Source organism: Lysinibacillus sp. FSL R5-0849 (genome assembly GCF_038595075.1).
In the GTDB taxonomy this organism is placed as follows: Bacteria; Bacillota; Bacilli; order Bacillales_A; family Planococcaceae; genus Lysinibacillus; species Lysinibacillus fusiformis.
Genome location: NZ_CP152004.1, coordinates 2,186,267 through 2,243,937, shown reverse-complemented (window position 1 = coordinate 2,243,937; position 57,671 = coordinate 2,186,267). Strand labels below are relative to the sequence as shown.

52 protein-coding genes, 3 pseudogenes, 1 riboswitch and 1 other annotated feature (2 of these 57 running past the window's edge) are annotated in these 57,671 nt (G+C 37.4%); of the genes and pseudogenes, 17 read left to right on the top strand and 38 right to left on the bottom strand.

Going from position 1 to position 57,671, the window contains the following annotated elements:
* From MKY80_RS11015 to argS, 3 genes are all read right to left on the bottom strand, one after another.
* Positions 1–785, bottom strand: partial view of a hypothetical protein gene (locus tag MKY80_RS11015; protein WP_342532932.1) — the 5' portion only. The gene continues 316 nt to the left of window position 1, outside the view; only the first 785 of its 1,101 coding nucleotides appear in the window; it begins with the start codon at positions 783–785; its stop codon lies off the left edge, out of view.
* A gap of 255 nt (positions 786–1,040) precedes the next feature.
* Positions 1,041–2,216 carry an MFS transporter gene (locus MKY80_RS11010; RefSeq protein ID WP_239354554.1) on the bottom strand — a complete coding sequence of 392 codons (1,176 nt, stop codon included), beginning with the start codon at positions 2,214–2,216 and terminating at the stop codon, positions 1,041–1,043.
* A 109-nt stretch (positions 2,217–2,325) separates the two neighbouring features.
* Positions 2,326–3,999: an arginine--tRNA ligase gene (gene argS / locus MKY80_RS11005; protein ID WP_342532930.1), complete on the bottom strand. Its 1,674-nt coding sequence runs from the start codon at positions 3,997–3,999 to the stop codon at positions 2,326–2,328.
* Positions 4,000–4,044: 45 nt separating this feature from the next.
* Positions 4,045–4,264 (bottom strand) — a binding site (T-box leader).
* Between the two features lie 104 nt (positions 4,265–4,368).
* On the opposite strand from argS, the gene MKY80_RS11000 reads away from it, so the two are divergent.
* Both MKY80_RS11000 and MKY80_RS10995 read left to right on the top strand, forming a co-directional pair.
* Positions 4,369–4,668, top strand: coding sequence for a metalloregulator ArsR/SmtB family transcription factor (locus tag MKY80_RS11000; protein ID WP_089986552.1), 300 nt, complete (start codon positions 4,369–4,371; stop codon positions 4,666–4,668).
* 118 nt (positions 4,669–4,786) lie between these two features.
* Entirely contained in the window at positions 4,787–5,980 is a 1,194-nt protein-coding gene (locus tag MKY80_RS10995; protein WP_239354550.1) for an MFS transporter, read from the top strand.
* Positions 5,981–5,992: 12 nt separating this feature from the next.
* Here the strand turns inward: MKY80_RS10995 and MKY80_RS10990 are convergent, their stop codons facing one another.
* Complete coding sequence (locus MKY80_RS10990; protein ID WP_107922240.1) at positions 5,993–7,879, bottom strand: FAD-dependent oxidoreductase; 1,887 nt, start codon at positions 7,877–7,879, stop codon at positions 5,993–5,995.
* A 586-nt stretch (positions 7,880–8,465) separates the two neighbouring features.
* On the opposite strand from MKY80_RS10990, the gene MKY80_RS10985 reads away from it, so the two are divergent.
* A complete protein-coding gene (locus MKY80_RS10985; RefSeq protein WP_008180036.1) occupies positions 8,466–8,666 on the top strand; it encodes a hypothetical protein in 201 nt (66 codons plus the stop codon).
* 149 nt (positions 8,667–8,815) lie between these two features.
* Here MKY80_RS10985 and MKY80_RS10980 read toward each other — a convergent pair whose 3' ends face one another.
* A complete protein-coding gene (locus MKY80_RS10980) occupies positions 8,816–9,964 on the bottom strand; it encodes a copper amine oxidase N-terminal domain-containing protein (RefSeq protein WP_239354549.1) in 1,149 nt (382 codons plus the stop codon).
* A 174-nt stretch (positions 9,965–10,138) separates the two neighbouring features.
* Here MKY80_RS10980 and MKY80_RS10975 point away from each other — a divergent pair, with 174 nt between their 5' ends.
* Together MKY80_RS10975 and MKY80_RS10970 are read left to right on the top strand one after the other, a co-directional pair.
* Positions 10,139–10,603, top strand: coding sequence for a DUF2691 family protein (locus MKY80_RS10975; protein ID WP_342532928.1), 465 nt, complete (start codon positions 10,139–10,141; stop codon positions 10,601–10,603).
* A 67-nt stretch (positions 10,604–10,670) separates the two neighbouring features.
* Positions 10,671–11,054: a helix-turn-helix domain-containing protein gene (locus tag MKY80_RS10970; protein ID WP_107922238.1), complete on the top strand. Its 384-nt coding sequence runs from the start codon at positions 10,671–10,673 to the stop codon at positions 11,052–11,054.
* On the opposite strand, the pseudogene MKY80_RS10965 reads toward MKY80_RS10970, so the two are convergent.
* Together MKY80_RS10965 and MKY80_RS10960 are read right to left on the bottom strand one after the other, a co-directional pair.
* Positions 11,009–11,429, bottom strand: a pseudogene (locus MKY80_RS10965) (MFS transporter); the annotation flags it as partial. The gene MKY80_RS10970 and the pseudogene MKY80_RS10965 overlap by 46 nt on opposite strands.
* Positions 11,430–11,704: 275 nt before the next feature.
* The gene (locus MKY80_RS10960) at positions 11,705–13,204 is read right to left on the bottom strand and encodes a PAS domain-containing protein (protein WP_089984344.1); all 1,500 of its coding nucleotides are present in this window, start codon (positions 13,202–13,204) and stop codon (positions 11,705–11,707) included.
* Positions 13,205–13,871: 667 nt separating this feature from the next.
* Here MKY80_RS10960 and MKY80_RS10955 point away from each other — a divergent pair.
* Positions 13,872–14,745 (top strand): annotated as a pseudogene (locus tag MKY80_RS10955) (GNAT family N-acetyltransferase).
* A gap of 677 nt (positions 14,746–15,422) precedes the next feature.
* Here the strand turns inward: MKY80_RS10955 and MKY80_RS10950 are convergent.
* Both MKY80_RS10950 and MKY80_RS10945 read right to left on the bottom strand, forming a co-directional pair.
* Positions 15,423–16,604 (bottom strand): macrolide family glycosyltransferase, encoded by a 1,182-nt coding sequence (locus tag MKY80_RS10950; RefSeq protein ID WP_239354546.1) that lies wholly within the window; start codon positions 16,602–16,604, stop codon positions 15,423–15,425.
* Positions 16,601–17,038, bottom strand: coding sequence for a helix-turn-helix domain-containing protein (locus MKY80_RS10945; protein ID WP_342532927.1), 438 nt, complete (start codon positions 17,036–17,038; stop codon positions 16,601–16,603). Before MKY80_RS10945 ends, MKY80_RS10950 begins: the two co-directional genes overlap by 4 nt.
* A 458-nt stretch (positions 17,039–17,496) precedes the next feature.
* On the opposite strand from MKY80_RS10945, the gene MKY80_RS10940 reads away from it, so the two are divergent.
* On the top strand, positions 17,497–17,700 hold the full coding sequence (locus tag MKY80_RS10940) for a DNA integration/recombination/inversion protein (RefSeq protein ID WP_342532926.1): 204 nt from the start codon (positions 17,497–17,499) through the stop codon (positions 17,698–17,700).
* Positions 17,701–17,796: 96 nt separating this feature from the next.
* A complete protein-coding gene (locus MKY80_RS10935; RefSeq protein WP_008180083.1) occupies positions 17,797–19,401 on the top strand; it encodes an ATP-binding cassette domain-containing protein in 1,605 nt (534 codons plus the stop codon).
* A 49-nt stretch (positions 19,402–19,450) separates the two neighbouring features.
* Here MKY80_RS10935 and MKY80_RS10930 read toward each other — a convergent pair.
* The 4 genes and pseudogenes from MKY80_RS10930 to MKY80_RS10915 all read right to left on the bottom strand — a co-directional run bounded on the left by MKY80_RS10930 (position 19,451) and on the right by MKY80_RS10915 (position 22,719).
* Positions 19,451–20,193: pseudogene (locus MKY80_RS10930) on the bottom strand (amidohydrolase family protein).
* 162 nt (positions 20,194–20,355) lie between these two features.
* Positions 20,356–21,591, bottom strand: coding sequence for a beta-ketoacyl-ACP synthase II (gene fabF, locus MKY80_RS10925; protein ID WP_089984358.1), 1,236 nt, complete (start codon positions 21,589–21,591; stop codon positions 20,356–20,358).
* A gap of 20 nt (positions 21,592–21,611) precedes the next feature.
* Positions 21,612–22,169 (bottom strand): TetR/AcrR family transcriptional regulator, encoded by a 558-nt coding sequence (locus MKY80_RS10920; RefSeq protein WP_089984362.1) that lies wholly within the window; start codon positions 22,167–22,169, stop codon positions 21,612–21,614.
* A gap of 79 nt (positions 22,170–22,248) precedes the next feature.
* On the bottom strand, positions 22,249–22,719 hold the full coding sequence (locus MKY80_RS10915; RefSeq protein ID WP_342532924.1) for a DinB family protein: 471 nt from the start codon (positions 22,717–22,719) through the stop codon (positions 22,249–22,251).
* Between the two features lie 169 nt (positions 22,720–22,888).
* On the opposite strand from MKY80_RS10915, the gene MKY80_RS10910 reads away from it, so the two are divergent.
* Together MKY80_RS10910 and MKY80_RS10905 are read left to right on the top strand one after the other, a co-directional pair.
* Positions 22,889–23,497, top strand: coding sequence for a hypothetical protein (locus MKY80_RS10910; protein ID WP_342532923.1), 609 nt, complete (start codon positions 22,889–22,891; stop codon positions 23,495–23,497).
* A gap of 61 nt (positions 23,498–23,558) precedes the next feature.
* Complete coding sequence (locus MKY80_RS10905) at positions 23,559–24,383, top strand: serine protease (RefSeq protein ID WP_342532922.1); 825 nt, start codon at positions 23,559–23,561, stop codon at positions 24,381–24,383.
* 62 nt (positions 24,384–24,445) lie between these two features.
* Here MKY80_RS10905 and MKY80_RS10900 read toward each other — a convergent pair whose 3' ends face one another.
* From MKY80_RS10900 to MKY80_RS10885, 4 genes are all read right to left on the bottom strand, one after another.
* A complete protein-coding gene (locus tag MKY80_RS10900) occupies positions 24,446–24,931 on the bottom strand; it encodes a DUF1232 domain-containing protein (protein WP_089984371.1) in 486 nt (161 codons plus the stop codon).
* Between the two features lie 134 nt (positions 24,932–25,065).
* Positions 25,066–25,200, bottom strand: a complete 135-nt coding sequence (locus MKY80_RS10895) for a hypothetical protein (RefSeq protein WP_008182006.1) — start codon at positions 25,198–25,200, stop codon at positions 25,066–25,068.
* Between the two features lie 313 nt (positions 25,201–25,513).
* A complete protein-coding gene (locus MKY80_RS10890) occupies positions 25,514–25,714 on the bottom strand; it encodes a cold-shock protein (RefSeq protein ID WP_004230088.1) in 201 nt (66 codons plus the stop codon).
* 222 nt (positions 25,715–25,936) lie between these two features.
* On the bottom strand, positions 25,937–26,257 hold the full coding sequence (locus tag MKY80_RS10885) for a DUF1033 family protein (RefSeq protein WP_237068825.1): 321 nt from the start codon (positions 26,255–26,257) through the stop codon (positions 25,937–25,939).
* Between the two features lie 87 nt (positions 26,258–26,344).
* On the opposite strand from MKY80_RS10885, the gene MKY80_RS10880 reads away from it, so the two are divergent.
* The 4 genes from MKY80_RS10880 to MKY80_RS10865 all read left to right on the top strand — a co-directional run bounded on the left by MKY80_RS10880 (position 26,345) and on the right by MKY80_RS10865 (position 30,789).
* On the top strand, positions 26,345–28,072 hold the full coding sequence (locus tag MKY80_RS10880) for a methyl-accepting chemotaxis protein (RefSeq protein WP_008181211.1): 1,728 nt from the start codon (positions 26,345–26,347) through the stop codon (positions 28,070–28,072).
* A gap of 44 nt (positions 28,073–28,116) precedes the next feature.
* Positions 28,117–28,398 carry an acylphosphatase gene (locus tag MKY80_RS10875; protein ID WP_025115385.1) on the top strand — a complete coding sequence of 94 codons (282 nt, stop codon included), beginning with the start codon at positions 28,117–28,119 and terminating at the stop codon, positions 28,396–28,398.
* 673 nt (positions 28,399–29,071) lie between these two features.
* The gene (locus MKY80_RS10870; RefSeq protein WP_036220465.1) at positions 29,072–29,722 is read left to right on the top strand and encodes a 5-bromo-4-chloroindolyl phosphate hydrolysis family protein; all 651 of its coding nucleotides are present in this window, start codon (positions 29,072–29,074) and stop codon (positions 29,720–29,722) included.
* Positions 29,719–30,789, top strand: a complete 1,071-nt coding sequence (locus MKY80_RS10865) for a toxic anion resistance protein (protein ID WP_008181219.1) — start codon at positions 29,719–29,721, stop codon at positions 30,787–30,789. Before MKY80_RS10870 ends, MKY80_RS10865 begins: the two co-directional genes overlap by 4 nt.
* A 48-nt stretch (positions 30,790–30,837) precedes the next feature.
* On the opposite strand, the gene MKY80_RS10860 is transcribed toward MKY80_RS10865, so the two are convergent.
* The 9 genes from MKY80_RS10860 to MKY80_RS10820 form a co-directional block, all read right to left on the bottom strand.
* Positions 30,838–31,035 (bottom strand): DUF6501 family protein, encoded by a 198-nt coding sequence (locus MKY80_RS10860; RefSeq protein ID WP_012294410.1) that lies wholly within the window; start codon positions 31,033–31,035, stop codon positions 30,838–30,840.
* Between the two features lie 271 nt (positions 31,036–31,306).
* Positions 31,307–32,038 (bottom strand): amino acid ABC transporter ATP-binding protein, encoded by a 732-nt coding sequence (locus MKY80_RS10855; protein WP_008181223.1) that lies wholly within the window; start codon positions 32,036–32,038, stop codon positions 31,307–31,309.
* A 12-nt stretch (positions 32,039–32,050) separates the two neighbouring features.
* Positions 32,051–32,776, bottom strand: a complete 726-nt coding sequence (locus MKY80_RS10850) for an amino acid ABC transporter permease (protein WP_008181226.1) — start codon at positions 32,774–32,776, stop codon at positions 32,051–32,053.
* Between the two features lie 169 nt (positions 32,777–32,945).
* Positions 32,946–33,803, bottom strand: a complete 858-nt coding sequence (locus MKY80_RS10845; RefSeq protein WP_107922227.1) for a transporter substrate-binding domain-containing protein — start codon at positions 33,801–33,803, stop codon at positions 32,946–32,948.
* A gap of 118 nt (positions 33,804–33,921) precedes the next feature.
* Positions 33,922–34,108, bottom strand: a riboswitch (Lysine riboswitch).
* 304 nt (positions 34,109–34,412) lie between these two features.
* Positions 34,413–35,669, bottom strand: coding sequence for a 2-oxoglutarate dehydrogenase complex dihydrolipoyllysine-residue succinyltransferase (gene odhB, locus MKY80_RS10840; protein WP_090001558.1), 1,257 nt, complete (start codon positions 35,667–35,669; stop codon positions 34,413–34,415).
* A gap of 91 nt (positions 35,670–35,760) precedes the next feature.
* Entirely contained in the window at positions 35,761–38,586 is a 2,826-nt protein-coding gene (locus tag MKY80_RS10835) for a 2-oxoglutarate dehydrogenase E1 component (protein WP_036148259.1), read from the bottom strand.
* 232 nt (positions 38,587–38,818) lie between these two features.
* Entirely contained in the window at positions 38,819–40,204 is a 1,386-nt protein-coding gene (locus MKY80_RS10830; protein WP_089984379.1) for a HAMP domain-containing histidine kinase, read from the bottom strand.
* On the bottom strand, positions 40,201–40,878 hold the full coding sequence (locus tag MKY80_RS10825) for a response regulator transcription factor (RefSeq protein WP_043990791.1): 678 nt from the start codon (positions 40,876–40,878) through the stop codon (positions 40,201–40,203). The genes MKY80_RS10830 and MKY80_RS10825 overlap by 4 nt, the downstream gene beginning before the upstream one ends.
* Positions 40,879–40,991: 113 nt before the next feature.
* Positions 40,992–43,019 (bottom strand): diguanylate cyclase, encoded by a 2,028-nt coding sequence (locus MKY80_RS10820; protein WP_089984383.1) that lies wholly within the window; start codon positions 43,017–43,019, stop codon positions 40,992–40,994.
* A 540-nt stretch (positions 43,020–43,559) separates the two neighbouring features.
* On the opposite strand from MKY80_RS10820, the gene MKY80_RS10815 reads away from it, so the two are divergent.
* Positions 43,560–44,108, top strand: a complete 549-nt coding sequence (locus tag MKY80_RS10815; RefSeq protein WP_025115397.1) for a GNAT family protein — start codon at positions 43,560–43,562, stop codon at positions 44,106–44,108.
* 70 nt (positions 44,109–44,178) lie between these two features.
* Here the strand turns inward: MKY80_RS10815 and MKY80_RS10810 are convergent, their stop codons facing one another.
* Positions 44,179–45,255, bottom strand: a complete 1,077-nt coding sequence (locus MKY80_RS10810; protein WP_089984387.1) for an undecaprenyldiphospho-muramoylpentapeptide beta-N-acetylglucosaminyltransferase — start codon at positions 45,253–45,255, stop codon at positions 44,179–44,181.
* 170 nt (positions 45,256–45,425) lie between these two features.
* Between MKY80_RS10810 and MKY80_RS10805 the strand changes: the two genes are divergently transcribed.
* Positions 45,426–46,775: an MATE family efflux transporter gene (locus MKY80_RS10805; protein WP_089984390.1), complete on the top strand. Its 1,350-nt coding sequence runs from the start codon at positions 45,426–45,428 to the stop codon at positions 46,773–46,775.
* A gap of 41 nt (positions 46,776–46,816) precedes the next feature.
* On the opposite strand, the gene MKY80_RS10800 is transcribed toward MKY80_RS10805, so the two are convergent.
* The 7 genes from MKY80_RS10800 to MKY80_RS10770 all read right to left on the bottom strand — a co-directional run bounded on the left by MKY80_RS10800 (position 46,817) and on the right by MKY80_RS10770 (position 55,271).
* Positions 46,817–47,893, bottom strand: coding sequence for a Ger(x)C family spore germination protein (locus MKY80_RS10800; protein ID WP_043990818.1), 1,077 nt, complete (start codon positions 47,891–47,893; stop codon positions 46,817–46,819).
* Entirely contained in the window at positions 47,883–48,911 is a 1,029-nt protein-coding gene (locus MKY80_RS10795) for a GerAB/ArcD/ProY family transporter (protein WP_342532917.1), read from the bottom strand. The genes MKY80_RS10800 and MKY80_RS10795 overlap by 11 nt, the downstream gene beginning before the upstream one ends.
* The gene (locus MKY80_RS10790; protein ID WP_008181636.1) at positions 48,908–50,341 is read right to left on the bottom strand and encodes a spore germination protein; all 1,434 of its coding nucleotides are present in this window, start codon (positions 50,339–50,341) and stop codon (positions 48,908–48,910) included. Before MKY80_RS10790 ends, MKY80_RS10795 begins: the two co-directional genes overlap by 4 nt.
* Positions 50,342–50,562: 221 nt before the next feature.
* Complete coding sequence (locus MKY80_RS10785; protein ID WP_008181638.1) at positions 50,563–51,249, bottom strand: CAP domain-containing protein; 687 nt, start codon at positions 51,247–51,249, stop codon at positions 50,563–50,565.
* Positions 51,250–51,696: 447 nt separating this feature from the next.
* Complete coding sequence (locus tag MKY80_RS10780; protein ID WP_089984400.1) at positions 51,697–52,596, bottom strand: CobW family GTP-binding protein; 900 nt, start codon at positions 52,594–52,596, stop codon at positions 51,697–51,699.
* Positions 52,597–52,665: 69 nt separating this feature from the next.
* The gene (locus MKY80_RS10775; protein ID WP_008181642.1) at positions 52,666–54,180 is read right to left on the bottom strand and encodes a S41 family peptidase; all 1,515 of its coding nucleotides are present in this window, start codon (positions 54,178–54,180) and stop codon (positions 52,666–52,668) included.
* Positions 54,181–54,497: 317 nt separating this feature from the next.
* Complete coding sequence (locus MKY80_RS10770; RefSeq protein ID WP_239354529.1) at positions 54,498–55,271, bottom strand: GNAT family N-acetyltransferase; 774 nt, start codon at positions 55,269–55,271, stop codon at positions 54,498–54,500.
* Positions 55,272–55,398: 127 nt separating this feature from the next.
* On the opposite strand from MKY80_RS10770, the gene MKY80_RS10765 reads away from it, so the two are divergent.
* Complete coding sequence (locus tag MKY80_RS10765) at positions 55,399–55,671, top strand: translation initiation factor 2 (RefSeq protein WP_089984403.1); 273 nt, start codon at positions 55,399–55,401, stop codon at positions 55,669–55,671.
* 56 nt (positions 55,672–55,727) lie between these two features.
* On the opposite strand, the gene MKY80_RS10760 is transcribed toward MKY80_RS10765, so the two are convergent.
* The 4 genes from MKY80_RS10760 to fabZ all read right to left on the bottom strand — a co-directional run.
* Positions 55,728–56,474 (bottom strand): polysaccharide deacetylase family protein, encoded by a 747-nt coding sequence (locus tag MKY80_RS10760; RefSeq protein ID WP_089984405.1) that lies wholly within the window; start codon positions 56,472–56,474, stop codon positions 55,728–55,730.
* A gap of 77 nt (positions 56,475–56,551) precedes the next feature.
* Positions 56,552–56,992, bottom strand: coding sequence for a DinB family protein (locus tag MKY80_RS10755; protein WP_089984407.1), 441 nt, complete (start codon positions 56,990–56,992; stop codon positions 56,552–56,554).
* Positions 56,976–57,470, bottom strand: a complete 495-nt coding sequence (locus MKY80_RS10750) for a hydroxymyristoyl-ACP dehydratase (RefSeq protein WP_342532912.1) — start codon at positions 57,468–57,470, stop codon at positions 56,976–56,978. Before MKY80_RS10750 ends, MKY80_RS10755 begins: the two co-directional genes overlap by 17 nt.
* A gap of 127 nt (positions 57,471–57,597) precedes the next feature.
* A protein-coding gene (gene fabZ / locus MKY80_RS10745; RefSeq protein ID WP_008174760.1) for a 3-hydroxyacyl-ACP dehydratase FabZ crosses the window boundary here: on the bottom strand, positions 57,598–57,671 show its 3' end. The gene runs 352 nt beyond the window's last position; only the last 74 of its 426 coding nucleotides appear in the window; the start codon falls outside the window, past its right edge — the gene reads right to left on this strand; the stop codon is at positions 57,598–57,600.

The following is a 57,671-nucleotide window of genomic DNA, read 5'->3' as shown; positions in this document are numbered from 1 at the left end:
TGGAATGTATCTAAAAAAAGATTGATTTCATCTATATTATACGCAAATATATTTTCACCATATTGGTCGATGGCTTGCTGTACGGCTTCTTGATCACCCTGTTCAATATAAGGATATAAATTTTTTGATTGCGATAGGCGTACACTCGCCTTCATGCCTTCCTTTAACCACTTCTGCATAAACGGTTGAATTTCCTTTATCGGCAATATGTATGGTTGTGCTTCACCTTGCTGCTGCCGGTTAAAATAAAGACCGACAATTGCTCCGTTTTCCGCCTCCATCACGGGGCTTCCCAAAGGTAGCTTTTCATCTGTATCAATATAATAAGCAGCAATTTTATCATCGTATTTTTGAATCGTATAAGGTAAGCCATTCACATAAACTGATAGCTGATCGAGCTCCCCCTCATACATTTTAGGTACTTTTACATTCGCTTTATAGGTCACCTGCAAAAGTGCAACATTATGTGCCGTTGACATAAAATGAACATTAGTTGCCACTAGCTTATCCGGACCAATTTGCACAAGGGCAGTTGGCTTTGAGGCCACTAGTGCGCCATTTGTTAAAATATAAAGCTCATCATCCTTTTGCTGAATAATAATGCCTGCACCAACTCCATGCTCACCTATCACTTTGACCTCAGGCACTATCTTTTCTTCTTGCTTGGCCACTGTTTTTGTTGGCATCTCTGCTTTTTCTGCTTGAAACCAGCCTGCACCTATTTGACTGTCACAACTTGTCATTAGTATTGTAGCCGCTCCTAAAACGAGCATCTTTTTATACATACCTTCACCAAAACTTTCTTTTCAACTATCTCTCTTGTCTATCATAATCAAGGTCTTAGGATGTTTCAAGTTTACATAATATTATTATTTGAATTTATCTAGTAGTAAAATAGAGCAATCGCTTTAGTTCTATTTCATTCTACCTATTAAAATTTATGGATTCTCTGATTTGCTGTGAAAATGGATGGATTTTAGGCCTTCAAAATATTTTTGACAAAAAAAAGACATGCGTTTTGAATGGCATGCCTTCTTGAATTAATTTTTTCGCAGTAGCCCTGTTGTCGCGATTATTCCTAGCATTAATGCTAGAAAGATCACATACGTCCATGTATGGTTACCTGTCATGTCATAGCAAACGCCAATCAAAACAGGAATGATTGCACTTAGCATAAAGCCACCTGAAAATACCATCGATGACCAGCTGTTGGCTTCCTGATCATTTCTAGCTTCATCAAGCGGTAACAGCAGGCCGATCGGAAATAGCCCACTTAGAACAATGCCGATTATCAATACGGCCAACCACAAATAAATACCTGATAAAAGCCATAATAATGTAAAGCCTATCAGCCCTAAACAGCCTAATGCCACTGCCCATGCTAATCGATTAGTCCATTTCTCCATAAGCATCGGCACAGCAATATTCCCAATCATTTGTACAATAGACATAAACGTCAGCATCATACTCGCATCCTTAAGCGTCATTCCTTTGTCCTGTAAAAGAGGTGTAAGCCACGACATCATAGAGAAAAACAGTGAGGTTTGTAAGCCAAAATACAATAAAATTGACCAAGCGCGCCCAGTTACCCAAGGATTACGCGCCGGTTCATTTTTAGCTAATTCTTCACCATCTGCTCCTTGTTCTTTCGGAATTGCCCAGCTCCATAGAATAAGGGCGACCATAGCAAGTAAGGCCCACATGCCCAGTGCAACTGTCCACTGATTATCAAAATATTGATAAAAGCTCACTGTTAATGCTGCACTTAATGTCGCACCAATGCCGATGCCAAATGAATAAATACCAATAACAATTGTAAAGCGTTGAGGGAATTTTTTCTTAATAAATGCATTTAATATAGGCCCAATCATCGCAATAGCCAAGCCTGCCGCAAAACTAGTGACAACTAATAAAAGATAGCTTTCTTGGAAAAAGCGTAGCCCATTTGCGAAGATGAGTATAACCATTAACAGCACGATTGCTAATTTTGTTCCAAGCTTACGCTGAAATGGTACAGCAATCGAAGCAAATAAACCCATGCAAAAAACTGGGATAGATGTGAGAAAGCTCATACTCGTATTGGAAACCTGTAAGTTTGTCATGAGGACATTATAGAGTGGCCCAATTCCCGTTACTGCGGGTCTCATATTAAGTGCTACAAAGAATATACTTATTACGACTAAAATCAGTGAAACAGTCCATTGTTTTTTACCCATTTGATTTAATCCCCTCTGCTGCCAGTCAATGGAAGAATTTTCTTTTATTATTCTATCCTTTTACCATGTATTCTATAAATGGTCAATGCTTTCAATATGCGACCGTTCACTACATATTTTCTGGCGACTCAATGCCCAATAAAGCTAATGACTCTTTTAACACTATCGCCACACAATGACAAAGCGCTAGACGTGAAGCTTGCTGGGCATCATCGGTTAATATTTTTTGATGAGCGTAATATTTATTTAATAAACGTGCTAGCTGTAAAGCATATTTTGCGATAATGGATGGATCTGCCTGATTAAAAGCGGTGTCCACAACCTTCGGAAATTGTTCCAATAATAAAATGATTGGCCAAGCATGCTGCCCTAATGGAGCAAATGTCTTTATGTGAGAGGGCACATCGCCTTTTGCCAAGATAGAGCAAATACGAGCATAGGTATACTGTACATAAGGCCCTGTTTCCCCTTCGAAATTCATCATTTGCTCGATGGAGAATTCAATATCGTTTAAACGATGATATTTTAGGTCATTAAAGATAACCGCTCCAACTCCTACTTGCTGCGCTACTCTCTCTTTCTGCTGTAAATAAGGGTTTTTGTCTTCTATATTGCGCTTAGCTGTGGCAATCGCCTCGGCTAGCACATCCGCTAATAACACCACTTTACCTTTACGTGTGGACATTTTCTTACCATCTTTAAGCATCATCCCAAACGGTACATGCTGTAAATCTTTTGCCCAACTATACCCCATCTTTTCAATCACCTGAAATAATTGTTTAAAATGGAGCGTTTGTTCATTGCCAACTACATAGAAAATTTTGTTCGGTTGATACTGTTGCTGTCGGTAAAAGGCAGCCGCTAAATCACGAGTTGCATAAAGCGTGGCGCCATCTGTTTTTGTTATTAAACAAGGAGGCATTCCCTCTATCTCTACTACAAAAGCACCCTCTGATTCGATTAGGAGTCCTTTGCTTTGTAGCTCTGTCACAACCTCTGTCATTTTATCATTGTAAAAGGCTTCTCCTGTATATTCATCAAAATTGATACCTAGCAGCTGATAAATAGCCTGAAATTCATCTAACGATACATCGCGGAACCATTGCCACAATGCTAACGCCTCTGAATCACCATCCTCTAATGCTTTAAATGCGGCGCGAGCCATTTCATTTAATGTAGGATCTTGTTCGGCCATCGTATGAAATTTAACATAAATCTTTAATAATTCCTCAATAGGAGATGCTGTAATGGCTTCCTTATCACCCCAATTTTGATACGCAACGATAAGCTTGCCAAATTGGGTGCCCCAGTCCCCTAAATGATTAATACGAATAGCCTGGTAACCATTTTTAACTGCAATATTTGCCAAGGCATTCCCAATGACGGTTGAACGTAAATGCCCCATAGAGAACGGTTTAGCAATATTGGGCGAAGAAAAGTCGAGGACGACACTTCCCATTTCATTTTGATTCGTACCAAAATTTTGTTGTTCCTGCATAATAAGGCCCAACACTTGTTGCGTTACTGTTGCTTGATTTAAAAAGATGTTGACATAGCCACCAACGGATTGCACCTGATGGATCATCTCATTTTGCAATTGGTTCGCTATTTCCGCAGCAATTTGTTGAGGTGGCTTCTTCCATATTTTAGCCAAGGTGAAGCATGGAAATGCCACATCGCCAACTTCTAAACTTTTTGGTTTTTCTAGCAATTGTTCCACGTCTTGAGCTGTTAGCTGTTGCTTTAAAATTTCAGCAATACTGTTTGCAATTTGTTTATTCATGTATATCCTCCTCCATTTTCAATAAAAAAAGCCCCCGCCTCTATAATTAGAGACGAGAGCATAGTAATCCCGTGGTACCACTCTAGTTGCCATTCATAATGACCACTTTCCATTGTTAACGAGGTGACGCCCCGCTATTCTCTACTAGTAGTTCGAGAACCTTCTCCAAAGTGCGCTTCATTCATGGTTTCTGTATTAGGCTCACACCATCCCTAACTCGCTTTCCAGTTGTCCCATCAATTACTCTCTTTATCATCGAATTTTTCTATGATTTTGACATATTCTACAGGAGTCCTTTCTTGACGTCAATAATTTTTTGTATAAAATTAATCATTGACATATCGAGATAATTCGATATATCATCGAGACATGGAACCTATTGAAATTTTTAAAGCGTTATCAAACGAGACAAGGCTAAACATCTTACAGTGGTTGAAGGAACCTGAGAAGCATTTTCCAAAAGTGAGTATTGAAGGAGGCGTTTGTGTAGGGGATATTCAGGAAAAAGCAAAAACTTCTCAATCGACCGTTTCTCACTATTTAACTATGATGCAAAAAGCTGGTCTCCTTGAATCTTTTCGTCATGGTCAATGGACGTATTACAAATTAAAAGAAGAAACTGTCCAAGAAATTGCAATGTTTTTAGTATCAGAAACCCAAAATGATTAAGTGGGTTTCTATTCAATCATTATATCGAATATTCACGATAAATAGATATAGGGTCCGATATTACATCTAATATATCGATAATTCTCGATATATAAATATAAGGAGGTATCAATATACAATGGTTCATGAAGAACAAACGCTTAGTAAAAAGCATAAGATTTTAGCATTTACGCTTATTTTGCTTACTTTCGTCATGGGGACAAGTGAATTTGTAATTGTAGGGCTATTAACTGAGGTTTCTACATCTATAGGGATCTCGATTGCTACAGCAGGCACATTGGTTTCTGGATTCGCCATTGCCTATGCAATAGGCACCCCCATTGTAACAGGCTTTGTCAGTAGATTTCCGAAATATCCACTTATGTTAGTATTAATTGCCATTTTCATCCTTGGAAATATAATTAGTGCTTTATCTAGCACTTATGTTGTGCTAATGGGCTCTAGAATTACGACCGCTGTTGTCAGTGGTGTTTTAACAGCTCTATCTATGTCCATTGCTAATACGGTCATTCCAAAAGAAAAAAGATCCACTATCATTGCTTCGATATTTGCCGGCTTTACCATTGCCAATGTCATGGGTGTACCATTAGGAACAATGATAGGACAATGGAGTAATTGGCATATGACATTCTGGTTAACTGCCTTCTTAGGGGGCGTTGCATTTATCATAAGCATGTTTGTGTTACCTAAACGTTTAAGTGGTGAGAATGGATCGCTATCCGATCAATTGTCCTTATTAAAGCATCCTAAAGTTATACTTGCATTTTTAATTCCTATTTTCACCATTGCTGGAACATACACAATCTATACATTTATTACGCCTATTTTAGAAAATAAACTTGGTGTTCCGACAAAATACATAGCCATTGTCCTTCTGATCTATGGTTTCTTTTCTATTTTTAGTAATGTTTTAGCAGGTAAAATTGCACAGAGAAACGGATTAAGTAAATTACGTTATATTTTTATCATTCAAGCATTCATCTTATTTTCCTTTTATTTTACAATGTCCTCCCTTTGGCTAGGAATTTTAAGTATCCTGTTAATGGCTGTTATACTTTATGCCGTAAACGCGACAATTCAGCTATATTTCATGGATTTAGCAGAAGAGTATTCTCCATCAGCCAAAGATTTTGCTTCCTCATTAACGCCAGTAGCCGTCAATGTGGGGATAGCATTAGGCGCTGCCATAGGAGGCTTTGTCATTAATTCAGGGAGTCTAGAATATCTTGCCTGGGCAGCAGCAACGTTGGCACTGATTGCATCTGCATTCACCTTCATGAGTTACAGACGGCATTCAAACGATCCACATTAAAAAAAACGCTCCTCATTTAGAGGAACGTTCTTTTTCTATATAATGAATGACATCTGCCATGATGGCATACATCTCTTTTAACTTCAGTTGCTTATTGTCTTTCACTTTTTTAGCTACTTTTTCAGTAACAATTTCTTGATCAATTAAGCTTTCCCAGCTTGTTCCAGTCGATTCATCGATAAGCACATCTGCCAAATATTGCGCCAGCTCATCTCGCGTAATAGCTTCATCACCCGTGCTATATACCTTATTTATGACAATCTCCAGCTTATCTTTCTTATCGGCTGTACTCTCTCCGCCGGCACGAATCATACTTTCTTTAAACATTTTAGCAAACTTAATTTTCGTTGCTTTACTGTCGACCTTTAAATCATTATCATAACCGCCCACTACAAGTCCATAGTTAATTAACGATTGAATGGCTTCATCATACCATTCGCCCTGATAAGGATAGTCCACAGAAAATGAATCGATATAGGCACCTTGTTTATCCAACTGCTCTCTTAACGTAGCAATTAATTTTTTATCCTTGCTCATTTCTCTAAAAGTAACATCTTGTTGAAGAGCCAGTGCTGCCGCTGTCCCTGCCGCTTCCCCAGTCACCATACCGGTTGGAACAATACGGGCACTTCCCGCTGCTAAAGATGAATAACCTGCAGATCGTCCTACAACAAGTAAACCATCGATATCCTTTGGTACTAGAGATCGGAAAGGAATCGCATATTGCTTTGGTGCAGAAATAACATAGCCATAATCATGGGGTGTTTGAGCCTGCACATCTACAGGATAAGAAGCAATCCCAATGCTATCCCAATGATCTCGGTTTTGCCAAATATCGGACATTGGTAATTGATATTCCGCCCAGATATGTCTTGTTTCTCGTACATAAAGCTCTTCTGGGAAGCTGACAATTTCTGCTTTTTCAAATCCAGGGAAGTTTTCCTGTAAATATTTAAGTACATGCAATGTTTCTTTTTTACCAGCAGCAATGGCCGCCTGCTTCGAATGATCATTTAAGCCATCAATACCAAAAATTTGTAAGGCATTAATAAAATATTCATCATCCACTCGCGCTAAATTTAACCCTCTTAATCTTGTACCTTCTTGTAAAGGTGTATATTCATCATGAAGCTTGGTAAAGCCCCACATAACGGTATGATTCAAGTTAGCCCCGCCAAATACATCTGACTTCGCCGCTTTTTTTACTTGATCCCAATCAACATTTTTCAAGTGAAGCATTAATGTTACAGCCATGCGTTTATCCTTTATCCCTATATCTTCACCACCAACGAAGAAAGGAACTTTAGACATCGTAGCAAAATCCGCATCCTGTGTAGCATCTATGAATGATTTTCCTTTAACGACATATGTACCGTATTCATTTTTTAGCTCAACAGACGTTAGTTGCTGTTGTTGAAGATTCGCTTTGACAACTTCCGTTTGCACCGACAATGTTAAATTGGGTTCCTCATCAATCAGCTTTTTAAACGCTGCTTTAGCTCCGACGATACCAAAAGCATCATTGCCTCTCACTAGCTCATGCCATTCTTTAAAAATACCTTCACTGATGGAGTTATTATGACCATCACGTGGAATATCTAGAAAATTCAACATCCCATATGTAAATAATCCACCCAATTCTTCACGTTTTTCTACCAATAATGTTTTAGCCCCATTACGTGCTGAAGCAACCGCAGCAGCGACACCCTCAGGCTCACCACCAATGACAATTACATCATATTCAGACTCTATATTGTTAATTGGTACTGGCTTTTTATACTCATCCACTAATTTATTGTATGCCATAGAGTTTGTTATTTCTTTGATAAAATAGTAGCTTCCAAACCCAAGTAAAACTACTAAGATAGCAGTGGCTGTCCACAATAAGCCTTTACCCATAATATACCTCCGATAGTTAATATTTCCAATAACATGTTTATTTTATCATCATTTCTGCCACTTGAAAGAGCTGAATGTCCTATTGATTTTTTGCCTACGACCATAAGGCATATCATTTTCTACAGTATTTTTCTATGAAATTATCGTGTATTCCATCACATAAAGAATCGGGATATTTTTCCTATTTGCAGACAAGGTTTGTTTCATCACTTATAGTAAGCAGTCAAAACGGGGATGTGCTTGCGGGCACAAGTAGATAATCAGGATACATTGTTCCTGATAAAAAAACAGTCAGAATCATTTTAATCTATATTTTTGTCGACAAGCAACTAAAAACCCTTTGGTAAATGATGTGAATTTACTATTCTTTTTCAAAAATAGTTAAATACACTACTAAGTAGACGCATCAACTTCAAATAAAGTTACAGGAGAAAAGATATTTATCGATAACCTTAATGAGCTAGTTTTATCCGTCACCCTACCATTTTACTTCTATTTTTTATTTTACTATGGTATATTTTCTATTAGGAAATCATTTCCAACTATCCAAACAATGGTCTTTAGGATCAATAAATGAGGTGCTTGTATGGATCGATTTGAAGTTTCTTTTAAAAATAAAGCAGTGCGAATCTGGTTTTACACGGTATTCCCCGCCTTTATATTAGCTATTATTTCTATTATTATTTTGCCCAATGAGCAAAATAAATATGTTTCATTAGGTTTGTCACTAGTTGTAATCATATATTATATTTGGTTTATTTTTTATATTAAAAAGCAACGCAAATAATAGAACATGTAAGTGCCGGAAAGTAAAATCAAACAAATGGCCATGCCCCCATTCCAATCATAACAAACCTAGTAAGCAAAAATTGACTAGCTCAGGATCCGTACACTACAGAACCTAAACCAGCCAACTGTATCATGAATACGCAAACTTTAAGGGTGTAATACCTCATGATTATGCCCCTTTACGTCTACCCTGTAATTTCCAAAAGTTTTTTTTCTATCATCTGAGCTTAAATTCCCAAATCTATTATAACCAAAAATATAGATGCCGTTATCATTTATTTTCCAGTTATATGAATTGCCTATCGTATCAAAACCATAATAAAACCCTGGCTTGCCTAAATAATCAGTAACCCATTGGCCATTTGTTCGTGTTGCAGATTTTAAATTACTCGTTTCATGAGCATTTACAATACCACGCTCATATCTCGTTAGATAATAGACATTATTCTCATAAGGTTTTACAGCTTTAATCGGTGCTTTTTCTACGGCTACTCTTGAAATGGATTGTCCATCCACATAATATAAAATAAATTCTCTTGTAGTGTTATAGGCGTAGTCCATATAAAAATTGCCCATATCTGTTTTAATCCAAATATCCCCTAATTTGATGATATTTTTATCCTCAACAAATTCCTTATAAACAAATGGTTCAAAATCAGAAAAATAATTGCTATAGAATAATTGACCCTTCTCTTGGATCACTGCCATAAAACGATCGCTATAGACAATTGATTTCCCCTGAAATAGCCATTCACAAATGCGGACAAGTTTAAGATTTTCAAGCTCCGCTGCCTTTACATCCCTAATCATAATCAAACTATAAGGTTGTAGGTTTTCATTTTTTAAATAAACTACTTTCTTATCAAAAGCCTCCCCTATATATCTTAAAGGAATATAGGTAGAATTATGATGAAGGTTAGCCGCAACGTCCATTTGAATCGAGTGGCCATTCACATCAATAGCCTTGTTTCCGATTTTCAAGGTTATGATTTTATCAGAATTTTTAATAGTTATAGTATTGTTTTTAGCATTGAAATCGACTTTTGCGCCAAACCCTTCAGAAATAAAGCGAAGTGGCACTAAGGTTCTTCCATCTTTGATAAGTGGCTGTACTGCAGAAACCATATTACCATTGACAAATGCCTTTGAGCTTTCAGGCGACATAATGATACTGTTATGAAGATCATTGTCTGTAATATCATGATAATGTTCACTAAGATTTGCTGCCTGCGCTGTTTGACTAAATGGCAACATCCATAAACAAATGACTACTGTTATGATAATTTTTATCCTCATTTTATACTCCCCTACATGATTTGCTTATTTTAGGTATGCATAGACGTCTGCATTTTCCAATATAAGCTAAATTATACACTTTTCTATTGAGAGTTGCCCAGTGAATTACATTTTGTAATTGATAGATTTTTTTGTTTTATAATAAAATTAGTAGTTTGAAGAAAGGATGTTAAAATGCGAGGTATTTCTTTCGAGATTAATAATGAGTATGGCAAGTTTTTATCTGATATTTTTTCAAATATCATTGATCCTTCTTGGTATTGGTCAATAGGTCCTGGAGAGTCTTACAAAATAGAAAAAGGAACACTTGGTTCAGATTTATTCCCCCACAGTGTTAGTTTAAATGGTCCATCATTCTTAGAATATATTTCAACTAAAGAATATTATTTAATATTTACGGATCTAAAGGCTTTTCCTAATATGGAAGAGGTAGTAGAAATTAAAAGTTATGACGATTTTTTAAAGAGCACTTGTGAACTTGCACTTTTAATTATAGATTCATGCTATGTCTCAATTTTTTCAAAAGATGAGTCAATTACTCATAAACTTTTCGAACGTGCAAAAAGTTTTCATTACACTAATATTAACTATATCACTATCGAAAATGATACACGTACCAGTTTGACAGTATGGGGATAACTAATTGATTACTAAAAAAACTATGTTGCCAAAAATCACAACTGATATTATCCCCTTTAGGTAGACAATGTTAAAAAAACTACAGTACGCTGTAGATAACATTATACTTAAAGGGGATTTTTCGATGTCGAGAAAGAATAATACGTATCCAACTGAGTTGAAATTAGAAGTAGTACAGGCTTATTTGGCGGGAGAAGAAAGTATGCAAAAGATTGCGGAAAAATACGAGATTCGTAATGTTTCACAAGTGAAGGTATGGGTGAGAGAGTTTAAAGAAGTAGAGTCGATTGACGCGTTTAACCGTCTTCCATCTGCTGGATCGGGGGCGAAAGGCATAAAAAATCCGTTAAAAGGCAAACGGATTCACTTCAAAGATATGGAAGAAGAACGTGACTACTACAAGGCAAGAATCACTGTTACGATCGACGGAAGATACATAACATCTACATGAAATCCTATAACAATTCCAACCTCCGATAAACCATGACCATGAGGTTTCATATGTACTGGTGTCATCCTCATTATAGCAACCATTACAATCTGAGTAAGAACCATAACCGTTGCACCGACTGTAAGACCTCTTTTATTTAGAGCATTTTTATTTAAGGATTCTGTCTTATTTCCAAGCTCATTTTCTTGTCTGTTTGCTTCTATCATTGTTGCAATTTTTAATGGATCAGGACGTAACAAAATAAAAGCACTAACCCTGCCAAAAAGCGATAGACGATAATATAAACGGTCCCGCAAGGGGAGGAATCCCAATTAACAGTGCAAATCTACCCATATTTTCTACTAAATTCGGACCTAATACAGCGTCAAGTGTTGTTGTTTAGTAATCTTTTTATAAATAGAAATAAGATATGTTACTGTGGGACTTTTAAGTAGTCTCTTAGCTGTTGATCTAAGTATATCTCTGCTAGCACTCGGTGTACTGAACGCCAAAAAGGGCATTTTTTAAAACTCATAAATAAAACCAGATACTCATAAAAAATTTTATGAGCCCCTGGTTATTTTAATGAGAATTCCCCTATTTGCTTTATATAAAAGCTTTTTTAATGTCACTTGACGTTAAATAATCAACTAGCGAAATACTCTTTAATTTTATTGTTGCTTTGAAAATTCCACCAAATCCTGTGACATTGTACCAATTTCATCTGCCGAGGCATTCAATTGTTCTGTAAGAGCCGCCTGCATTTGCGCAAGCTCACTAATTTTATCCATATAGTCAATAATTGTATCAATAGAGACCTTTATTTGCATTAAACTTGATTCAATATTACCTGTTGCCTTAGCCGAATTAACTGCTAATTTTCTTACCTCTTCAGCTACTACACCAAAACCTTTTCCTTGTTCTCCTGCACGTGCCGCTTCTATTGCAGCATTTAACCCTAGTAAATTTGTCTGATCTGCTATCTCTCGAATAAAATGTGATATAATCTGTGTTTCATCTGCTACCCCTTTCGCATCATTGGCAGCTTCTGTTGTTTTTTCCTGTGTGTTCGCCAGTTCCTGTGCCTGCATAGTAATAGAATTAATGCCATCAACCATTTGATTAATAGAAGCTGATAATTCCTCCATACGTGTCATAGTTTCTTGCACATTTTGCTCTTTCATTTTTTCATGTGTAATATCTCGAATAGTTCCTGCCACTCGCAAAGGAGCTCCCTCACTATTACGAAGCGTTGTACCATTTGCATGAAACCAGCGATATTCACCTGATTTTAATTGAAGGCGATAATCTACTTGAAATGGCGTACGCCCAGAAAAATCTAATAAATGTGCACTAAACGCATCTAATGCAAGCTGCTTGTCCTCTGGATGCAAGCGATCACTCCAAGAGCTCATAATATTTGGAAAATCGTGTTCATCCTTGAAGCCTAATGTTCTTCGAAATTGTTCACTCCACCAAAAGGAATTTTGTGGATTTAATGGATCACCTTGATCTACAATCATATCCCATGGCGCTTCTACTAGAGCTTTATTGATTAAATCATAACGTGTTACATATCCCTGTAATTTTTCCAAGTTTATTTTTTTATCATGAATATTCATCATCAAACCAATTATTTGATACTGATCATTTTCAAGATGAGAAGCAATTCCTGTAGTCTGTATCCAGCGCTCTTGACCGTCACGGCAGCATATCAAATGCTCCATATTAAAACGAGTTTGTGTTTCTAAACTCTCCTCTAGCATCTCTTTAAAATCAGAACGATGCGCCACTGTAATTACCTTCAAAAAATCTTGAAAACTGTCTTTAATAGCATAACTATTGAATCCTAAGAGCTCTTTTAATTCTGTCGAAGCTGTAAAAACATTGTTTGGATCATCCAAGCGTCCGTTCAATACTTGTAATTCCCAAAGACCAATTTCATTACTTTCCAATACATTACCCAATTTTTTCTGCAATTGATCTTCAGATTCTTTCCGAAGCCTATTTACTTGATTTAAATTATGTACTAACTGTTTTAATTCCTCATCATTTGTTGAAGCTAAAGTATACTCATAATCATATTGACCCTGTTTAGCCATTTGCAATTGAGCCTCACTCAACTTAATAAGATCGCCAATTGTTATGTTCCGTTCTTTTTTTAAAAACATGCTTAGTTCCCCTTCGATATTGTATAGATTACATGACTAATTCAAGAATCATTAGTTATAAAACTAGAATCATATTTCGTGTTTTTCTCATTATAACCGAAAAAATAGTTAAAAAGCACTCGAAAAATAATATATTATTTAGATGCACTATATACCTTATAACGGCTACCTCATTTACTTTAAGAACTATATATTTTTTTAAATCTGTATCCAAATACTCAAATCACTAGTGAATCCCCAGGAATTATATGATAAAAAGAGATTCTTTGATTACTCATATCGGGCTATCCAACGCGAAACAAAGGAATCTTTTTAAATACATAATAAATCAATGCTATATTCATAAATTTTAATTGAATTTGTCATTGAAGGTTTATTAAAAGAATAGAATTAGGGTGTTCTCGAAATTCGATTATATACTTGTTGAAAAAAATTAATATAGAGATAAAAATCTGTAGATACAAGTATTAAAGTGCGTTATTTTAATGGTAATAATAGTAAATTAAGCATTTTACTGTTAGCGAACAAATGTTAGCAAAGGGCAAATTTTTCAAGGGAAAACGAATAGCTAGCCCTCTAAACTGCGGAACCCCCTACTATTGAGAGGGGTATTATTTTGAGCCAATCACCAACAGAATTTTTCATTCGTAACTTCGAACATGGAGATATGCCTTTACTTGGTGAGTTGTACCAATCAGTAACAGCAAAAGACAACGCGATGTTTTGGTGGGTCGGGGACGAAGATAATTGGAGTAACGTTTATTGCGCATTTGAAGATGGGAAAATGGTCGCTAAGGGGCAAGTTAGCATCATTAACGTTGTTCCTCCTGGTCGTTCAAAAGAGAACAATCACTCTATATATATTAATCTGAAAACCATTTATGAAAGAGAACAGGACACTACTCTGCTTGACAAAGTCTATCAATATCTTTTAACAAGAGCAAAGCAATTAAAGGTAACTTTACCTCAAGAATATGGAACAATACTTTGTGTTGGTAACGATTCGAAAGAAACAGCAAACAATCAGTTTTTTTATCCAAAAAGGATATCTCCCTCTGAATAGTTTGTATAGCATGAATCGAGATTTGACTGAACCGGTTCTTGTGTTAAAACTTCAGGAGGAGTTTCAATTCTCACACTGGAGCATGGAGACATCTAGCGAGGAAAGAGATTACCTTGATATTGAAGCTGAAATTTGGCCAGATGCTCCACTTGGTCTTAATAGGTTGTCTGAATACAAAAATAACAAGCTATGGACATCCATGGTCATACGTCAAATAGACACTATTATTGGCGGACTAACGACATGGTAGGAAGAAGACTACGGTGTAATTGAGGACGTTTTTGTCCGTGAACCATGGAGAAAGCGTGGAATTGCAAAGTTTACGCTTGCACAGGCTTTGAAATATCTTAAGTCTCATAAGCTACAATAAGCTACTCTCATGGTACTAACGACAAATAAATCAGCTTTATCTCTATACGAATCGGTTGGCTTTTATACGGATAAAGAAGAGATAAGATACTTCACAAAACTCAATTAGGTAACAAAAAGAGGGGTGGGCTGCCCCTTGAACTGACCTCTTCGGGTTAGACAAAACAAAAAAGCATCTTCAATTGAATTTAGGGTAATGTATCCTAATATCAATTGGAGGTGCTTATTTTTATGGGAACGAGAGTGAGTTATCCGCAAGAAGTAAAATTAAAAGCAGTTGAAATGAAGTTACAAGGTATTCCTACAAAGATGATATTAATGCGATGTGATGTTTTTTAGCTCACTAGTAACGGACAGAAGCCAATTCATTAAACCAAACCTGATGTGCGTATTGAGCTATTTCCTACTATGCTTCTTTACGAAGGCAAGCGTTTTCTCAGGTGTTTGTTCAGCGTGTGTTCAATGCGGTGCTTACCTACAGACTGAAAACTCGCACCATCATATTGAGTAAATTGATGGTCTGTTTCACCGTTGATTTAGCGAGTCTTTTACTTCTATGATATTATCTCGAATATCATTGGTTAGCCCAGTTACTTTGTCATCCAATTTTTGTTTGGAGATTACAGAATAGTAAATTCCCACAGCATCGTTTTGGAACCTTTCGTTAAAGTACGTTATTCTATAATCTGGTCCTTTAGATGAAGAAAGACGCATTCATTAATAAAGAAATGCGCCTGCTTCTTGAAGTTTTGTTCACCATATAAACTTTTGCAGAATACAAAGCCGTTAGGATTTCTCTCCAATTTTACGCAGGATCACATTAGCTGCTTCTACTGCACCACCAGCTTTCCTAAAGCTTTCTGACAGTTTCTGCGCTTCTTCCTGGTATACTCGATTTGTAAGCACTTCAGCTACCGCTGTTGCTAAATACTTTGGAGTTTTTCTATTAAGTTTTAATCCTGCACCGAGCTGGGCAACTCGGTCAGCTACCATTCTTTGTTCGCTATGTTGCGGAAATAAAACCATTGGAACTCCAAAATATAGGCTTTCATTCGTACTATTCATCCCGCAGTGGGTAATAAATACATCTGCTTTCTGTAATACCGAGATCTGATCCACAGCGTTTTTCACTATGAAATTTTCTGGTACGCTATCAAGAGACGAAATCTCAGTTTTTTCTCCGACTGACATCACAACATCATAGTCTGTCTTCCCAAATGCTTTGAGACAGTTTTGGTAAAAATCCTGATTCTGATTTAGTATAGTCCCAAGAGAGATGTAGATTACTTTTCTAACCCTTTTATCATTCTGTATCGGTATAGACTGCTTTATGGATGGTCCAACAAAGGCATAGCGCTCAGAAAAGGTATCCGCCATTGGCTGAAATTCTTTCGAAGTGTAAACAATGGTGTCCGTTTCATTATCATTTTGAACTAACGATACAAAATTCTCTACTTGATAACCATGATCATTTAATAGTTTGATTTTTCTGTTAATCCTTCGCATGCCTAGAATCATTCTCCAGACTTCCATGAAACTCCGCTTCATTAGTTTTGCTGTATACTGATTAAAGGCAAACGAAGTAGTCGAACAAATATATGGAATTCCTAGTTTCTCAGCAAATAATTTTCCCCAAATACATAAAGAGTCAGATACAATGCAGTCTGGCTGAATATCCCTTAATTCTTTACACACCTTTTTATCCAAAGCAATCGTTATATCCGCTGCCATTTCAATTAATGCTGCAAAATCTTTGCCAACCTTACGGTCCAATTCTATATGTGTAACTTTAGGTAAGAATTCATCACAAGCCATAAAAAAAGCACCCGTGTCTTCTATTTTGTCCTGAAATTCTAAAAAGGAATAATACCAAACTTGATGACCTTTCTTTATTAATTCGGTTACTACCGGAATAGTGGGGTTGGTGTGACCATGTGCGGGTAACGAAAAAAAGATGATTTTACTCATTCAATCTCATCCTTCGATTCCGCATTTCGAATCATCTCTGCAAATTCTAGGAATCCGTCACTTTTTAAGACAGCGATTCCTTTTGTCGCATCCTCTCCCAAAACAACCAGTTTATCACCTGCATGAATCTGATACATTTCACGTGCATGTTTTGGAATTACAATCTGTCCGCGTTCTCCTACCTTCACAACACCAAAGAACTGCTTCCCTTTAGGACTGATCCGGTTTGCTTCTTCTTCATTCATATTTCGGGATAATTGATCTATGGTTACTTGAAAAATATCACCGAGCATTTTGAATTTGTGAATATCTGGTATAGCCTCCCCGTTTTCCCACTTCGCTATGGTCTGCCGTGATACGTTTACCTTTTCAGCCAATTGTTCTTGACTTAGTTTATGCCTTTTACGCAAAACACGAATATTCATACCAATCATGTTTTTCATCTCCTTTTATTTTTATAATATAGAGGATTTAAGGATATATCTATCAACAGTTCTTAACATTTCTTGTTAAATATTGTGGCAAATATCCATACGCAATAGAAAGATATCAAATCCATATTTGATGCTTATTCCATGACCTGACCCGTTTGTGGTACAAAAAAATCCTGCTTATCAACACAGAATTTTTACTTATTATTAACGTCGTGACTTTATTTCGAATCTACATCTAATTGCCTTTTAATTGAGTAAACAGTGTTCCTAGAAAGACCTGTTTCTTGGTGAATATTCATTACTACACATTTCGTGTTAATAAATGTTTCCCTGTGGCAAAAATTATCTGAAAGTTCATTTATCTTTCTATCCGCTAACTCGTTTGATCCGTTATCTGCTGAACGAACAAAAAAATGGTTGATATAATCACAAAAAGAACTCTTATTCCAAAAATTACTTTGCATGCATTACGTCACACACATTGCACCATCTTATTAAATCAAGGAATGAGTGTAAAAGTAATTTCTGAAAGACTGTGGAATACACCTGATATGATTTATAAAGTATACGGACATGTTTTAAAAGAAATGGAAACGGAATCCTTAGCTTTATTCAGTAACAGCTTACAGGTAGCTGGGGCAAGAACTGGGGCTATTCAATAAAACAATTGCCAATAAACCTTGCTGTCATAATGTTTATAGACTATGGAACATATTTCATGATATACTAGTGCCATTGTGAAAAAAGGAGGAACTTGCATGATTCAAGTTAGTAATGTAGGTCTTCGCTATGGCGATCGTAAACTATTTGAAGACGTAAATATAAAATTCACACCAGGTAACTGCTATGGTTTAATTGGCGCAAACGGTGCTGGTAAATCAACATTCTTAAAAATTCTTTCTGGTGAAATTGAAGCACAAGAAGGTAACGTATCAATGGGCAAGGACGAACGTTTATCCGTCCTTAAACAAAATCATTTTGAATACGATGATTATACAGTGCTTGACACTGTAATTATGGGGAATAAACGCCTCTATGACGTAAAAACAGAAAAAGATGCTATCTATGCAAAGGAAGATTTCTCAGATGAGGATGGTATGCGTGCCGCTGAGCTAGAAGGTGAATTTGCAGAGCTAAACGGTTGGGAAGCTGAGTCAGAAGCAGCGACATTATTAAACGGTTTAGGTATCTCAGATGACCTTCACTACATGCTAATGGGTGATCTTGAAGGTTCAGATAAAGTAAAAGTATTACTTTCGCAGGCCCTATTTGGTCAGCCTGATGTACTGTTACTCGATGAGCCTACCAACCACCTTGACTTAAAAGCTATCCAATGGTTAGAAGAGTTCTTAATTAACTTTGAAAACACAGTCATTGTTGTATCCCATGACCGTCACTTCTTAAACAAAGTATGTACACATATTGCTGATTTGGACTTCTCTAAAATCCAATTATATGTGGGTAACTATGATTTCTGGTATGAATCTTCTCAACTAGCTCAAAAAATGGCTCAAGACCAAAATTCTAAAAAAGAAGAAAAAATCAAAGAATTACAAGCGTTTATCGCACGATTCTCTGCGAATGCTTCTAAATCGAAGCAAGCGACATCTCGTAAAAAAATGCTGGATAAAATCGAGTTAGATGACATTAAACCATCAAGCCGTAAATATCCATTCATCAACTTCCAAATTGGTCGTGATATCGGGAATGATGTATTAACAGTTGAAGGTCTAACTGCAAATCATGAAGGCGAATCACTATTCAAAGATATTCGTTTCTCGATGAACAAAGATGATAAAATCGTTTTACTTGGTAGCCCACTTGCTAAAACGGCGCTTCTTGATATCTTAATGGAAGATAAAGAAGCAGATGCTGGTACATTTAAATGGGGTGTAACTACTTCTCAAAGCTACTTCGAAAACGATCATGACAAGTACTTCGAAGGCACAGAAAAATCATTAGTAGAATGGTTACGTCAATATTCTCCTGATGATGAAACAGAAAGCTTCCTACGTGGTTTCCTAGGACGCATGCTGTTCTCAGGTGAAGAAGTGAAAAAATCACCTTCTGTTTTATCAGGAGGCGAAAAAGTTCGTTGTATGTTATCAAAAATGATGCTTGCAACAGCGAACGTAATTTTACTAGATGAACCAACAAACCACCTTGACCTTGAATCTATTCAAGCATTGAACGAAGGCTTAATTCGTTTCAAAGGGGCTATGATTTTCACATCTCATGACCATCAGTTCATTCAAACAATTGCTAACCGTGTGATTGAAATCCGTGAAGACGGTTCAATTTTAGATAAGCAATTAACATATGATGAATTCTTAGAGTGGAAAGATCGCGAAGGTTTAAACTAATTTCAATAAAAATCCTCTACCGAATGTTTGCGTAGAGGATTTTTTGCATTTACTTGTCATACCATTTCCTAGCATTTTGATAGAGAATTTTATCCGCAGCCTGTTCATCAAAAAGCTCTTGAATCAATTCAACATCCTCAAATTCAAAAGGTCGATTTGCTCGTGTCGATGGCAAATCTGTTCCAAACATTAATGCATCTGGATGAATGCTATAGATGGTTTGCAAAGCATTTTTCACATTCAATTCTACCCGACCAAAACCAGTCGCTTTCACACGTACACCCTTTTCTACAAGCTTTAGCAAATGTGGTAATCCTTCCTCCGATAAGCCTAGATGGTCAATTGAAATGGCTGGTAATGCTTCCATCGTGGAAACAACCTCAGGTAAATATTTGGCATCTAAATAAAGTTCACTATGCCACCCCGCCAGCTCATACACTCTTCTTGCAAAGTATCGAGTTTAGACAAATCCTCTGAACCACCTCGTTGAATATTGAAGCGCAAGGCCCTTACTCCATTTTTATGTAAATGAAGGATTTCATCATCTGTCACTGTATACGGTAATTGCGTCACCCCACAAAAAGAGGGACCTAGTTGTTTCAAAGCCTTCAGTAAATAATTTTGATCAAATCCTTGAAAGGAACCGGAAACAATGGCGCCCCCCTCTATATTGAAAAGAGCTGTTTCCTTTTGATAGTCCTCTACTATATAGCTCGGTGGTGTGTATCCTTGATTTTCTATAACCGGAAAATCAAAATCAATAATATGAAAATGTGCATCAAAAATCCTCATTATCCATCCTCCCTTCTTTTTAACATATCATAGAAAGTACATAAGCGAAAATATTGATTATCAGCGTAATCTCATAAGTAGAACTTATCATAGATGTATAGGTCATTTAATAAAGACAATAAAAAATGGTATGAAACATTCATTTCATACCATTGTGTACTATTATTCCTCAAACTTTTTAAAAGCCAACACAGCATTATGACCGCCAAAGCCAAAACCGTTAGACAAAGCAATGTTGACGGTTTGATGAAGCGCCTCGTTTGGAACATAATTCAAATCACACTCTGGATCTGGCGTTTCGTAATTGATCGTTGGTGGAATGATACCTTCCATAATACTTTTTAAAGTAATGATGGCCTCGATTCCGCCAGCTGCACCAAAAAGATGGCCTGTCATCGACTTCGTGGAGCTCACTTTTAATTGATAGGCATGCTCACCAAATACACTTTTAATAGCCTTTGTTTCGGATTTGTCTCCCTCTGGTGTACTAGTACCATGCGCATTGATATAATCGACAGCCGTCACATCAATGTCCCCCATGTTTAAGGCTAGTTTCATCGCATTAGCTGCCCCAGTAAAATCAGGCGCTGTAATATGGAAAGCATCAGTCGTCACCCCATAGCCTACGATTTCTCCAAGAATCGTAGCGCCCCTTTGCTTAGCATGTTCATATTCCTCTAGGAACACAACCCCTGCTCCCTCTGACATGACGAAGCCGTCACGATGGCTATCGAATGGTCGGCTAGCTTGTTCTGGCACATCGTTCCTAGTAGACATCGCCTTCATACGGGAAAATCCAGCAAAGCTCAGCGGATTTATCGGTGCCTCAGCCCCACCAGCTAAAATTCCATCTGCATAGCCATGGCGTATATTTAAAAACGCTTCACCAATTGCTTGGTTACCCGTTGCACAAGCGGAAACTGGTGAGAAGCTTGGCCCTTTAAAGCCTGTTTTAATCGCGATAATCCCTGCGGCCATATTGCTAATCATCATCGGCACCATAAACGGTGACACCTTCCTTGGTCCATTATCGAGCATGGCTTGATGATTCGCTAAAATCGTCTCAATTCCCCCAATACCTGAGCCAATATAAACACCTAGTCGTTCCTTATCAACTTGCTCCATATTTATGTTTGCTTGCTCCAAAGCCTGCTGAGATGCAGCCAGTGCATATTGAACAAAAAGATCATATTTACTTAATTCCTTTTTATCCATATATTGAGTAGCATCAAAGTCAGCAATAGAACCAGCAATTTGTGTATGAATGCCGCTGAATTCCTCCGCTTCTAACTTTGTAATACCTGATTTACCTTCTTTAATGTTCTCCCACAAGGCTGATACTGTTTGACCTAGTGGTGAGATAACACCATATCCTGTGACAACTACTCTACGTACCATATATTCCTCTCCTTTTTCGTTTACTTTAACAGTTTCTTTAATTGCTCCAGCATTTTGTGAAAGAAATCTTCCCCTAAAACCCGTTTGTATTGCAAAGCACCCTTCGTACTCGAAATAAGAAGGATGGCTAATGCCTCTAAATCCATTGTCGACTGAAGTGATCCATGGTTCTTAGCATCTTGTAGTAATTCCACCAAGACATCTACCTCCATTTGGCTAAGCTGTTGAACTTTTTCTTGCATCGAAGGTGACAATTCTTGATAATCCGCCTGTAACGCAGTGATCGGGCAAACACCATTTTGTTCTAGAAATTTAATCCGTCGCAAAATAAAGGCGAAAGGTTTTTCCTCAGCTGCTACTGTAGATTCCTTAATTACTGTATAAGCCTCCCCTAATCCTTTTTGAATTCTTTCGCAAACTGCGACCCCTAAGTCTTCCTTCTTTTCAAAATGATAATGAATGCTCGCTTTTGTTACACCAAGCTCTTTCGCTAAATGGTCATAACTAAATGATGTGAAACCTTTTTCTTGAATATTCTTCAATGTTAATTCAATGATTTGTGATTTTCTATTTGTCATGGCTATATACTAACTTACTAGTAGGTAAGTGTCAAATAAAAATACAGCAGATAGATTATTTATCTGCTGAAATTATAGTCTATTTCATTTCTTGTGTTGGTCCCATAACACCCGGTACTGATAAACCAGCTTGACGAAGTAGAACTGTCATTTGACCGCGATGATGCGTTTGATGATCAATTAATGCACGTAATAAAGCGCCCTTTGGTATTGGCCCTGTAAAGCCATTTACCACTTCTAGTAAATCTTCATTTGAAAGCTTTGCTGCTTCCTCTTTTATACCATTTACAACTTTCTCATATGCTTGTACAATTTCTACAGCTGTCGTTGGTACAGGGTCTTCTTGACGAATCATCGGAACCTTTAAGCCTGCTAAATAACTAAAATATCCAGCCGCTCCAACTAAATGCCAACCAAGCCAGCCAAGTGTACTATGTCCCTCTACGATACTTTGATCCAACTTATCGTCAGTTACTGCCTGTAATACTTTCAGTGTTCCCTCTGCAGCCATCGTCCATTCCTGTAAAAAATCATCCGCTTGTCTATACATAACCATGCCCCCCATTTTTTAACTACAATTCTATCTTAGTTAATTTTTTTCATAGTTACAAGTTTCTAGCTTTTAGTTTACATAATATTATTACTGGTATACTAGCTATGATTCGTATAATGCGCTACATTCACGTATAATTAATATAAAGTAGCGAAGGAGTGTGCCAATGAAACATTCTATTTTCGTACTTGCTCTTGCATTGTTATTGGCAGGGTGCCATGAAGAAATGAAAAAAGAACCTGTGCACCCAGCTGTTCAAGATCAAGTGTCACTACTCACCTATTTCCCACCTGATGGCTCTGTCGCATATTTTCAAGGAGAGGGGAATGAATTTGCCAGCTTTACTCTACAAACTACCTATATCGATACGCAACATATTGCTCAAGTGGAAGATAATGGTGGTGTGACTCTATTAAAAATTTATCGCATGACAGATTCAAAGATTGAGCTAGTCTATCGTGAACCTGTAGACAGTAACCCAAGATTGCCTAGTACAACTGAGGTTGCAGCTTACCCTGTGCTAGAAACGATACTACAGCAACCGATACAAGTAGGAACAAGCTTTCAAGGCTGGACCATTCAATCAACAACTGCTCAAGTCGATACAGGAACAAAAGTCTATACAAATGTCATCCAACTTACACGCACTGAAGATCAATTCATAACGACCAAGTATTTTGCACAAGGGGTTGGCCTCATCAAAATCGAAGATACGATGGAGTCTGATCAAGAGCAGCCATTTGTCGTGACTTCCACCTTACAAAAAATAGAATAGTATGATGATGATAGGCGTCCTGCTTGGGCGCCTATTATGTAGCAAAAGGAGGCATCATCCTATGAGTGACCTACATAAGTCTGCTAACGAGCAGGAAGAATTAACAGAAGAAGAATTTATCGAGCTTGTGTTAACAGAGCAACAAAAAGCATTAGCTCAAGAGCAAGAAGAACGTCTTTATGGCAATAAAACAAAAAAGCCCAAGCCATTCGTACGCTGGATTGTATGGAGTATGGCATTCGTACTGTTTTTCAATACATTCGCGCTTATTTTTCAAATTTATTCTATTCCGGCTATCGAATTTATCAAAGTATCAACCAAGCTATCAGCACAAGAGGATATACAAACTTATAAAAAAGCTATCGTGGAAATTTCGACAGGTTCCAGCAAAGGCACGGGTTTCGCCATCTCACCAGACGGTCTCATTGTCACCAATGCCCATGTAGTAGAGCAAGCACCGACATTATCCGTTGTATTTCCTGATGAGGGAGTAATGGAAGCAACACTAATTGAGAGCTATCCGGATATTGATTTAGCCTTATTGCAAGTTCAAGCAGATCAGCTTCCCTATCTTCCACTAGCAGCTGATCCAACCTTCCCTGAAAATGAGCATATCTATTTTATCGGTAACCCCCTTTCCTTTACTGGAATAGCTAATGAGGGAACTTTGCTGGAATCCATTCAATTAGACGATTGGCAAGTACCAGTAATAATGCTGAAAGCCCCGGTTTACCGTGGCAATAGTGGCAGTCCCGTCATTGATCAACAGGGTGAAGTCATCGGGATTATCTTTGCCACGATGAAATATGAACCTATAGGACGAGTTGGCCTATTTGTCCCAGTCCAACAACTCCACCATATTTTAGAACAATCCAACAAAAAATGAACCTGTAAAGTGCAGGTTCATTTTTGTTGGTGTTGAAGTTATTCTGGGTTTACATAATAATATTATTTATCTTTACTTTCCTGTTTCACAAACTGAGCAATGGCCGATTTCACAGGTATTTTACTAACGACCTCATCACTAACCTCAGCAACTTTTTGGAGAGCATGCAAAAGATTATCATCCCCTGTCCAATGCTTTTCCAATACTTCCGGCCCTAATTTATTAATAATCGTATTCACCACAAACGTCGCCAACACGATATCATCCAAATAACCCCCAAACCCTAATATTCCCTCAGGCATCAGATCCAACGGAAACACAAAATACGCAATCGACGCACCGATCAACGCCCGACTTTTCTTATCCACCCCTGCATCTGTTAAGGTTTTAACCAATAGATGAAATAAATCAGGCACAAACATTAAATACGGTGTAAATTTACTATTCTTGCCCTTCTTCGACCCAAGAAAACCAACTAATTTTGTACGTAACTTCTGATAAAAATCCTGCTGTTCCTGATCATTCGGTAATTTCATTAAATCTTCCATCAATAAATCAACCTCCAATAGTAAGTACCTTTGTGTGCTATTTTGTGGCGCTAATTAGTTACCTTTTGAGGTGCTTTTTAGCACATTTTGCGGTCTATTCGCCACTCTTCAAATCCTATACGAATCTTAGTGCGCTATTCAGCACTTTGCGGGCTATCCGGCTCTTTTTCGGGTCTATCCGTCTCTTTGCTGGTTCTATCCGTCTCTCTCGCCGCGCTATCCATCACTTTGCTAGTTCTATCCGTTTCTTTCACCGCGCTATACGCCACTTTGCTCGATATCCGTCACTCTTGCGCTTCTATCCGTCTCTTTCACTGCGCTATCCGTCTCTTTGCTCGATATCTACCACTTTTGCGAGCTATCCGTCACTCTCGCCGCACTATCTGTCTCTTTGCTAGTTATCCATCGCTCTTGCGCTTCTATCCAGCACTTCCACCGCGCTATTAACTTTGCCAACAGCACTACTTTATATTTATCCAATTTTAAGATTTATAATCATTGAACATTGCGATGATATAAAAAAAGACATCCTATTTGCATAGGATGCCTGGGTTTAACGAAAGTAATTTTAATTTCTGAGAATTAAAGTTTAGTTACGTTAGCAGCTTGTGGTCCGCGGTTGCCATCTACAACTTCGAATTCCACTTTTTGACCTTCGTCAAGTGTTTTGAAACCTTCGCCTTGGATAGCTGAGAAGTGTACGAATACGTCGTTTTCACCTTCAACTTCGATGAATCCAAAACCTTTTTCTGAGTTAAACCATTTTACTGTACCTTGTTTCATTTAAGAAAACCTCCAAAAAATAAAAGTGAACAATATGTAATTTCTTCAGCGATTGAAAAAAATTCACATATTACAAAGAGTACCGTACTAACGCGATCACTTTTTGTAATATGTGAATTCATGTTTCCGGTGAAGCAATTAAATTGTTAACCTAAGTATAACCAGCATTCATAATTTTGTCAAATAAAGAAAATTGTTTTTTTACTTTATTTCAAAAATATTTTACTTTTCTTCCATTTTACATGCAATAATTCCATGATATACTTGTGCGTCATCATCACATGCCTCACAGAAGAAACTTTCATCCTCTGACCAAAAGGCCCAATATTGCCCTTCTTTTACTGCTTCATTATCATATGTTGAGCGAAAGAGTGCTAGTTTATGCTGTAAAGCCAGCTCAAACTGCTCCTTTGCTTCAAATGTATCGTGTGTTTGAATAAAAGCTTCCCAGCCCTCAAATTTCCACCAAGGCTCATAGTCCGCTTTCATGTAAATAATTGTATACATATTTGCCCATTCCTTGCTGTCATAAGATATTTTCATTTTAGCAAACACACCTGAAATGTCTATTAAAACAACCTGAATTATGCTATTATTACCTTATTATACATAATTTTTGGAGGTTTTTATATGTTTTCAAGCATTCGACCTAAAGCTGAGCTAGAAGAACTACTAAAGCGTGGGACTGATTTACGTGCAACAGGCCGATTCCATCAAACATTGGCATTTAACCATTTCAATTCGCAAGATGAAGAGCATTTAAAGACGCTCTATGAAAAGCTAAAAGATATTACCCCTTCTATGAATGCCATTTTTCACCATTATTTAAGTGAGATATCCCCTACCTCTCAATTAACCATTAGTGAAGAAAATATTAATCAATATTTAACTCAATTTTTCCTAGCAACACGTGATGACGAGTATGTGGATGAAACCGTCAAATTTTTCAATTTATTTCGCAAGCATCAATATGAGCCTGGTAAATTAATTGTCGTTTTCAATCAATTTGCCTTCTATATTACTACTTATATTTTACATAACTTTGGGATGAAGCCTAATAAAGCCTTCCAATTTATGAAATCATTCCAATCTGCTGTCAATGTCGATCAGGAGCTATTGGTAGAAGTTTTGACGGAGCGCATCATTGAGAATGTTGTTGGTGAAGTATCATCCTTGATGGATGTCAATGCCAAAATCATGTATATGAAAGATTTAGTATTTAGTTTAGACAAGCAAAATGAGGAAATCCAGTCCTCTACAGCTGCGACTGAAGAAATAGCCGCTTCTATAAATGAAGTAGCCCGTATGTCCTCTCATATATCAGAAAAAACAACTGAATCTGTTGACCATGCGACACAGGGTAAAAATGCAATTGAGCATGCATTATCTGAAATTTTCAAAACGGAAGAAACGTTTACTTCGATTGTAGAATCTTTTACAGAACTGCAAAAACGGGTAAATGATATTGAACAAGTTGTGACATTGATCAACCAAATTGCGGACCAAACTAATTTACTAGCACTAAATGCCTCCATTGAAGCTGCACGCGCGGGTGAACATGGTAAAGGCTTTGCGGTCGTAGCACAGGAAGTACGAAAACTTGCGGAAAGCACGGTCTCAGCTTTAAGCGAAGTCTCTACAAATGTTCACCATTTAAAGAGCTATTCCAATGACGTTTCCGACTCGATAACAGAAACAACAGCCATCATAAAAGAAGCAACCGTTGAGGCGAAAGAATCGTTACCATTATTGAATGCTATTGTTCATGCGATTGAAGGTATTAACTTGGATGTGACCAATACGGCAGCGATTTCCCAGCAACAGGCAGCGGCTATCGATGAAGTCTCCTCTAGAATGATTGAAATTTCCAACTTGCAGGAAGATATTCGAGACTATAGTCATAATACATCAAGTGATATTCACCTTTTAGGGAAAGAAATCAATCGTTTCCGAAATGATATTATTGCCAATAATAATGTCCAGCTTTCATCCATTGCCCTATTACAGCTATCTAAAGCTGATCATATTTTATGGAAGTGGCGCATTTATAATATGTTCCTTGGCCTAGAACATGTTGAGCCAAACGATGTCTCTTCCCATAGAGAATGTCGACTTGGCAAATGGTACACAGCTTCTCGCACGGTGGAACGCTTCGGCCATTTACAGGATTATCATGATTTAGACAATTATCATTTACTTGTTCACGAATCCGCGAAGCGCGCGGCGGCTGCCTTTAAAGCTGGCAATATCGCACAAGCAGATAGCCATCTAAAAGAAGTAGATGAAGCGTCTACTCAAGTTCTTTATAATATTAATAACTTAATCGCCTATTTAGAAAAAGAAAGAGTTATGCAATAAAGAGAGCGGCTCGTCCCCTCTCTCTAATGGTAGGAGGTATTTCCTTGAACAAACGAGCAAGTATTAAATTTTTTGGTGACGTCTACGGGACAGGCTACCGATTCTTTATTAAACAAAAGGCCATTGAATTAGGGCTAAAAGGGTATTGCAGATTGAATGCTGCTGAGCAAATTGAGGTTGAAGTCGAAGGAGCTGAAAAAGCGCTGAATGAATTCCTTCTTTTTGTCCAAAAAGGTGTAAGTCCCCAAGCCGATTCCAACTCATTTTCTTTAGAGCTGTATGATGATTTAAAAGGATATGTACGAATGGAGTCAGACATTGTTTAGTCTGGCTCTTCTTTTTACAAAGTAGTAAGGCCATAGTAAGACACTACAAGATGCCTTACTGGTTAATGATTTATGTTCTGTTTAAGTAATTTATTATTGGCTATTGCGACTTCTATTAAACCAATCATACATGTTGCTAAAAATAATATAGACCAATTGATTTTTCCATATAATACACATGTATAGATAACGTCAAGCACACAGTATAAAAGTATGATGCTAGCAATAATTATTCCTTTATTATTCTTCATCATTCCACCACTTTCTTTTTTACAAGTTACTAATTTCTAATAAGCTGACTTTATTATACAGTAATTATCTTATTTTGTATTATTAAACATTTTTCCGCAATCAGCACAGAAAAAAAAATATCCGTACATCCGTACATAAAGTTTTTTCAAAAAACAAGCCATCCACGTTTATTTTCAAATCAAACAGCACATAAACCTAAGCATGAGTAATTTGAATCTATACGCTATAATGTTCACAAATCTCTTAAAAATAAGTGGACATAAATAATGAACGACTTATTGCTAGGTATTCTAGGTAATATCATTGAGAAAATTTGCGTTTCGCAGTAAAATTTATGTAAGGTTTCATTTTTCATTGAAACTTTATGTCGATTATTTCGTATAAGAAGATAGACATATTGAAATGCAAGGAGGAAGAAACAATGCTTAGTGTTGGACAGTTTTTTTCTAGACATACTGCTAGCTTCGTTATTTCGTTAACAACTGTTTCTATCGCAGCAATTGCAGCAAATCCTGGATTCTTCCTTGGTGGTTTACTGTTTGCTGGTTCATATGCGACGAGTACAGCGTTGCTGAAACATAGACAAAAAAAGAAAGTCATGCAAATAGCAGGTATCACAAAAGAAGAATTCAAACACATTGAAACACAATTATCAACCGCTAATAAGCAAATTCAAACATTAAGTCAAAACTATTTACGTGTACGTTCTGTATCGGCTTTTAAACAACTACTTGAGATGACGCGCATTTCAAAAAATATCGTCAAAGTTGTAAAGACGGATCCACGTAAGTTTTATAATGTTGAACCCTTTTTCTATGCGCATTTACCTTCAGCAGTGGAATTAACGGATAAGTATACAATGCTTTCTAGGCAGCCCGTGAAGGATAAAGAAATTCAATTGACGTTATCAAAAACGCGTGAAACACTTACCGATTTAAATGATACGATTCAAATTGATTTAAAGGATGCGCTAGCTAATGATATTGACCACCTACAAATGGAGATTGAATTCGCAAATCGTTCTAATCTTAGACGTAGAGAACAATTGGACTGGCGAGGCGATGATAAATGACGGCAAATGAACATGCTTTCCAATTAAATACCATTCCCGGTCTTTCTCCATTAGTACAATCTTATTTAGAAACAACTCCACAAACTGAGGCGATGGCGACGTACGAAACGCTATCGCCTCTTGCGCAAAGTCGAGCCTTACTATATGCTAGCCAACTTGATTTAACTGATTTTGAATCTTTGCTGTCCTTAGGGCAAGATTCACAGCGTTCCCTATCCCAGTTTGCAGATCGGATGTTAGCGCAGGTAAAGCAAAAAGACGTGACAAAAATCGGCCAAATGCTCGATTCCTTAATGCATACTTTAGATCGTGTAGACCCGACAGCTTTAGAGCCGAAAAAGCAAACCTTTTTCAATAAGATATTTGGTAGTAAAACAGAGCCTACTGTGAAACAAACGCTAACAGAATTTGAGCGTATTAGTATTCAGGTGGAACGTATTGGGGTCCAATTGGAACGTGCTCAGCTCCAACTAATTCGAGATGTAGAAAATTTAGAAGCGCTTTATACACATAATCGAGGATTTTTCGAGGAACTAGCTACTGCCATTGCAGCTGGTCAAATGAAAAAACAGCAAGCCATTGAAGTTGAGCTTCCTACAAAAATAACAAGTGTCCAAGCAAATAAACAGCCACTTGCTATACAACAGCTAAATGATTTCGCTGCGCAAATTGAGAGGTTGGATCAACGCATTTATGATTTACAGGTTTCTCAACAAGTAGCCCTTCAAACGGCACCACAAATTCGTATGATACAGCAAGCGAACCAAACATTAGCTGAAAAAATTGAATTTTCCATTGTCACACTAATTCCTTTATGGAAAAATCAATTGGCGATGATGCTTTCCATGCATATGGATCATCACTATGCACAGCTTGAGGAACGATTAACACAGACACAGGATCGTTTTGCAAGGCCATCATTTGAACAGCAAGTATCGAAATTCAAGGAAACACAGCATGAGCTACAAACAGCTATAAAAGATGTCTTCGCCCTACATACGGCGACTGAACAAGAAAAACAACAGTTGCAAGATGCGACAGATATAAGAGGCTATCAGAGAGACTAATGAAAAAAAGGGTGGCTCAGTAAATGATCTGAACCACCCTGTCTTTTTTTAGGCAAAATAATCTTTATAGTAGCCACCGACGTTGCCAGTGTTATCGATGATAAAAATGAACTCTTCTGTTTCATTTTTCACTTCATATTCTTTTCCAACTGTTAATACGTTTGATACTAAGTATTTTGATGCATTGGTATGTTTGCAAGTCACTGTTCGTAATGTTGGCGCATCTTTCCATTTTAAATGTAACATATTCTCTCTACCTCTCTTTACTAGCATAAAGCTAATGTCTAATGCTTATTTTATAATATTTTTAGGCTTTTGTGGAGAAAAAAGAAATACAATACCTAATCTATCCAAAATAATTTTACATTTGAGGTGTTATGATGAGCTTTGGCGGTGTACCGCAATGGTTTTTTATTATTGCAATAGCATTTGTAATCTGCTTTGTCCTTTATGCAGAGTGGAATTCTAGAAAGTAAGTGAGTCCCTCTATTAGGACTCACTTTTTCATTTGTTGCTACTACTTTAATGTTCGTTTTAAAAACTCTTTCGTTCGATCATGTTGAGGGTTTATTAATACTTGTGATGGTGGGCCCTCTTCGACAATAACACCTTTATCCATAAAGACTACGCGATCTGCTACCTCTTTGGCAAATTCCATCTCATGCGTCACAATAAGCATCGTATTGCCTGCATCCGCCAATTGTCGCATGACTTTGAGTACCTCCCCTACCATCTCAGGGTCTAGTGCTGATGTAGGTTCATCAAAAAGCATCACTTCTGGATTCATGGATAATGCTCGGGCAATGGCTACGCGTTGTTTTTGCCCTCCTGAAAGCTGTCGAGGCTTTGCGTTCACATATTGATCCATCCCGACGATTTTTAAATATTTAAGCGCTGTTTCCTCCGCTTCCTTTTTCGAACGTTTTAAAACTTTTATTTGACCCACTGTACAATTATTTAAAACATTGTGGTTGTTAAATAAATTGAATTGCTGGAATACCATGCCTAGATGTGTTCGATATTCTTGGATATTGTGTTTTTCGTCTAGGATGTCCTCCCCTTGATAAATAATTTGCCCACCACTTGGTGTTTCTAATAAATTAATACAACGAAGTAAAGTGGATTTACCAGAACCAGAGGAACCAATTAAACAAACGACTTCCCCTTTTTCCACTTGAAAATTAACATCCTTTAACACTTGGTTACGTCCAAATGATTTACTTAAATGCTCAATTTTAATGACTGCCATTTGTGCGTCCCCCTAAATTGCTTCTTTTTGTTCTTTTTGATAAGCATCTGGTCCATCTAATCGTTTTTCAACATATAGCAGAATACGTGATGCAGTAAATGTCATGATGAAGTAAAGAATACAAGCTACAAAGAATGATTCAAAATAACGGAAGTTGTTACCAGAGATTGATTTTGTTTGGAAGAATAATTCTGTTACTCCAATAACGTTTAATACGGCTGTATCTTTAATATTCATAATTAATTGGTTGCCTGTCGCAGGTAGTACGTTACGCGCTACTTGTGGTAAAACTACGTGAAGCATGATCTGGAAGTGATTCATACCGATAGCCGATGCTGCCTCATATTGACCATTATCAATTGATACAATACCACCGCGAACAATTTCTGCCATATAGGCACCTGTATTAAGAGAAACGACTAAAATCCCTGCTGTAATAAAGTGCATGTCTATGCCAAATGCAATATCTAATCCATAGTAGACAACCATAGCCTGTACAATCATTGGTGTACCACGGAAAAATTCAACATAGCATGTGAGTATAAAATTAATAAGCTTTAAGCCATAAAATTTCACACCTTTTTTACGAACTGGAATCGTATGCATAATTCCGATGAAAAATCCGATAAATGCACCAATAATTGTACTTATAGTCGAAATTAGTAACGTATAATACGCACCTCGTAAAAACATTTGCCAGTTGTTTTCAATAATTGAAAGTATCCATTCAAGACTCATGATGTTCCTCCTAACAATGTCATGTTGCTTGCTATCTTTTTCGTGCCCTAGCTCTTTCTACTAGTCTATGTTTTATTTCGCTAGGACATTATCATTATGTAGAGAGGTTCTCATTTTAATAATGATGAAATGATAGTGCACGGACTAGTCAATAGTCCGTGCCATTTTTTTATTGTGCTGCTGGTTGCTGAGAAATAGCTTCTTCCATAATCGCTTGGCGATCATCTTCAGAAATTCCTTTTAGAATTTCATTGATTTTATCAAGATTCGCATCTTCTTTACGTAAGCCTACAGCAATTGACGTATTTGAAAGATCTGTATCGAAGCCCTCTTCAAATGCTACGTATGTGAATTTATCGTTGGCAGCAGCTGCGGAAATACCTTCTGGACGTTCTGCAACATAGCCATCAATTTTGCCTGCCTCTAAAGCTACACGCATAGCTGGGAAGCTTTCCATTGCTGTTTGTTTATTAACATCTTTGATTTGGTCTATCACATTGTAGTTGGATGTATTAAGTTGTGATGTAATTTTTGCTCCAGAGAAATCTTGAATGGATTTGACCCCTTCATATTTGCTGCCTTTTTTAATAACCATAACAAAATCAGAAGTATAGTAGTTTTCTGTAAAATCAATTGTTTTCTTACGTTCTTCTGTTGGCGACATGCCTGCGATAATTGCATCAATTTTATTTGATTGTAGCGCTGGTACTAAGCCGTCCCATTCCATTTTAACGATCACTAATTCTTTGCCTAAGCCTTCAGCGATTTTTTTCGCCATTTGTACATCATAGCCGCCTGCATATTCTGCATTATCTGCAATTTTCACCGCACCATTTGCATCATTTTGCTGTGTCCAGTTGAATGGTGGGTAGCCAGCCTCCATTCCAATTCGGAATTCACCGCCGCCGTCTTCCTTATCTGCGCCAGCTTCTCCTGAACTGCCTTCTTTTTTGTCGCTAGTGCCACATGCAGCTAGCACAATTGCCGTCATGATAGAGATCATTACTAACAGCCATTTTCTTTTCATGAAAAACTCCCCTTTTCTGTAAAAAAATAAGACAACTGTACGAAAAAAGACCTAAGTTTTGTGAACTTAGGTCTTACCTTTTATGACAGTTGCCCAAATCCTCACTATAATTCCATGTTTCCGAGATAGCACAACCTAGTAAACCTGGAATTGAATTCACTAGGACAGTCCTGCACTTATTCACTGCAGACCCAGCATAAAAGTACGAGCTCCTTTTATACTTCGGCGATATTTCCTTCTTCATTGCGTCTTTGTTTGCTTGTACTCAACAATGAACTAATAAATACCGCGCCTCTACCTCACTGTTATAGGTTAGTGAGGTTTGTTTATTTAATTGATATTTAGATACTACTATAAAACTAGTATGTACGTCAAGAGAGTTTTAGCATTTTTCTGACTAATGACAATATTAGGGTATTATGCTTGACCTATCCATTGTTAATCTATGTATTTTTGTCAATATATCCGCCGGAAAACCACAAATTTTTACTATCAATGGTTTTTATACTAAGAAAATAGTTTCGTATTTTCAAAATCACTAAAGACTTTAGTGATACAGAAAACCAAGAAAAAAACCCTGTAAAACAAAGTTTACAGGGTTTAAAGGATTTATGAATTTAATAATAAATCTTCAGGATTTTCGATTAATTCTTTAACTGTTTTTAAGAATCCTACAGAATCTTTTCCATCGATGATACGGTGATCATAAGAAAGTGCTACGTACATCATTGGACGGATTTGAACTTCACCATTTACTGCAACTGGACGGTTAACAATTGAGTGCATACCTAAAATACCAGCTTGAGTACCGTTCATAATTGGTGTTGACATTAATGAACCGAATACACCACCGTTTGTGATTGTGAATGATCCACCAGCCATGTCATTTAAGCCTAGTTTTTTCTCACGAGCTTTAGTCGCTAAGCTAGCGATATCTTTTTCGATTTCTGCGAAGTTTTTGCTGTTTGCATCGCGTACAACTGGTACTACTAAACCTTCTTCAGTTGATACTGCAATACCGATATCAAAGAAGTTATTTAAATGTAATTCATCGCCAACGATTTGAGCGTTTACGTATGGGTATTTTTTCAGTGCTGCAACAACAGCTTTTGTGAAGAATGACATGAAACCAAGTTTGATGTCGTTTGCTTTAACAAACTCTTCTTGTTTACGTTTACGAAGTGCCATGATGTTTGTCATGTCAATTTCGTTGAATGTTGTTAACATTGCTGTTGATTGTTTAACTTCTAATAAACGTTTTGCAATTGTTTGACGACGACGGCTCATTTTTTCAATTGTTACACGGTCAGAATTAGCAGCTGGTGTGAATACAACTGGGCCACCTGTAGTTGCTACTGGTGCTGGTGCTGGTACTGCTGGTGCTGTACCATGTGCTGACACATCTTGTACACGAACACGGCCTTGTGGATCTACTGGAGATACCGCTGCAAGGTCGATGCCTTTTTCACGTGCAAGTCGACGTGCCGCTGGAGATGCGATAACACGCTCACCAGAAGTTTCTTCTACTACAGGAGCTGCTGCAACTGGTGCTGTAGGAGCCGCTTGTGGCGCTGCTGGAGCTGGAGCTGCTTCAGCTGGAGCCGCCGTTGCTGGTGCAGCTGCTGCGCCTTCGCCTGCTTCTACGATAGCAATAACTTGACCAACTAGTACAGTATCGCCTTCTTCAGCTAAAATTTGTGTTAATACACCTGCTTCTTCAGAAATGATTTCAGCGTTTACTTTATCTGTTTCAAGTTCAACGATGAATTCACCTTTTTCAACGCGATCGCCCACTTTTTTTACCCACTGTGCGATACTACCTTCTGTAATCGATTCTGCTAATTCAGGGACTTTAATTTCAGCCACTTTCATTTCCTCCTTTGATTAACGTGCATGACGCACATAAAAGGGCTACTGCTTATGGGCAAGTAGCCCAGCTATCAATATTTATATGTTATTATTTAACCTTTACTGGCTCAGCAACTGCTTCTTCAATAAGTGATGATTGAGCTGCTTTATGAGAATCTGCATCCCCTTCAGAAGTTGAGCTCATTGCAGGACGACCTACATAGCGAAGCTTTTTACCTTCTGCAAGTTCATATAATGTTTCTAGTGCATAATTCCATGAGCCTTGGTTTTTAGGTTCTTCTTGTACCCATACGATTTCTTTTGCATTAGGATACTTAGCAATAATACCAGCAACTTGCTCTTTTGGGAATGGGTAAAGTTGTTCTACACGAACAATGTGTACGTGATCGAAACCTTCTCCATCTTTCACGCGATCTGCTAAATCGATCATCACTTTACCAGTACCTAATACGATACGCTCTACAGCTTCTGTTTTTGTACCTAAGCCAGGTTGTTCAATCACTTCTTGGAATGAACCATCTGCTAATTGCTCAGCATTAGCTGCTGCTAATGGGTGACGCAATAATGATTTTGGTGATACAACCACAAGTGGACGTACACCTTCAGTACCTAATAACGCTGCTTGACGGCGCAATAAGTGGTAGTAGTTACCTGCATTTGAACAGTTTGCTACAAACCAGTTATTTTCTGCTGACATTTGTAAATAACGTTCCATACGGCTTGAAGAGTGCTCTGGACCTTGGCCTTCATAACCATGTGGTAATAGAATCACCATGCCAGATTTTTGACCCCATTTAGAGCGTGCCCCTGAAATGAAGTTATCAAACATTACCTGTGCCATATTCGCGAAGTCACCAAATTGTGCTTCCCAAACTGTTAATACATGGCCGTTTTCTAAGTTATAACCATATTCAAAGCCAACTACCCCTGCTTCAGTCAGTGGTGAGTTGTGCACTGAAAAGGATGCACTTGCACCAGAAATATGATGAAGTGGTGTAAAGACATTACCATTGTTTTTATCGTGAAGCACTAAGTGACGTTGTGAGAAAGTACCACGTTGTGCGTCTTGACCTGTGAAACGTACTGGTGTGCCATCTTGGATAATAGTTGCATAAGCTAAAGTTTCCGCATGACCCCAGTCGATTTTCGCAGATGCAAATGCATCACGACGTTTTTCTAAAATTTTGCCAAGCTTTTTCTGTGGCTCGAAGTTTTCTTCAAACACTAGAAGCTCTTCGTTAATTTTACCTAAACGTTCTGCTCCAACTGCTGTATCAATTTGTGGGAATTCAATTTTTAATTCTTCTGGCATTTCTAATTGATGATGCTCATCTTTTGAAGCCATTTCTTTTACATGATCATAAGCCGCTTGCATTTCTGCATAAATAGCTGTATCTAATGCAGCTACATCTTCAGTTGATACAAGACCTTCTGTTACAAGTGCTGCACCATATAATGAACGTACAGTTTCGTGTTTAGATACTAATTTATAAGTTTCTGGGTTTGTAACCGTTGGATCATCAGTTTCGTTATGACCATGACGGCGGTAACCAACTAAATCAACGACAATATCTTTACCGAATTTTTGGCGGTAGTTAGCTGCAAAGCGACCAACTTGTGCCACTGCTTCTGGGCTATCTGCATTCACATGTACTACTGGTACTTCATACCCTTTTGCTGGGTCAGAAGAGTAAACAGAAGAACGAGAATCATATTGTTCAGTCGTGAAACCGATCATATTGTTCGCGATAATGTGAATAGTACCACCTGTTGTAAATCCTTCAGTTTTAGCGAAGTTTAATACTTCAGTTACGATACCTTGACCTGGGAATGCTGCATCACCATGCACAAGAATTCCTAAGCCTTTTGTGCGATCATGAATCGCTTGACCTGGTTTTGAAGTGTCATCTTGCGTTGCACGTGTAGCACCTAGAACTACTGGATTGCCTACTTCTAAGTGTGATGGGTTGTATGCAAGCTTTACATTCATACCTGAATCACGGTTATAAGAAGCACCCATATGGTATTTCACATCACCTGTCCACCCTTTTGTAATTTCAAGGCGACCATTTTCTGGCATAAATAAATCATTTGATACATGTGCAAAGTCAGAGAACATCATGTCATAAGGTTTATTTAAAATATGTGTTAAAACATTTAAGCGACCACGGTGTGCCATACCAATACGTACTTTTTCAACACTTAGCGCTTCTGCAGTTTTAATGATTTCATCAAATAGTACAATTTGCGTATCTAAGCCCTCACCAGAGAAACGCTTTTGTCCTACAAATGTTTTATGGATAAATTTCTCGAAATTTTCAACACGCGTTAAACGATCTAATAAGGCTTTCTTTTCATCAGAAGAAAGTGCTTGTTGGAAAGAGCCAGATTCAATTTGTGCTTGAATCCAATTACGTTCTTCTGTAGCTACTACATGTTCATATTCAAACGCTACTTTATTTGTATAAATAGCTTTTAAATAGTCAATTGCATCCTTACCATTTTTCACGTTTGCTGGCACATCTTTGAAGAAGATTGCTGCAGGAATTTCAGCTAAATCTGCAGCGCTTAAGTTGAACGCGCTTTCTTCAATTTGAGCTGTTTGTAGTTCACGGTTTTTCAGAGGATAAATATCTGCTGCTAAATGACCGCGTGAACGGATTGCATCGGCTAATTTCACAGCGGCTAACACTTTTTTGTAATCGCCAGCAGGAGCCGCTGCTGTATGACTAGCTACAGCTACTTCACCTTCTACTACTACTGGTGCACCAAATTGTTGGAATAAAGAAACTAACTCCGGTTCTACTTCTTCAGGAGACTGTAAGAATAAGTCGTATTGCTCCATCACATATCCTAAGTTAGGACCAGAGAAAGCTGACCATGGAGAACTTACAGTTGTAACGTTGTTCGACATGAAAAATGACCTCCAAATTTTGCCTTTCGGCAGTTCCATTAATTAAATTGCAATTAATTATATAATATTTAGCCGTTCTTTAAAAGAATGTTTTACACTACTTTTCCATATTTTAAAGAACGTTTTTTCCATCTCAATCTTACTACTCTTCACAAAAAATACAACTCTTTTTAGCAAATTAAGCAATTTTTTTCGCAAAGGATAGAATAATGAAATAAAGCGTGCATTTTTCTTAATATTTTAGCGGGATCTTTAATGAGAAAACGGTTCCAATATTAACCTCACTCTTGACTTCTACCGTCGCATTATATTTTTCAAGCAACATCTTCGAAATACTTAATCCTAAGCCAGTTCCACCAATTTGACGGTTTCTTGCCTCATCCACTCGATAAAAACGATCAAAGATAAAAGGAATATTGTCTTTTGCTATTCCTATACCATTATCAGCAATTTCTAAACATGCATAATTTCCAGCAACTGAAATAGAAATTTGTATCTTAGGAATTTTTTCACAATAACGAATTGCATTTTCTATTATATTACGAATGATTTGACTTAGTGCATTTTCAGTTATAAATAAAGGACCCATTTCATCATTTTTCGACAGCAAAATTCGCGCTTTTGGGTGTACAAGCCTCATTTCATCGATAACAGCCTCAATCACAGATTGTGCATTTGCCTCACTCATCTCATCTTTTTCCTCACGTCTTGCAAGCTCTAATAACTCCTCAATCATTTTACGCATGCGAGCGATTTCTGTTAAGGAAGTATCGATTGACTCCTCTAAAATAGCTGGATCATTTTTGCCCCATCTTTTTAGCAGAGAAAGATGACCTTCGATAGCTTGGATTGGCGTACGAAGCTCATGAGAAGCATCAGCCACAAATTGTTGCTGCTGTGTAAAAGAAATTTGCAGCTCATTCATCATGGTATTGTACATTTTCAACAAATCACCAATCTCATCGTGTGATGTGTAGGTTAGCTGTATAGGCTCATTAAAGCCTTGATCCATCACCATTTTCATGGAAGCACGTAATTCACGCAATGGCTTCATTAAATAATTGGCTAGATAATACCCAATAGAGCCTGATAACACCAATGCCCCAAGACCTGCGATGAGCATAGCTGTTAATAAATAATGCATAAGCGATTGAAAACCGTTGAGCGGATGGACAACTTGGACATACCCTTGAAAAAAGCCTAGTCGTATTGGTTCATTCATGACCAGTACATCCTGCTTATCAATGGTCGTCTCAAAAATCTCCTGCATGGAGTTAAGAGGTGCAGCAGCTGAAGTATTATTGATACGCAAAATATCCACGCCGTCCGCATTAAACATTCTAACAGTTTCATCTCGATCGACAATCGATTTGAGCAAACCAGTATTTTGTTGAATTTGTTGAATCGTAATATCCGGTCCCTGTGATTGTAAAAATGAAATAATATCCCTGCTAGTCCGTTCAACCTTGCTTTCCTCATCATTTAAAAGCCATGTATGGAGAGAAATATAAACAACCACGCAAATAATCGTATAGCTTAAAAAAATCACACTACTCGATGTGAGCATCCATTTTTTCTGTAAAGATTGACGACGGAGATACATCAGTAACTTGTTCATTCCCGCATCACATACCCAACCCCTCGAACCGTTTCAATATAGGCATTCGTATCACCTGGGAGCTTCGTCCGTAAATGACGTATATACACATCTACCACATTGGTCTCTATATCTGTATCGTAGCCCCATACAGATGTTAGAATATGCTCGCGTGTACAAACTCTATTTTTGTGTTCGATTAATAGTTTCAGTAAATCATATTCTGTCTTTGTGAGGTCAAGTTTATTCCCTTGCACGAAAACTTCATAGGCTGCGATATCTATCTCAATATCACGTAAACTCAAAAATTCACTATTTGCTGGCTCTTGTGTTGTTGCACGACGTAAAATCGTTCGAATTCTTGCTAATAGTTCTTCGATCGCAAATGGCTTGACGATGTAGTCATCTGCTCCAGCATCTAGGCCAGCTACACGATCCATAACAGCGTCTCTTGCCGTTATTAAAATAATAGGTACTTGAGATTGCGTCCTAACTCGCCGACAAATTTCAATACCATTGATGCCCGGTAGCATCACGTCAAGTAATAGCACATCAAATGCTTCAATTGTTGCTAAAGATAGCCCCTCACGCCCTTCAAAGGCAACCGTCACGTCATAGCCTTCATGCTGTAGCTCTAGCTCAACAAAACGTGCAATATGCTTTTCATCTTCCACTACTAATATTTTCTTAGGCACATAATCACCTTCTATTCCGAAATAACGATGCAGGATTTTTATCCCTATACTGTTATAGCATAACATCAAATAAAAAGTCTGTCTCACAAGGAATAACTTGTGGACAGACTTTTTTAATGAGCTTCCGAAATAAAGAGATTATTTTTCCCAGCTTCTTTTGATTTATATAAAGCTTGATCAGCCAAATCCATTAATTCATCCAATGTTTGGGCATGATCTGGATAGTAGGAAATTCCTATTGAAGCAGTTGGTGTGAACTGATGATCCTCAATCATCCAGCCCGCTGCTAATTCATCACGAATGCGACGAATAATATGCATAATTTGACTATGCCTTTTATCAATTTCCCTTGTTAAACCTGTTAGGATGACGAGAAACTCGTCGCCTCCAATTCGAATAACGATATCATGACTTCGAACGGTTTTGCTCAAAGCGTGACCAAAGCTCTGAATAAACGCATCTCCTGTATCATGGCCAAAGCGATCATTGACAGCTTTAAAATCATCACCATCCAAATAAAGCATCGCTACACTTGCATTGTTTTCGTCGGCCTCTGCCAATATTGTCGGAAACTCATTTTGTAAATAACGGCGATTGGGCAGTTGTGTTAAAGAATCATGATAGGCAAGATAAAGCAAATCATTTTCCCTCTCTTTACGATGGGTAATTTCACGGGACACCATCATAATTTGAGAAACTTTTTCTCGATCAGGATCATGGACCACCGTGACATTCCCTTCTGTCCAAATAGGTGTGCCGTCCTTTGCCTTCAGCAAAAGTTCGAACTGGGTATCTGTTTGACCAGTAAAGTTATTTAAAAATGTTTGCCATTCATGCTGGCTTTCTGTATCAATAATGGCACTGTAAAACTGACCTTGTAGCTCCCCATTTTCATAGCCTAAATATATTTCATAGGATGGTGACGTATAAATAATGATTCCATCCTCATTCGTAATAACAATTAAATCATTCGTATTTTCCGTAATGAGACGGAAAGTACGTTCAATATTTTTTAATTCTGTGAACATTCTTTTCTTGTCTGTAATATCATAGTTAATGGTTAAAATTTGTTCAATCTGACCAAATTCATTTTTTAATGGAACAATGGTTGCCTCCACCCAATAATCAGCATGATATTTTGTGCGATAGCACAGCTCTCCCCGCCAGATCTCTCCACTAGCAAGTTTGTCATTGATTAATTGTAAAAAATTTTGTGTTTGGTACCGAGGCTTAAGTAGTGCATAAGACTGCCCAATTAATTCCTCTTCCGTGTAACCTGAAGCTTGTAAAAACATCTCACTCACTTCTGAAATATGGCCTGCACTATCTAAAATAGCTATGGCCGTAGCTGAATTTAATGCCGATTTAAACACTTCAAAGCCATGAGATTTCGACCGTAGTTCGGCCTTTTGCAAGGTGAACTGTGTGAAATCCTGCATAATAAGAAAGATTGCAAAGGAATTGTCCTCCTGCATGACAGGCGATAGTGACAGTAAATACATGCGTTCTTGCTGGTCCAACGTAAGCAATTTCACAAACTTTTCATTCACGTTTTCTCCACTAGCCGCTTGTTGTAAATACAATTTAATTTGCTGCACTTCTTCTTTTGGAACAATCGGTAAATCAATAAACATTTTTTGTTTGACGGCTTCATTATCTAATTGAAAATCTTTCATAAAGCTTGAATTCACTTCATAAATCATACCTTCAGCTGATAATACAACGGTCGAAAAAAAGGCATGGTCGAACATGGACCGCATAAACAAAAATTTATCTTCAATACTACGATCATAGTGAATTTCCTTGGTAATTGCTAAAACATAGTCTTCTTGGTTATAGTGCAATGGGCGTACAGTTGTTTCATATTTACGAACCTCCGACTGCACATATGCATAATCTACATAGTCAACCTGTATATGTTCTGCAATTGCATGATGATAGTTTTTCTGAATGATCGAAAAATTTCGATTTGAGGTAACTGCGGAAAGCATTTTTCCAATTACATCGATCGATAACAGTTCTCGAGCTGCATAGTTTAAGCGAATATATTGAAAATCTTCCTCTACTTTTTTCATAAGAAAAACAAAATCATTGCCAATAAATAATTCATTAAAAAAATCTTCGCTTAAAAGATACTCCATACTGTCACCTCCAGAAAAGGCCATTGCCATCATAATAAAAAACTATGTATATGCTTAATTATACGTAAAAACTAATTCTATTATTATAACATAAAAATAAAAAATTACCTTTCTAGAATTAGATAAATTATATCCTTTTAAGGATATTTTTGATAATTTAGCTATTTAAACATAAAAATATACTACTAAAGTTTCATACAATTGATTAATAATAGATAAAAGTGATATGATTTACTTAATTTTAAATATGTAAAATAAATTGAATATTTCTATTCATTTATCAGAATTTACTGACTATTAAACTAAAAATTTTGTTTTTTACGAGCAAAATGATTGCATGAAACAGCTAGCATGTTATATTATATTTAAAAAACTAGTCTTTTTTCGGTATGGTCGAAATCAGTAAGACAGCGGGAGATTATGGAATATCATAGTTATAACGTCTAGTTCTTTGGGTTTTAATTCCAGTACGAATTTTAGTTTTCTTCTTTATGCTTCAACGGAATTGTTTTAACTACCCTAGTAAAGGAGGCGTTTCGTATGCTTAAACATCGAGACCTGCATGAATGTACAGAGCTTTATGAACTATTATCACACCCTTCTGTATTCCCTTTTGTCCGTCAGAAAGCCACATCCGCTGATGAATACTGGTTTATGACAAAGCAACTGATCGAAGAGGAAGCGAGAGGACTCGCTATCTCGAGGACCATCACTGATGACTGGGGTCAACCAATCGGCACCATTAGTATACACGATGTTGAGGACGGTGCAGGTTTTTTAGGAACGTGGATTGGACTCCCTTACCAAGGAAAAGGCTACAATCAAAAGGCAAAAATGCTTTTTTTGAATGAGTTATTTTTTGATTATAATTTCCATACGGTATTCCTCCGTATTCGTGTTGAAAATATAAAATCACAGCGTGCTGCGTTAAAATTACCCTATATAGTGAGCGCTAATGAAAGTCATCCAACTTTGTTAGCTCAAGTAAATAGTGGTATGGCACAATTTGATCTATTTAAAATTCCAAAAGATTTATTCTACTTAACAACTGCTTATGAAATGCAAGAAGGCGAAGAACAAGCAATGTAAGCCTATTAAAATAAGAGAAGCTATGAGGTGCTGTCATCATCGATATCCCTCATAGCTTTTTTAATGACTTTTATTTTTGATAGTTCAAAATTAATGACGCCATCTCGTCAGGCGTTTTTGGTTTTTGAGTTTTGGACATCGTTTCAACCATTTCCTCTTTACGCCCTGTTAGTGTATAAACAGACTTCATAAAGGATTCCTTTGTTAAAGCTTCTTCCTGTAACACTTCTGCATAGCCCTGCTTTTTAAATAAATTGGCATTTAATATTTGATCACCACGGCTTTTTTGGGCAGATAAAGGCACCAAAAGCATTGGTTTATGAAGTGCTAAAAACTCAAAAATAGAGTTTGATCCCGCTCGAGACACAATGAAGTCTGCTGCATGCATTAAATCAGGCAGCTCCGTCGTCACATATTCAAATTGTTTGTAGCCGGACAATGATTCTAACGACTCATCATAGTTTCCTTTTCCACATAAATGAATCACGTAAAACTGTTTTAACAGCTCTGGTAAATTTTTTCGAAGGGCATCATTCAGAACAACTGAGCCTAAGCTACCACCCATGACAAGTAAAACAGGCTTTAATGTTGTAAAGCCACAGTATGCTAATCCTTTTGCTCTTTCCCCTTTCAACAACTCAGGACGAATGATGGAACCTGTACAAGTTGCTTTGTCACTTGGTAAATGCTTCAGTGTTTCTTCAAAAATGGTAAACACATGAGAGGCAAAAGGTAAAGCTATTTTATTGGCAAGCCCAGGTGTCACATCTGATTCATGGATTACGACTGGAACACCCGCCAGCTTGGCTGCCATGACAACAGGGACAGAAACAAAGCCCCCTTTTGAAAATACGACTTGCGGCTTTACTTTTTTGATAATACGAAAAGCCTGCATCATTCCAGCAAGCACCTTAAATGGATCTGTAAAATTTTTCATCGAAAAGTAACGACGCAATTTACCACTTGCAATGCCATAAAACGGCACATTAGGGAACGTCTCACCAATTAATTCTTTTTCAATACCTTGTTCTGAGCCAATATAGTGGACATCATAACCTAGTTCAAGTAAAGACGGGAGTATCGCTTGGTTTAACGATACATGGCCAGCTGTCCCACCACCGGTTAAAATGATTGTTTGTTGTTTCACATGAATTCTCCTATTCCTTAAAAAACATTGTAGGTAGACTACTTTTTGTGTACAGTGTTCTATTTTACTATATGCCGACGAAAAGATATAGATGAAGCAATAAATTTTCAGCTTTTCTCTCTTTACATATGCTATACTTGTTCATTATGTTAATGAAGGAAGTATCATACATGTATCAAACATCCACTTTGAAAGAAAAATACGCACTACTTTTAAAAATGATCATCCCTATTTTAGTAACCCAAGTAGCTATCTACCTCGTTTCTTTTTTTGATGTGTTAATGTCAAGTCGCTATGGGACGGCGGATTTAGCAGGCGTATCGATTGGTTCCTCCATCTGGATGCCGATTTATACTGGACTTTCTGGCATTCTCCTAGCCATTACACCGATTGTCTCCCAGCTTGTAGGGGCAAAAAAGGAAATGGATGCTAAAAAGGCTGTTCAGCAAGGCATTTATGTAGCCATTACACTGTCCGTCATTATTTTCATTGGACTTTTCTTTGGCATCGATTGGATACTTAGCAAGATGAGCTTAGAAACATCTGTACATAATATAGCAAAGGGCTACATCTATGCGATGTGCGCTGGTCTTTTGCCACTATTTTTATTTTTTGTTATGCGTTGTTTCATTGATGCACTAGGACAAACACGTGTCACAATGATCATTACCTTAATGACAACACCGATAAATATCGTATTAAATTACATCTTTATTTTCGGAAAATTCGGATCACCTGAGCTTGGTGGGATTGGAGCAGGCGTAGCCACAGCCATTACTTACTGGCTGATTTTCTTCATTACAGCTTGGATTATCGCAAAACGAGTGCCTTTCGAACGCTTCCGGATGTTTCACAATTGGCGCAAGCCTTCATGGCTACAATGGAAGGAAATTTTGCTAATTGGTGTACCGATAGGCATTTCACTCTTCGCAGAAACAAGTATCTTTTCGGCCGTCACCATGATGATGAGTAATTTTAGCACAACCATCATCGCAGCCCATCAGATTGCGATTAATTTCACTTCCCTCCTTTATATGGTACCCCTAAGTATTTCAATGGGTGTCACGATATTAGTAGGCTTTGAGATTGGTGCCGGTCGCATGAGGGATGCACGTACGTATAGTTATCTTTGTGTTGGTACTGCCATTGTCTTTAGCTTTATTTCTGCTTGTATACTCTTTATTTTGCGTGAACCTGTTGCGCATATGTATACGACAGATAGCAACGTAATTGAATATGCTGTGCAATTTTTAGTATTTGCCGCTATTTTTCAGCTATCTGATTCTATCCAAGCCCCTGTGCAAGGAGCTTTAAGAGGCTATAAAGATGTGATGATAACATTTATTATGGCTATTATTTCTTACTGGGTAATTGGTTTACCAGTTGGTTATTTGCTTGCGACCCATACAGATTTAGGGCCTTTTGGCTATTGGATCGGACTCGTCGCAGGATTGACTACTGGCGCTGCTACGCTATTGATTCGCTTGCTACTTGTTCAAAAAAGAGTGACTGTTGCATAATAAAAATCGCCTTTTCCATTGTTCTAGGAAAGGCGATTTTTTTAACGTAAAACTCCTGTTCTAATGATTTTTACTTCCACTTTCGGTTTGAGTAATAAAGAGGAGAATTCGGTATGCCAATCTTCCTTAAACATGTTTGGATGATACGCCCGAATATGACGACCAATCCCTAATGTATCAGACTTTTGATTTTGAAGAATCCGCAAGACTTCCTCAAACTCAGCTTGCATGTTTTCCTCTATCATTTGTTGTACGTCTTGAAAAATTTCATCCTTATATAAATGATCGTGCGGAAATTCTTCAACCTCCACATCAATGGTATAACTCATATCTATTGTTCGTAATTCCTCATTGACAGTCCATTTACGCTTCACCTTTAACACATCAACTGTAATTGGATTGACCTTCCCATCATTTTGCCACAGATAGCTCATTCGTGCTGCTTTACTTTTTTTATTCATTAATAGCAGCATCGTTAAGGATTGGGATGGTGTTAAGACAGTGCCGGTAAAGCTTCGTCCCGAAAATATAGCTAAGCCCCCTGCCACCGCATGCTTTTTATCTTCATTAAGTTGAAAATAAGGCAGAGCAATATCAATGGTCTGATCCAAAAGCATAGAACCCACTACTTGCAAATCGATCTTTGGAAAATAGGTATTATCCTCTGAACTTTCGATAAATCGCTGATAATAGCTCCCCGCGCTACCGGCAAGATCTTTTGTCAAATCTACAAACGGTTTAACATCACCATCAGTAAGCGCGATTTTGATAGATATAGGATTTTGAGGGTCCCGAAAATATATATCCAATAGTTCAAAGATGGACTCCCTCGCCGTACGATCGGAAATCAGAATTGTTGATAGCTCCGATAAATCAAGTGTTTGCTCCACTTTTAAATTGGCATTTGTCCGCACTTCACGAGGTGATAACCCTTCAGCCTCGATAATTTCCGTTACTTGAGTCATTGAAGTTGGATAAGCATAATACCCTTTATACGTTCCAACATAACCTTCTATCCCAACAAGCGTCACAACGGAAGAGTTTTTATAAAGTCTTTCATCCCAGCAGCCAGCTAGCAGTAACATCGACAGGACCATCACAATTCCTTTACGAAACACTTTTTCCCCTCCATTTATTCCAACCAATTATGACTATAGGCAATAAAATAGTAAAGAAGATGAATACGTAGTGTAAAGAATTTTTGATAAACTCAATGCTTCGAAAATGTAAGACAAAAAGCGGTAGAATGGCTAGGAAAAGATGATACACAATAATATTTCTTCTCGGATGCTTCTTTTGTTTCATAAAATGAAGCACTCTGAAAGATAGCCCATAAACCATAATAGTAACAATCGACCAGGAAAGCCAAATATAGACGAAAAAAATATCAAGTCGCTTCACAAATGTGACTTCCTGTGATTTTAAAATATACATAATGGGTTCTGGTATGAGATTAATTTCATCTAAAGAGAAAAACATTTGCGTAAAAAGTACCGAGATAAAGTAAAAGACGAATATGACTAGTTGATAGGTCAATAAGGGTCTTCCCTTTACTTGTAAATCTTTTTGTAAAAATGGGCGATAAATAAGGTACATTTCAATACCAAAATAAGCATAGATACTATGAATCAGGCCAGCTACTATTTGTTTTGTATGATTCCATTCAATCGGAAAAAGATTACTCCACGTTAAATCGGGTATGGTTAGCATGAGAAAAATCACAAATAGAAAAATAAGGGGAATGAGTAATACACCAATATTGATGACCGTTTCTGGTCTACTTAGGTTGGCATATAACGAAAGGGCTACTATAATGACAACAACAATCCACTCGGGCGTTTGTGGTAGCACCCACGATGCCAAAACATAGCTCATATAGGCAATAAAGACAACGGTCACTAGTAGCCAATAGATTTGATACACCCAACGAAAGAAACCATTTAAATAGAAATACGAGTAATACCGTTCAAAAAATAGGAGTAGGCCATAATGTATGACACTTGCTATAATAAAAATGAACCATGAGCTATTTCTACTGGAAATAATTAAAGGAGTTTGAAAGGCAATGTAGACAACACCCGTTTGAAAAATAAATAATAGTAAAAAGAACTGCGCCTTTGTCAGGGAAACATTCATGGTGTATCCTCGTTTTTCGTTTGCTCATCTTTTGGTGGTTGAAACGATGTAACTTGCACGGTCGGTTTAATAAACGGCCAGCGTAGAAAAATTTTAAGCACTGCCTTCGGTTGAAAAGGAATGATAGGTGAAAAATAAGGCTGTTTTAAAGACGTTAAATTAATTAAATGAATGAGTAAAATGACAACTCCTACGACAATCCCTAAAAAACCAAACAAAGAGGCTAGTACCATAAACGGAAAACGGATCATGCGAATAGTACTATTTAACTCGACTGACGGGACAACATAGCTGGAAATAGCCGTTAATGCAACAACAATGACCATTAAATTAGAAACTAATCCCGCACTGACGATGGCATCCCCTATGACTAATCCCCCTACGATTCCAATTGTCTGCCCTACAGATTGTGGTAATCGAATGCTAGACTCTCGAATCAATTCCATAATAATCTCTAGAATCAATGCTTCAATTAGCGGTCGATAAGGAATATCATTTACGTCATTTTTCACTTGATTACTTAATTCCAATGGTAGCACTTCAAAATGAAAGCTTATAATGGCAATATAAAAGGCTGGTAAAAAAACGGCAGTTAAAAACGACAGAAGTCGAACAATTTTATAAAAAGAACCGACTACAACTCGACCATTATAATCATCTGGCGTCTGATAGAATGAAAAAAAAGTGACAGGAGCAATAAATGCGGTCGGTGAAATATCCGTCATGACCACAACCTTACCCTCCACTAAATTGGCTACTACACGATCTGGATGCTCGGTATTTAACAATTGCGGAAATGGAGATAACACAGAATCCTCTAGCGCATCACTTAATTGACCAGAGCTATAAAAATAATCAATTTGAAGAGCAGCAATCCGCTTCTCTATCTCTTGTAATGTCTCTGGCTTTATAACCCCATCCATATAAAGATAATACGCCTTTGATTTCGTTTGTTGGCCAATCGAAAATGATTTCACGACCAATGCAGGATTATTAATACGTCTACGTATTAACGCTAAATTGGTATCCACACGCTCAATTAGACCTTCATGAGAGCCACGTAAAATACTTTCGCTACTCGGTTCTTCGAGGTTACGTCGAACTTCATTCACTATAGTAAGCGCCAGCATTTTTCCTGTATCAGGCAATATAACGATGGTTTCTCCCTGACAAACTCGCTCTATCGCAAGGGGTAATGAAAAATTTTCTAATGTCGTAATTAATGTTTCACTCCAAAAAGGCTTTGCTGTATCTAAACGTGCATAAATTGTATCTAAAACTTTTTGAACTTCCTTAGCATCTACAAGAGAAGCGTAAAAGCATAAAATAGCTGTATTGCCTTCATGCCAATCTACCTGTCTGACTGTCAAATCAGAGGAATGGTAGAATGCTTTTTGCAGGCTTTTCATCATATATTCCACTCTATCCATAAAACGCCTCCTCTACTGGAGAGTATAAGCATTTTTCTCTTATTTCAAACAAATTTATAACGGATTCATCTCCATAAAAAGATGCCCAGACGGATTTTAACTAGGCATCTTTTTAATATTTATTTTTGGCTCTACCTGTACTTCCCACTTCTACATTCATTCAATAAAAAAATGCCCTATAAGCCTAGTAGACTTATAAGACATTTTCGTAAACAAGAATCTTATTTTGTAATAAATTGTTGTGTCCAGTAATTACCTGATTTCACGTAACCTACACCAATATGTGTAAATTTACCATTTAAAATGTTAGCACGGTGACCAGGTGAGTCCATCCACGCTTGTACTACTTCTTGTGGAGAACGTTGACCTTGTGCAATGTTTTCTCCTGCACTTTTATAGGCGATTCCTAAAGCTTTCATACGATCAAATGGTGAACCGAATGTTGGACTTGTATGTGAGAAATAGTTATTACTTTGCATATCTTGTGATTTTTCACGAGCTGCCGCCATTAATTTATCATCTGTTTGTAATGGAGATAAACCAGCCTTTGTACGTTCAGCGTTTGTTAATTTTACTACCTCTTGTTCAAATGCATTCACATCTGAAGTTGTTGTTGAAGGTGTAGAGCTAGTTGGTGGTGTTGCTGGCTTTTCGTTTTGTGATGATTGATTATTGTTTGGCGTAGTTGCCGTATTGTTATTATTTGTTGTAGGCGTCTCTTTAGATGGTGTAGATGCCTGCGGGAATTGAATATTCCATTTATGATTGTTAGACCATTTATAATAAACTTTACAGTTTGTTGTTTGCTTTACTGAATTCCCCTCTGTTGTATTTGTAGCAGCAGAAGCTATTTGAATTGGAGCTGCTAAAAGAAATGTTGCACAAATTGCAGTTAGTGTTTTTTTCATGTTTGCAATTCCTCCTTCTATGCCATTAATCGTAAAGGATAATTTTCATTAAATTCTTACCAGCATCTGCTAACTACGCCAATACGGAAATAAATACGCGAAAAATCGGGGTTTTTTTGCTATATTTCTTAGTAGGATTAACCAATCTATGAAATACTTACGTTTGAAAGTGGGTTGACACCCCTATAAATCTAGCAAATATTATCGTAAATTCACCATAAAAGTGAATCCAAAATGTATGCGTTATTCAATGATTCAGTTACTCTAATGATCCTGATTGAAAGCCGCCAGAATTGTGATATCACTAGTTCTAGTGGCTCTTCTCACTATTTATATTACAAATATATTACAGACGCGTTACATTCTCTTTACATAAAAATAAAAAAACCTGCGTAATCCACACATTGTCTAAATTGTGCAATAATCCACAGGTTTACATTTTCTTTATTAAATGCCAATAACAGGAAGAGTTCCTACGTTTTCACCAATAATAACAAGTTTCGCTGGCATTTTTATATATTCGGGTAGCCATTGAACCATGCCATATGCATATTGGAACAGCATTGGATTTTTAATGCCTTCTATCGGCACATACCCTTTCATTCGATAAATTGTTTCAGGTAATGCACGTACCCATTCTTCAAATTGCTCCTGGGTAAACTCCATATCCGTAAATTCTACTAAGCGCGAGCCAAGTTGCATAGAGGCTATCGGCGCTTTCACAATATCAGCTTTATCCATTTGTGTCGTTGCCTTTAAATTCTCTAATAATGACAGTGGTACTCGTCCATTCGTCGTTTGCAAAATAAAGGCATGGGGATTTAAGCTTTGTAGCTCATAGACTACTTGCGCTTGCTCTGCCTCTGTTAAAAGATCCGTTTTATTTGCTAATAATAAGTGTGCATGGCGAATTTGTTCCATAAATAGAGAACGTACTTGTGGTGTCAGCGTATCACGGTGAAGCCATAGCTTTGAATCAGCCACTGTTACAATGCCTTTGACATTAAGCTTATCAGCAAACAATGGTGAATATACCGCATCTAAAGCCTCGACCGGATGGGCAGCACCCGTTGTTTCAATAATTAATACATCAAAATCACTATCTAATAGAAGAGATTGAATTTGTGCCTCTGTTTTTTCAGCACCAGAACAGCAAATACAGCCTTCTAGCATCTCTTTGAGCGGAATATCCTTTTCCACGGCCTGTGAGTCAAATGGTAGCTTGCCCAGTTCATTCATAATAACCGCGGGCTTTAAATTTTTCTCCTTTAGTTGGCGAATCACATCTGTCAGCATCGATGTTTTGCCACTTCCTAAAAAGCCACTAAATAGATATACATCCTTCATTCTCTTCTTCCTCCTATAAAAAAAGCTGTCGCAGATGCCGTGAAGACGACTGTTGCGACAGTTGTAATGTTAGTTTGTAGTTTCCTCTGTCTTATCAGCTGTACCTAAAAGAAGCTCTTTCGCTTTTAACAACTGAGGATCATCAGCTTTCATTTTTGCACGTAAAGCATCCATTAATGCATACGTTGTGTTTCCTGTTAAAACACCTGTCTCTTCAAGATTATTCGCAGCTTGTAATTGTTCTACTGCATGCGCTGTATTGTCATCGAAAAGACCATCTATTTCACCAGGCTCGTACCCTAATACTTGGAGCATCTCCTCTGCCGCCTTCACAGAGTCTGATTGCATACCTGCCTTCATTTCTATAGAAGCATTCAAGTATGGTAATGAGGCATATGTTGGGTAAGCGACCTTGACATCAGGAGTAATCCCTTTTTCATTAATCCAGTTACCTTTCGGCGTTAACCATTTACCTGTAGTAAATTTCAGATTAGAGCCGTCTTTTAACGGAGTCACATTTTGAACTGTGCCTTTACCGAAGGATGTTTCACCGACAACCTTTGCACCAACAGATTCTTTTAAAGCACCAGCTAAAATCTCGGAGGCAGAAGCACTACCACCATCAACTAGAACTGTAATTGGTAGGTTATATTTTTTACCAGCAATCGCATTTGTGACTTCTGGTTCTGTATCCTTTTCTTGTACCTGTACAATGGCCTTGCCTTCTGGAACGAACAGATTAGAAATATCCACTGCAGCCTTTAAGTAGCCACCAGGATTTTGACGTAAATCTAAAACAATCCCCTTCATGCCTTTGCCTTCGTACTCCACGAGGATTTTTTCAAGCTCTTGGGCAGTTTGTTCACTAAACGATGTAATTTGAATATGAGCAATATTGCCATCAAGCATTTCACCATATACAGTTTCTACTGGGATTTCATCACGAACAATTGTCATTTGAATAGGCTCCGTATTGTCGCCACGTTTCACTGATAATTTCACAGGCGTTCCCTTTTCGCCGCGAATTAACGCTACTGCTTCTGTAGCACTGAAACCTTGAATGCTTTTCCCATCAACTGTTAAGATGATATCTTTTGGTAATAAGCCTGCCTTCTCAGCAGGGGAATTTTTAATCGGTGACACAACTGTAATATAACCATTACGTTCTTGAATTTCTGCACCAATTCCTTGGAAGCTTGAAGATAAACCAGAGTTAAATTGGTCTGCTTCTTCCTTCACCATAAAATCAGAGTACGGGTCTCCTAATGCGTCGAACATGCCATTAATAGCACCATCGACAACCTTTTCATCTTCAATATCTTTGTAATAGTTATTTTTCAGTAAATCAAATGCTTCATATAATTTCGTAAATTCCTCACGTTCTACAGGAACTTTCACTTCTACTACTTTCTTATCACCAAATGTTAACGCAAAAATCGTTAAACCGGCAGTAATAAGAATTGTAAAGAACATTAGCATGATGAATTTAAACGGTTTTAATTGTATAAATTGTCCTGCTGGCTTAATTTCAGCAGGTGTTGACTCTTGCTGCTGTTCCGTACTTTCATTTTTCTGTTCATCCATCTTGATTGTCACCACTCTCATATACACTAACTTGTTGTCACACTACTACCATCTTAACAGGTTATACAGAAGACGAAAAGAAAAAGACTGTCGAAATTTTATGACAGACCTTGTCTGATCCTGCTTCCAAGCATCTCGCATCCAAATGCTTATGGACCCATCATTCCCTATAGAAGCTTAAGGTATATAATGGTACTGCCTTCTAATTTTACTCATTTCCTAGTAGCAGTCAACTAAAAATTCAATTGAATCATAGAAATACTATAAAAATATAACGTGCCAGTGACTGAAAAAGTTTCAAATCATGGTAATTTTTTTTACACAGGTTCTTCTAATAGGGTTTGAAGCTTTTTATAAATAGAATGAACCGTTAATCGGTGAAAGGAAATAAGCTGTCCTTTATAGATGACAGAGAAAATCCCATAGGGTGTCGGCGATTTTTCCATCAACTCTTCACGGCTTTGGATTTCGACTAAGTCTACTGAAATATCTAGCTTACTGGCAGCGGCTAAAATGTTCTCCGTTGCGACTTCTACATATGGACATTGAAAAGATCGAAGAATCGTCAAGTTGTGATAGCCTGCTAAACGTTCATGCCAATTTTCAGGAAAATACGGTAACTCTACATCTCCACTAAATGGGTAAACCAATAATTCGAAATCAAAAGGTGCAGTGGCGACTAGTTGGAATTGGTGCTGTAAAAATAAAGCCTTGCTTGGGGTCCACGAAGTATGGTCATTAGTAAGAACCGCTACTCCTTTTTTACCCCGTTGTTTAGCATCATCTATGCACTTTTGCAATAATTGTGTACCGTACCCCTTTCCAACAGCGCTTACCCATAAACAATGAATCATTATATAGCCTTCCGCATGCACAACCCTAGAGGAATATTCTGCGTCAGTATACTCTATAAAGCCCACTTGTTTTTGTTCTTCTAATAACTGTATATAACGTAAGCCCTTTTCAAATTGTTGATTTAGCCATTTATTTTTGCTTTTATAGCCTTCACCTATTTTCTTGCTTCTTAAACAATAACTCCCTATCCCCTCCAACAATTGTCCATCCATTTCAACTATCTCTATATGTGTCAATGGCCGCTCCTCCAATATTTAGTCGTTCAGCTAATTTTACCATTTCTTGTGAATCATTTAAATCGTTCTCCTTTTATCTTCCTCACGCATATGATGCAAGTAATGACAAACATAAGGAGGAAGGATAATGGGGAGAAATAATAAGCCCGATCAAAACAATGATTCCTTGGAAATATATGCAGCTAAGTTATCTTATATTGGCACAGCCATTTCAACACTAGGAGATGGCCTACAGACCATTGCAGCAGGTCTTGCCCTAGAGGCACTCGTTAATGCGAATAAGGATTCTTCTCAAAATAATAATGGTGACAGCCAATCAAACGTTCAAATTGATAATATGCAGAAGCAAATTGATTATTTAATTGGTGAGCTGAAGCACATCAAAAAAATGCTGAAATAACCTTTACATAAAGAGAAATCGCAATAAAAAGTAGTGTTGAAAGAAGGCTCTCAACACTACTGTTTTTTTTCCATTTTTTTGTGAGCCATCTGTACTTCAAGCAATTCTGAAACGGTCACAAAGCGATAGCCCTGTTTTTCAAGCTCTGGTAAAATTTGCTCTAGCGCTTTCACTGTCTGTGCCCGATTCCCTCCACCATCGTGAAACAACACAATATTACCTGCCTTTACTCCTTTTATGACGGTATTCACAATTCGATTAACGCCTGGGCTCTTCCAGTCAAGTGTATCCAAATGCCATGACCACATCACCACTTTATAGCCCTCTTTTGCGATTGCATCTATCATCGCATCTGAGAACTGCCCTTCCACCGGACGGAATAAAGTGGGTTTAAAACCGGTAATACTATAAAGAGTTTCATTCGTTTGATCAATTTCCTTCATCAAATTCGTTACATTTGTTTTTAAAGGATGGGTATACGTATGGTTGGCCAATTCATGCCCTTCATCGTACATTCTCGAAATAAGCTCAGGATTTTTTTCTGCATTTTGTCCAACAATGAAGAATGTGGCTTTTGCTTGATATTTATCCAAAACATCTAGAACATCCGCTGTGTATGTGCGATGTGGGCCATCATCAAATGTGAGTGCGATGATTTTCTCCTCTGTTTGGATTTCCCAAAGTATTTGTCCAGCTTCTTCATAATACTTTCTGCCTTTATTGTCATAAGAACTTGCTTTGACATAGAAAAATGACACCGTAATCAGACAAAGTGGCAGTAAAAACAGTAATAATTTTTTCAAATCTTCACGTCCCCAAAATTTTTTCGTACTTTATTATTTGAGGATTTCGCAAAAAAATGCTTACATTTCGATAAATATTATAAATGCTTTTTCACATGATGCTCTAGGTGATCGAGATAATCCTGAACGAGCCATTTGAGTGTCACCTTTTGCTGTTGACCCATATCACAAGGTCGAGATAATGCCTGTTCTGAGAGGTTTCCCAATACCACCAATATTTTTTTATTTAAGCTCGTCCATAATAATAAGATTTCTTCTATAGGTAATTTTTGATAACCCTGTAGCTCGACCCATTGAACTTGGTCGTATGTAGACACTACATATGGTGAAACGTCGTATTGAATCTTTATAAATCGTTCAAGGTTGATGAGAGCAGAATCGCATAAATGACCTAAGTATTCTTTTTTAGACCATCTATTCGGAGCAGTGCGTTCTGTCATTTCTGTTTCAGTCATAATGTGAAACATTTCGGGGATTTTCAGCAACCAATAACGTAATGATTCAATGATGTTCTGCATAATGATCATCTCCTGTTTGATAAATGGTCACGTAATAATCTACTAACGCTATCACAGCCTGCACTCGTTTATGTTCTTTTTCAATTTTATAGGAAATAAAGAGAATCGTGACATTCAAACTCAATATCGCCAAGGCCACAATTTGGACAAGCGAATGTCCCATCATCAATTGGCTATTCACGGCAGCAGCAATCAACGTAAACACGGACAAAATGACCCCACTTAAAGTGATGAAAATGGGCTTTAAACGCATAATTTCCTCCGCCTGCTGCCTTAACATACGTATGATAAAGCATAGCTCCTGTGTTGTATATTGTTGCTGAAAAATAACAAAATAGGACTGATAAATATCTTGGTGAAGCTTCTTATGGAGAATTTGTTTATGCATTTTTTGTACAAATCGATCACAAAAATCATTATCTAATGCTTCCTCTGGCCGTAACCGCTTTTCATTACATTCTACTATAGCGACCCTCAATCCCCCTCATTCGGTCATAATGATTACTATTATATGAAAGAAAATTAGGGGTGTAGTACGCCTTGAAGCAAGTCTTTATCTATTTTTACGCTAAAAAGGCTATAACACCGTCTATTGAGCAAATTTCTTAATTGCCAAATGCGAACACAAGCTCCATTTCACAAACCATTTCTCCATCAACCGTCGCGATTCCCTTCCCTT

What these genes read in the sequence shown, in the direction of transcription:
- MKY80_RS11010 (WP_239354554.1), bottom strand. Translation starts at nt 2,216, where the DNA reads ATGGGTAAAAAACAATGGACTGTTTCACTGATTTTAGTCGTAATAAGT.
- argS (WP_342532930.1), bottom strand. Translation starts at nt 3,999, where the DNA reads ATGAATAAACAAATTGCAAACAGTATTGCTGAAATTTTAAAGCAACAG.
- MKY80_RS11000 (WP_089986552.1), top strand. Translation starts at nt 4,369, where the DNA reads ATGGAACCTATTGAAATTTTTAAAGCGTTATCAAACGAGACAAGGCTA.
- MKY80_RS10995 (WP_239354550.1), top strand. Translation starts at nt 4,787, where the DNA reads ATGGTTCATGAAGAACAAACGCTTAGTAAAAAGCATAAGATTTTAGCA.
- MKY80_RS10990 (WP_107922240.1), bottom strand. Translation starts at nt 7,879, where the DNA reads ATGGGTAAAGGCTTATTGTGGACAGCCACTGCTATCTTAGTAGTTTTA.
- MKY80_RS10985 (WP_008180036.1), top strand. Translation starts at nt 8,466, where the DNA reads ATGGATCGATTTGAAGTTTCTTTTAAAAATAAAGCAGTGCGAATCTGG.
- MKY80_RS10980 (WP_239354549.1), bottom strand. Translation starts at nt 9,964, where the DNA reads ATGAGGATAAAAATTATCATAACAGTAGTCATTTGTTTATGGATGTTG.
- MKY80_RS10975 (WP_342532928.1), top strand. Translation starts at nt 10,139, where the DNA reads ATGCGAGGTATTTCTTTCGAGATTAATAATGAGTATGGCAAGTTTTTA.
- MKY80_RS10970 (WP_107922238.1), top strand. Translation starts at nt 10,671, where the DNA reads ATGTTAAAAAAACTACAGTACGCTGTAGATAACATTATACTTAAAGGG.
- MKY80_RS10960 (WP_089984344.1), bottom strand. Translation starts at nt 13,204, where the DNA reads ATGTTTTTAAAAAAAGAACGGAACATAACAATTGGCGATCTTATTAAG.
- MKY80_RS10950 (WP_239354546.1), bottom strand. Translation starts at nt 16,604, where the DNA reads ATGAGTAAAATCATCTTTTTTTCGTTACCCGCACATGGTCACACCAAC.
- MKY80_RS10945 (WP_342532927.1), bottom strand. Translation starts at nt 17,038, where the DNA reads ATGATTGGTATGAATATTCGTGTTTTGCGTAAAAGGCATAAACTAAGT.
- MKY80_RS10935 (WP_008180083.1), top strand. Translation starts at nt 17,797, where the DNA reads ATGATTCAAGTTAGTAATGTAGGTCTTCGCTATGGCGATCGTAAACTA.
- fabF (WP_089984358.1), bottom strand. Translation starts at nt 21,591, where the DNA reads ATGGTACGTAGAGTAGTTGTCACAGGATATGGTGTTATCTCACCACTA.
- MKY80_RS10920 (WP_089984362.1), bottom strand. Translation starts at nt 22,169, where the DNA reads ATGACAAATAGAAAATCACAAATCATTGAATTAACATTGAAGAATATT.
- MKY80_RS10915 (WP_342532924.1), bottom strand. Translation starts at nt 22,719, where the DNA reads ATGTATAGACAAGCGGATGATTTTTTACAGGAATGGACGATGGCTGCA.
- MKY80_RS10910 (WP_342532923.1), top strand. Translation starts at nt 22,889, where the DNA reads ATGAAACATTCTATTTTCGTACTTGCTCTTGCATTGTTATTGGCAGGG.
- MKY80_RS10905 (WP_342532922.1), top strand. Translation starts at nt 23,559, where the DNA reads ATGAGTGACCTACATAAGTCTGCTAACGAGCAGGAAGAATTAACAGAA.
- MKY80_RS10900 (WP_089984371.1), bottom strand. Translation starts at nt 24,931, where the DNA reads ATGGAAGATTTAATGAAATTACCGAATGATCAGGAACAGCAGGATTTT.
- MKY80_RS10890 (WP_004230088.1), bottom strand. Translation starts at nt 25,714, where the DNA reads ATGAAACAAGGTACAGTAAAATGGTTTAACTCAGAAAAAGGTTTTGGA.
- MKY80_RS10885 (WP_237068825.1), bottom strand. Translation starts at nt 26,257, where the DNA reads ATGAAAATATCTTATGACAGCAAGGAATGGGCAAATATGTATACAATT.
- MKY80_RS10880 (WP_008181211.1), top strand. Translation starts at nt 26,345, where the DNA reads ATGTTTTCAAGCATTCGACCTAAAGCTGAGCTAGAAGAACTACTAAAG.
- MKY80_RS10870 (WP_036220465.1), top strand. Translation starts at nt 29,072, where the DNA reads ATGCTTAGTGTTGGACAGTTTTTTTCTAGACATACTGCTAGCTTCGTT.
- MKY80_RS10865 (WP_008181219.1), top strand. Translation starts at nt 29,719, where the DNA reads ATGACGGCAAATGAACATGCTTTCCAATTAAATACCATTCCCGGTCTT.
- MKY80_RS10860 (WP_012294410.1), bottom strand. Translation starts at nt 31,035, where the DNA reads ATGTTACATTTAAAATGGAAAGATGCGCCAACATTACGAACAGTGACT.
- MKY80_RS10855 (WP_008181223.1), bottom strand. Translation starts at nt 32,038, where the DNA reads ATGGCAGTCATTAAAATTGAGCATTTAAGTAAATCATTTGGACGTAAC.
- MKY80_RS10850 (WP_008181226.1), bottom strand. Translation starts at nt 32,776, where the DNA reads ATGAGTCTTGAATGGATACTTTCAATTATTGAAAACAACTGGCAAATG.
- MKY80_RS10845 (WP_107922227.1), bottom strand. Translation starts at nt 33,803, where the DNA reads ATGAAAAGAAAATGGCTGTTAGTAATGATCTCTATCATGACGGCAATT.
- MKY80_RS10835 (WP_036148259.1), bottom strand. Translation starts at nt 38,586, where the DNA reads ATGTCGAACAACGTTACAACTGTAAGTTCTCCATGGTCAGCTTTCTCT.
- MKY80_RS10830 (WP_089984379.1), bottom strand. Translation starts at nt 40,204, where the DNA reads ATGAACAAGTTACTGATGTATCTCCGTCGTCAATCTTTACAGAAAAAA.
- MKY80_RS10820 (WP_089984383.1), bottom strand. Translation starts at nt 43,019, where the DNA reads ATGGAGTATCTTTTAAGCGAAGATTTTTTTAATGAATTATTTATTGGC.
- MKY80_RS10815 (WP_025115397.1), top strand. Translation starts at nt 43,560, where the DNA reads ATGCTTAAACATCGAGACCTGCATGAATGTACAGAGCTTTATGAACTA.
- MKY80_RS10805 (WP_089984390.1), top strand. Translation starts at nt 45,426, where the DNA reads ATGTATCAAACATCCACTTTGAAAGAAAAATACGCACTACTTTTAAAA.
- MKY80_RS10795 (WP_342532917.1), bottom strand. Translation starts at nt 48,911, where the DNA reads ATGAATGTTTCCCTGACAAAGGCGCAGTTCTTTTTACTATTATTTATT.
- MKY80_RS10790 (WP_008181636.1), bottom strand. Translation starts at nt 50,341, where the DNA reads ATGGATAGAGTGGAATATATGATGAAAAGCCTGCAAAAAGCATTCTAC.
- MKY80_RS10785 (WP_008181638.1), bottom strand. Translation starts at nt 51,249, where the DNA reads ATGAAAAAAACACTAACTGCAATTTGTGCAACATTTCTTTTAGCAGCT.
- MKY80_RS10780 (WP_089984400.1), bottom strand. Translation starts at nt 52,596, where the DNA reads ATGAAGGATGTATATCTATTTAGTGGCTTTTTAGGAAGTGGCAAAACA.
- MKY80_RS10775 (WP_008181642.1), bottom strand. Translation starts at nt 54,180, where the DNA reads ATGGATGAACAGAAAAATGAAAGTACGGAACAGCAGCAAGAGTCAACA.
- MKY80_RS10765 (WP_089984403.1), top strand. Translation starts at nt 55,399, where the DNA reads ATGGGGAGAAATAATAAGCCCGATCAAAACAATGATTCCTTGGAAATA.
- MKY80_RS10755 (WP_089984407.1), bottom strand. Translation starts at nt 56,992, where the DNA reads ATGCAGAACATCATTGAATCATTACGTTATTGGTTGCTGAAAATCCCC.